Consider the following 56,766-nt stretch of genomic DNA (forward strand, 5'->3'; position numbering starts at 1 on the left):
GCGCCAAGCTGTCGCGCGAAGCGATCGTCGCCGGGGCTGGCCACTGGCGCCTGCACTTGCTGGTGTTTTCTTGCACCTTCGTGATGTTCCCGCTGCTGGGCCTGGCGCTCAAGCCCCTGTTCGTGCCCTTGGTGGGTAATGAGTTGTACCTGGGCTTGTTGTACCTGTGCGCACTGCCGGCGACTGTGCAATCGGCCATTGCCTTCACCTCGCTGGCGCGCGGCAACGTGCCAGCGGCGATCTGCAGTGCGGCAGCGTCGAGCCTGCTGGGCATCTTCCTGACCCCGCTGCTGGTGATGCTGCTGCTCGGCGCCGATGGCGATACCGGCTCGGGCCTGGATGCCGTACTGAAGATCACCCTGCAATTGCTGGTGCCGTTCGTGGCCGGACAGATCGCCCGGCGCTGGATCGGTGCCTGGGTCAAGAGGAATGCACGCTGGCTGAAGCTGGTCGACCAGGGTTCGATCCTGCTGGTGGTCTACACCGCGTTCAGCGAGGCCGTGGTCACCGGGTTGTGGAACACCGTATCGCCGCAGCACCTGGCGGGCCTGTTCGCCGCCTGCGGTGTACTGCTGGCCGTTGTGCTCATTGCCACTCGGCTGCTCGGGCGGATTCTTGGCTTCAGCCTCGAAGACCGTATCACTATCCTGTTTGCGGGTTCCAAGAAGAGCCTGGCCACTGGCGTACCCATGGCTCAGGTGCTGTTCGTCGGCAGTGGGATCGGCGCGATGATCCTGCCGCTGATGCTGTTCCACCAGATCCAGCTGATGGTGTGTGCGGTGCTGGCCCAACGGTACGCCGCGCGAGAAGAGGTTGTGCAAGAGGCGCCGGCGGCCTCCTGAGCGACAGGATGGTGCACGCTTGCACGCGTTACACCAATGCGCGCTCCAAGGCGCCGGCCAGCAGCCGCTCGACCAGCACGACGCCCTGCGGCTCGGGCACGCCACGGTCCTGAAGGACGCCGGGCAACTGGTTCAGCAGGCTGCTGAGCATATGCCCGGCCACTGCTTGTACCTCGCTACGCTGGCGCGCGCCGGGTGCGACCAGTTGCACCAGGCCGCGCTCGTACTCCTGACGCAGTGCCTTCAGGTGCATCTGTTGCGCTGGGCTCAGGCAGCAGAAGTCGCGTTCGGCCAGGCGCAGTTGCAACGGCCGTTCGGCCTGCAATTGCCAGTGGGCGGCGATCAACTGGGGCAGCGCTGGCTTGCCGCCGGCCTGGGCACGACGACCCTGATCGAGTGTGGCCAATAGCTCCTCGTAAAGCTCTTCGATCAAGTCGTACAGCAGATCCTGCTTGCTCGGGAAATGGTGATACAGCGAGCCCGCCGTCAGGCCTACATGGGCGGCCAGTTCGCGCATGCTGACCTGACCGAAACCCTTTTCGGCGAACAGCGCCATGGCCCGCTCGCGGCGTTCCTCGAAGTGTACGCTGCGCCCGTCGGCATCTGCCGAGGCAGCGACCCTCACAGGCAACTGCCCGGTGCACGAGCAGGGCGGCAGCCGCCTCTGCCGTAGGCGAGCAGGCATACCTGTGCAGGGTGTAACGGATCGACGGCGGCGAATGCTGTGCGGCTCATGACGGGCTCCGATTGCCAAGGCGTGTTGCCGCCCTGCTCGGTGAGCAGGGGCGACGCTGCCCAGGGGATCGAGTCTAGGCAAGGTTCGGCCCCGCGCCTATGTCGAAAGCGGCCAGTCCTTCTGGCCTTTTTGGCCACTGCACAGCGGGCACTTCGGGCGGGTCGATCCTGCTCAGGCCGGCACCATGGCGAACCCCACACCGAAGCGATTCCAGGCATTGATGCTGGCGATCGCCAAGGTCAGGTTGACCACTTCAGCGGGCGTGAAATGCGCCAACAACGCCGCGTACTCGGCCTGTGGCGCGCCACGTTCGGGCAGGTGGGTCAGGCTTTCCAGCCAGGCCAGCGCCGCCCGCTCACGGGGGGTGAAGAAGCGTGTGTCCTGCCACACGCTGAGGGTCTGCAAGCGCGCTTCGCTTTCGCCAGCCTTGCGCGCATCGTTGGCATGTACGTTCACGCAGTAAGCACAGCCGTTGATCTGCGAGGCGCGCAGGCGTACCAGCTCCAGCAGCGAATGCTCCAGGCCGCAACTGGCCAGTACTTTTTCCAGTCCAGCCATGGCCTTGTAGGCCTCGGGCGCGTGCTTGGCCCATTCGATTCGGTCGTGCATGAGGATGCTCCGGTCAGTGTGATTCAGGGGTGAAGATGGCCAGCGTACCCAGACACCTGAGGCTCACCGATAGCCAATGCGCACCTTTATCGGGAGGCCAATCTCGCGTGGCATTCGAGCCGCCACTGACCTGCATGCAATCTCTTCATTTCTGTCGCTGGCTGGCGGCTTGGATAATGGCCGGCCGTCGTTCCAGGAGCCGTGGCATGTCCAACCCCATCAACCTGAGAGGTGCCGCGAACCTGCTGCTGGTGATCCTCCTGGCTCTCAATCTGCGACCGATCCTGACCAGTATCGGGCCTTTGCTCGAACCCATGCGCCACAGCACCGGGCTGGGCTACCAACAAGCGGCCCTGCTCACGGCGCTGCCGGTGTTGTGCATGGGCTTGGTCCCACTGCTGCAACCCTGGCTGCGGCGTTGGCTCAGTGAGCACGGTGCGATGTTGCTGGGGCTGCTGGCCATCGCTGCCGCATGCCTGTGGCGCCTGTACCTGCACAGCGCGTGGGCGCTGGTGGGCAGTGCGCTGATCGCGGGCCTGGGCGTGGCCTTGGTGCAGGGCATGATGCCTGGCCTGGTCAGCCGCTGGTTCGCCAGCCGACTGGCCGTCTGCATGGGCCTGTACTCGGCGGCGTTGATGAGCGGCGGCGGCTTGGCGGCGCTGCTCGGGCCGTATGTCAGCGCGCTGAGCGGACGTTGGCAAACCGGTTTGGGTATCTGGGCGCTGCCTGCACTGTTGGCAGTGCTCGCCTGGTGCTGGCTGCGCCCTCGCCAGGCGCCGCAGACGCTGAACGAAGTCGGCGCAGGGCACTGGTTCGGCAATCGCCGGGCGTGGTTGCTGGCGCTGTACTTCGGTCTGATCAATGGCGGCTATACCAGCATGGTGGCCTGGCTGCCAGCGTTCCATCTGGAACAGGGCGGCTCGGCCCAGGGCGGTGGCGAGCTGGTGGGGATGATGACGGTATTCCAGGTGCTCGGCGCGTTAGGTCTGCCGCTGCTGCTGCGGCATCTGCCTGACAGAAGACCTGGCCTGTGGCTGGCGCTGGGTATTCAACTGCTGGGCTTTGTCGGCCTGTTGCTGGCACCGGGTCAGGCCATGATGGCTTGGGTGGCGATGATCGGCCTGGGCTTGGGCGCGTGCTTCAGCCTGAGTCTGACGCTCACCCTCGAGCATCTGCGTGGCGCGCCCGAAGCGGGCAGTTTGGCGGCATTCGTGCAAGGTGTCGGGTTCATCGTCACGGGCACCGTGCCTTACCTGACCGGTTGGTTACGCGAGGCCACCGGTAGTTTCCAGGCGTCCTGGAGCCTGCTCGCGGTGACGGTGCTGGCGATGTTGCTGGTCACCGCACGCTTCGCACCTGCGGGCTACGCCAGCGCCATGCGGCGTAGCGTTTCAAGCGTGCAGACGGCCACGGTCAACTGAGTGAGTGCAACGCGTCGCGTACCCGGTCCAGCGCCGGGTCGATGTCCAGCCGTTCGATCGCGCCGAATCCCATCAGCAGGCCAGGGCGCACCGGCGTTTCGACGAAGAACGGGACCAGCGAGTAAAGGCCCACTTCGACCTGGCGCGCCAGGCGTACCAGCAGCTCGATGTCCACCCCCGGCGCGGCCAGGGCACTGAGATGGAAGCCGGCGCTGGCCGGTACCGCCCTCAGCCACGGCGCCAGGTCGCCCTCCAGCCGCGCCAGAAGGCGCTCGCGGCGCGCCGTGTACAACGCGTGGCAGCGGCGGATATGGCGGCTGAGGTGGCCTTCGTCGATGAAGCGTGCCAGTGCCCACTGCGTCAGGCTCGGGCTGTGCCAGTCGCTCAGGTGCTTGGCCACGCAGGCGGCGCGCAGCACCGCCGGTGGCAGCACCGCCTAGCCCAAGCGCAGTTCGGGGAGCAGGGTCTTGGAAAAAGTGCCGACGTACGCCACCAGTCCATGCCGATCCAGGCGCTGCAAAGCGTCGCTGTCCGGGCCTTGATAGCGAAACTCGCAATCGTAGTCATCTTCGATCACCAGGGCGCCGAGCTCGGCCGCGCGGGCGAGCAGGGCGTGCCGACGCGTCTGACTCATCGGCATGCCGAGCGGAAACTGATGCGAGGGCGTGACATAGATCAGCCGCGTGCCCTCGGCGATCTGTTCCACGCACAGCCCCTCGGCGTCCACCGCCACCGATTGCACCCGCGCGCCCAGGGCTTGGAACAGATGGCGGGCCGGTGGATAGCCGGGATCTTCCATGGCCACGCAGGTGCCGGGTTCGATCAGCACCCGGGCAATCAGGTCCAGCGCCTGCTGAGCGCCGTTGCACACCAGGACGTCGGCGGCTGAGCACTGCACCCCGCGTGCGAAGGCAACGTGCTGGGCGATTGCTGCGCGCAACTCGCCCAGGCCCTGGGCCGGCACCTGCCGTTCGCTGTGGTGTTGGCTGCGACGCAGGGCGTAGTGCAGGCAGGCGCGCCACTGATCGAAGGGGAACTGCGCCTTGGCCGACAGGCCGCCGACGAAATCGTAGCGTGACGGCGCTTGCAGCGCCGAGCGCCCCAGTAGGGGGGCGCGTCGATACCAGCGCTCCAGGGTGTCGGCGGCGGCCAGGGTGACCGGTTGCAGTTCACGCTCACGCGACCGCTGGTGTGCGTGGACGAAGGTGCCGCGTCCGACCACGGCGCTGAGCAGGCCATCAGCGCTCAGGCGCGCGTAGGCCTCGGCGACGGTCTTGCGCGAGACCTGCAACTGCTCGGCCAGGAGGCGCGTGGGCGGCAACTGCGTGCCGACGGCCAGGTGTCCATGCTCAATGGCCTCGTGCAATTGCTGGTAGAGCTGATCGGTCAGGCCTTTGCCGCCGATCAGGTGAATGTGCAGTTCCATGTCGTGTTCCGCAATGACGTGACGTGCCCGGGTCGGTCGTTCAGTGCTGGGTGGTGCGAGCGCGAGCCATCGATGGCACGCTTCACCCCCTCAGTGCACCTGTTTGCGTAGGGCCGCGCAGGCCTGTGCTTGCAGTTCGAGCTCGTCCAGCCGCTCGTTACGGGCCCGTTCGGCCTCGATCATCGCGGCGTCACCGTGCTGCTTGAGCAGGTAGGCATGAATTTGCCGCACTTCAAGCGTCTGGTAGATCGTGGCGGTGTCCAGTCGGCCGATCAGCGCGTCGCTGGCTTTGCCGCTGCTGCTCATCAGCACGTGTGCGGCCTGGGCACCGACCACTTGCAAACCCATGGCTTCGAACCAGGGCACCGTATGGGGCAAGGCGCTCATTTCCACGCAGGCGTAGCGGCTGCGCAGGTCCGCCAGCAAACCGCGGGCGATGCCCTCGCGGCGATGGCTGGGCACCACCGCCAGGAAGGCCAGGGCGCAGGTGTGTGGGTCATCCTGGGCGGGCAGGGCAAGGGCGAAACCGAGCAGGCGGTCGGGCGCCTCGGCGTCCAACGCCAGGATCAGCTCCACGGCCAGACCGCGCTGACCGTCCAGCGCTTGCAGGTACTGGTGGACCTCCAGGCCCACGCTGTATTGGTACAGCGGATACAGCGGGTTGTCGGCGGCGATGGCGACGCTGCTCAGCGCGCTGGCCTGCTCGATCACCAACTGGCGAATCTGGTTCTGGAAGGATTCGGGCGGCACGCCGTCGAGGCGGCTCAGGATGTACATCGGGGCAAGCTCCAGCGGTTGAAGGCATCCTGCGTCGAGCGACGCGGGATGCACAGTCTAACCGTTTTCGCCGGTAGGGCCTCAGCGCCGCAGGGCGCTGAGCAGCAAGTCCAGGTTCTGTACCGCGGCGCCAGCAGCGCCCTTGCCGAGGTTGTCGAACACGGCGCTGAGCAAGACCTGGCCGTGCTCGGGGTTGGCGTACAAGGCCAGGCGCAGGTCGTCGCTGCCGTTGAGGGCCTCAGGGTCCAGTGCCGTGGCCGGTCCTTGCTGATGCAAGGGCATGAGCTGCACGTGACGGGCGCCGTGATAGTGCTGTTGCAGGCAGGCTTGCAGGTGCTCTGCGGTGACGCCTGGGCGCAGCAGGCGCAGGTGCAGGGCCGTGGTCAGCACAATGCCCTGGCGGTAGTCGCCGTAGCCCGGCAGGAACAGTGGGCGAGCGCTCAGACCGGCATGCGCCTGGATCTCCGGCACATGCTTGTGGGCCAGTTCGAGGCCGTAGAGTTGCAGCGCCGGCAGGCGTTGCTCGCCGGCGTGTTCGTGGCGCTCGACCGCGCCGCGACCGCCGCCTGAGTAACCGGAAATCGCGTGGATGGCGAGCGGATAGTCCGCCGGCAGCAGGCCGGCCTCGATCAGCGGCCGCAGCAGGGCAATGGCGCCGGTCGGGTAGCAGCCGGGATTGCTGACCCGCATCGCGCAGGCGATGCGCTCGGGCTGCTGGGCGTCCAGCTCGGGCAGCCCGTACACCCACCCCGGCGCGGTACGGTGCGCGGAACTGGCATCGATCACCCGCACCTGCCGATTGCGTAGCGTCGCCACGGCATCGCGGGCCGCGTCGTCAGGCAGGCACAAAATGGCGATGTCGGCGCTGTTGAGGGCCTCGGCCCGGCGCCGAGGGTCTTTGCGCTCGGCGTCAGGCAGGGTCAGCAGGCGCAGGTCGGTGCGTCCCTTCAGCCGGGCATGGATCTGCAGGCCGGTAGTGCCTTGGTCGCCGTCGATGAAAATCAGGGGCTGGTGCATGGTGCAAGGTCCGTTCACGCAAGAGGTGGTGCTATCCTCGCGCCGGTTTGAATAAAAGAAAATTTGAATATCATGAGCATTAAGTTCAGTTTTTCTGAATTGAGCTTGTGTGTAACGGGAGTTTTGTTGTGCGAGAAATCAGCCTCGATCGCCTGCGTACCCTGGTGGTGATCGCCGACCTCGGCTCTTTTGCCCAGGCTGCGCGTCAGCTCAACCTGGCGCCGCCGACCATCAGCCTGCATGTGGCCGAACTGGAGGCGCGGGTTGGTGCGCCCTTGTTGACTCGAACCCGCGGCCAGGTGCGCGCCACCGCCGTTGGGCAGACCCTGCTGGAGCGCGCCCGGCGTTTGCTGGCGGACGCCGAGCAGGCCTTGGAAGAGGTGCGTGGGCAGGTGGCCGGGCTGACCGGGCGTGTGCGCCTGGGCGCGTCCACCGGCGCCATCGCTCACCTGCTGCCCAGCGCGCTGGCAACGCTGCAGCGCGACCACCCTGGCATCGACGTGCAGGTGCAGGTGCTGACCTCCCAGGCCTCGTTGGCCGCGTTGCGCGACGGCCGCCTGGATATCGGCCTGGTGGCCCTGCCGCAGACCGCCAGCAAAGGTGTGAAGTTGATGCCCTGGCGGCGCGACCCGATCCTGGCCTACGTGCCCGCCGACTGGCAGCCCCCGGCGCGGCTGACGCCCACGTGGCTGGCCGCGCGCGCGTTGATTCTCAACGACAGCGGCACCCAGTTGTCGCGAGTTACCGCCGAGTGGTTCGCGGCGGCCGGGCTCTATCCGCAGGCGCGCATCGAGCTGAACTACAACGATGCGATCAAGAGCCTGGTGGCGGCGGGCTATGGCGCGACCTTGCTGCCTCAGGAAGGCGAAGGCCCCGAGCTGGATCGGCGCATCGTGTGCCGCGCGTTACGGCCGGGCTTGTGGCGGTCGCTGGGCATCGCGTGTCGCGAGGGCGACGGCGATCGGGCTACCGGGCATGTGCTGGCGGCGCTCAAGCACCTGCGCCAGTGACCGGGCGCTGCCGGATGTCCATGCTTCCCAGTGCCGGTCAGGTCACGGATAATCCCCGCCCACTACAACCAGATAGCCTGTGAGTCGGTATGAGTGATCCGCAAGTCAGCCCCGACCAGCCAATGGTCCGGGTGCGCAAGGCGCGCAAGAACAACCCGGAAAAGACCCGCGAGGACATTCTCCAGGCGGCGATCCAAGAGTTCGTCGAGCAGGGGCTAGCCGGGGCGCGGGTCGATGCGATCGCCGATCGTACGGCCACCTCCAAGCGCATGATCTACTACTACTTCGGCAGCAAGGAGCAGTTGTACCTGGAGTGCTTGATCAAGCTTTACGGCGACATTCGCAAGACCGAACACAGCCTGGACCTTGAGTCGCTATCCGCGGAGCAGGCCATCCTCCGTCTGGTGGAGTTCACCTTCGATCACCACGACCTGAACGTGGACTTCGTGCGCATCGTCTGCACCGAAAACATCCACTACGGCGAGTTCGTCAAGCAGGCGCCTGTGATCGGCGAAATGAGCAGCCTGGTGCTCGAGGCGTTGGGGCGGGTGTTGCGCCGGGGCGTGAAGGAGGGCGTGTTTCGCCCCGGTATCGAGGTCATCGACCTGCACATGCTGATGAGTTCGTTCAGTTTCTACCGGGTATCGAACCGGCACACCTTCGGCGAAATCTTCCAGATCGACCTGAGCGATGAAGCCATCAAGGTGCGGCACAAGCAGATGCTCTGCGAGGCCGTGCTCAATTACATCCGCGCATGACCGCCCGCTCCCCAGGGTGTCCAGAAAGCACAAGGGCCGCATAAGCGGCCCCAGTACACCCACTGGCGATCAGCGTCGCAGCAGGCGGTTGACCACCACCACGATCGCCGCGCCGACTGCCAGGGCGGTCAGCGGCTTTTCCTTGACGAAGTTCGACACGTTGTTCACCGCGTCGCCATAGCTTTTGGTCACTTGACCGACGGCCTGACGCGCATCGCCCTCGGCGGCCAGGTCCGGGTCTTCGAGAAACTCGCCAGCGGCGCTCTGCGCCTTGCCGATTACCTTGTCCGCGACGCCTTCGATCTGTTCACGCTTCATATGGATCAACCCTTCCTGTGAGTGGCCATGGATGTGTCAGAGGTTAGGGAGCCGCGCGCCTGGATTAGTTCAACACTGTTGTCGGCTCACTCGCCCAGGCGTTGCTCGCGCGACGGCGGGTAACCAAAGTAGGCGGCATAGCATTTACTGAAGTGCGATACCGAGACGAAACCGCAAGCGACCGCCACTTCCATCACCGACAGGTCCGAATACTGCAGCAGGCGCCGGCTCTTGGTAATGCGCAATTCCATGTAGTAGCGCCGTGGCGAGGTGCCGAGCTGGGCCTGGAACAGCCGGTCGATCTGGCGCCGCGAGCGACCGCTGTAGGCGGCCAGTTGGTCGAGGCTGAGGGTTTCTTCCAGGTTGTTTTCCATCAGCTCGACGATGGTACGCAGTTGCAAGCTCATGGATTTCTTGGCGCCGGGCCCGACCTGACGATAGCGCGCCCCGGAGAAGGACAGGATTTCCTCGACGCCTTCGGCCAGCGCATCGCCGTACAAACGGCGCACCAGGCCAAGCATCAGCTCCATCGCGCCGTTGGGGCTGGCGGCGGTGAGGCGGTCGCGGTCGAGGGTAAAGCTGGCCGGGGTGATGCGCGTCTGCGGGCTGCGCTCGGCCAGGCTGGCGCGTTGCTCGGGATGGATGCTGCAGCCGTAATCGCCGAGCACCCCGGCCCGGCCGAGGAACCAGGCGCCATTCCACAAGCCGCCGAGGGCCATGCCGTGGGCGGCGCAATCGGCCAGCAGACGGTCCAGTCCAGGGTACTTGAGCAGGGTGCGCAGGCCGCCGCAGATCACCAGCAGGTCGAGTGTCTTCAGGGCGGACGGATCGAGCTCGCTGGCGATCAATTCCAGGCCCAGGTCGCTGAGTACCCGGTCGCCGCTGGACGACAGCGCGGTGAAGGCGAAACGCTCGGCGCGCAGCAAGTTGGCGGTGACCAGCACGTCCATCGCCACGGTGAAGCTGGCCATGGAGAAGTGCTCGAGCAGGACGAAACCCACGTGGTAGGGCTTCTGCTCGTCGCTGGCGCCGGATTTGAGCCGCAGCATGTTGCTGGTGCTGGTCTTCTTGCTGAACTGGCGGGGCGTTGGCACAGCGGACTCCATGGGCTTCTCTGGCGCAGCGAGTGTGCTACCCGTCGCGCGGAAAGACAATCGTTGAACAGGCCACGGTGCACGCGCAATCGCCTGCGTATCCGACTGAACCCTTGCCGCTTGGCGCGAACCAATACAGTACATGCACACGGGAGAACGCTCATGGAAATCGGAACGATCTGGATCGTCGTCGCGGTGGTGGTGATCCTCCTGCAAGTCTGGGCGATTTGGCACATCATCGGCAGCGACCGACGTGCCGAGCGCAAGATGCTCTGGGTCGTATTCGTGGTATGGGCGCCGTTCCCCGGCCTGTTGTTCTGGGCGTGGCGAGGCCCTCGGGCGGTCAAGGGCAAGGCGGTACTCGAAGAGAAGTGAGACAGTGAGAGCGCCTGTCGCACGGACACGCTTGAGCGGCCTGTCTGGCCGATAACCGCACGCTCGTTGCCATTGCCCGTCCCTTGGACGGGCATTGTCTTTCCCTCGGTTCGTCCAACTCTTCTAAACTGCCAGCGTTTGCCACGGCCCGAGATCCGCATGACCACCCGCACCCCGTTGTCTGGCGTCAATCACCCGCTGCATGGCATCGCCCTGGTGGTCGTGGCGACCTTCCTGTTTGCCAGTCACGACGGACTGTCCAAGTACCTGGGTGGTATCTACCCGATCATCATGGTGGTGTGGGCGCGCTACGTGGTGCACACCCTGCTCATGGCGGGCATCTTCCTGCCTCAGGCCGGGTTGCGCGTGCTGCGCACTCGCCGCCCGCTCCTGCAAACCCTGCGTGCCCTGAGCTTGCTCAGTACCAGTCTGCTGTTCACCGCCGGCTTGCAGTACCTGCCACTGGCCGAAGCGACCTCGGTCAACTTTCTGGCTCCGGTACTGGTCACCGCGCTGTCGGCGCCGCTGCTCAAGGAGCAGGTCACGCCTGGTCAATGGCTGGCCGTGGTGATGGGGTTTATCGGTGTGCTCGTGGTGGTGCACCCGGGCGGCGCGATGTTCACACCGGCCATCCTGTTCCCGTTCGGCTCGGCGTTGGGCTTCTGCTTCTACCAGTTGCTCACCCGTATTCTGGCCGCACATGACAGCCCCACCACCAGCAACTTCTATGCGGGCCTGTGCAACACCCTGATCATGAGCGCACTGGTGCCGTTCTTCTGGCAAACCCCGCAAGCCTCCCATGTACTGCTGATGCTGGCGCTCGGCGGCTGCGGCATGACCGCGCACCTGTTGCTGACCCAAGCCTTCCGCCACGCCGCCCCTGCGCTGCTGGCGCCGTTCAGCTATTGCCAGATCGTGTTCGCCGGGCTGCTCGGATTGCTGGTATTCGGCCAGGTGCCGGATACCCTCAGCGTGGTCGGTATCGCCATTATTTGCCTCAGCGGCCTGGGGGCGGCGTGGATGCAACGCCGTCGTTAGCGGGCTCAGGGTGCTAAAAGACCCTGGCTATCGCCCCTGAACAGCCACTCTATTAGACCTCTGCCGAAGCTCGGCTAGTCTTTCCCCTGGCTTCGCCTCGTGCGTCTGACGCGCGGTGAGCCAGCGTCGGCTCCTGTCCGACCATCCCTGATGAGCAGATGGGTCGAGTTCTTGGCTCGGCCCGCGGATCGCCCGGCACAGACCGGAAATCTGGATAACCGAACCTGCAAGGTAAGCGCACATGTCGAACGAATCGAAATGCCCCTTCCATCACACGGCCGGGGAGGGCACCAGCAACCGCGACTGGTGGCCCGATCAGTTGAACCTGAGGATCCTGCACCAGCACGGCGACCAGTCCGACCCGATGGACCCGGACTTCGATTACGCCAAGGCCTTCAAGCGCCTGGACTTTCAAGCCCTGAAGCAGGACATCGCGAACCTGATGACCGACTCCCAGGATTGGTGGCCTGCTGACTTCGGTCACTACGGTCCGCTGTTCGTGCGCATGGCCTGGCACAGCGCTGGCACCTACCGCATTGCCGACGGGCGCGGCGGCGCCGGCTCCGGCCAGCAACGCTTCGCCCCGCTCAACAGCTGGCCAGACAACGTCAGCCTGGACAAGGCCCGGCGCCTACTCTGGCCGATCAAGCAGAAGTACGGCAGCAACATCTCCTGGGCCGATCTGATCGTGCTCACTGGCAATGTGGCGCTGGAGTCCATGGGCTTCAAGACCTTCGGCTTCTCCGGTGGCCGCGCCGATGTCTGGGAGCCGGACGAAGACGTGTACTGGGGCTCGGAAAAGGTCTGGCTTGGTGGCGACACCCGTTATGGCAAGGCCCAGGCGCCGGGGCAGGGTGATCTGGTGGCCGAGCCTGCCAAGCACGGTGAGGAGCAGAGCCGCACCGAGCCGGGCGCACGCAATCTGGAGAACCCGCTGGCCGCCGTGCAGATGGGCCTGATCTACGTCAACCCTGAAGGCCCCGAAGGTCATCCCGACCCCGTCGCCTCGGGCAAGGACATCCGCGAAACCTTCGGCCGCATGGCCATGAATGATGAAGAGACGGTTGCCCTGATCGCCGGCGGCCACGCCTTCGGCAAAACCCACGGCGCAGGTCCGGCGGACCACGTAGGCGCTGAACCCGAAGCTGCCGGGCTGGAGCAGCAGGGCCTGGGCTGGGCCAGCACCTTCGGCAGCGGCAAGGGTGGCGACGCCATCACCAGCGGCCTGGAGGTGACCTGGACTTCGACCCCGACCCGCTGGAGCAACGAATACCTGAACAACCTGTTCGACTTCGAGTGGGAACTGACCAAGAGCCCGGCCGGCGCTCACCAATGGCGACCCAAGGACGGCAAAGGCGCCAACACCGTGCCCGATGCGCACGATCCGAGCAAGCGCCATGCGCCGATGATGCTTACTTCCGACCTGGCGCTGCGCTTCGACCCGATCTATGCCCCCATCGCCCGCCGTTTCAAGGATCAGCCGGAGCAGTTGGCCGATGCTTTCGCCCGTGCCTGGTACAAGCTGATCCACCGTGACATGGGACCGCTGGCACGTTACCTGGGGCCGGAAAATCCGCAGGAGGAATTGATCTGGCAAGACCCGATCCCCGCAGTCGACCATCCGCTGGTGGGCGAGCAGGACATTGCCGACCTGAAGGCCAAGGTGCTGGCCTCAGGCTTGAGTGTGGGCGAACTGGTGGCCACCGCTTGGGCATCGGCTTCGACCTTCCGCGGTTCGGACAAGCGCGGCGGCGCCAACGGCGGCCGACTGCGTCTTGAGCCGCAACGCTCATGGGCCGCTAATCAGCCTGAGCAGTTGGATAAAGTGCTCAAGGCGCTTGAGAAGATCCAGGCCGAGTTCAGCGCCACTGGCAAACGCGTCTCCCTGGCGGATCTGATCGTATTGGCCGGCTGCGCGGCGGTCGAGAAAGCCGCCAAGGACGGCGGTCATCCCATCCATGTACCGTTCCGTCCCGGTCGCACCGATGCCGCTCAGGCACAGACCGATGTCGAGTCCTTCGCCGTGCTCGAACCGCTCGCCGATGGCCTGCGCAACTTCAGCAAGGCCCGCTACAGCGTCAAGGCCGAGCGACTGTTGCTGGACAAGGCGCAACTGCTGACCCTCAGCGCCCCGGAACTGACTGTGTTGGTCGGCGGCCTGCGGGTGCTTGGCGCCAACCACGGCGGCAGTCAGCATGGCGTGTTCACTGACAAGCCGGGCACTCTCAGCAACGACTTCTTCCGCAACCTGCTGGACATGGGCACGCAGTGGAAGCCGACCTCAGGCGACAACGAGACCTTCGAGGGCCGTGATCGCAAGACCGGGCAGGTGAAATGGACCGGTACGCGGGTAGATCTGGTGTTCGGCTCCCACGCCCAGCTGCGGGCGCTGAGCGAGGTCTACGGCAGCGATGATGGCAGGGACAAGTTCGTCAAGGACTTCGTCGCGGCTTGGGTCAAGGTCATGGAACTGGACCGTTTCGACCTGAAATAGCGGTACTGTCCGGGGTCGCTGCAACGGCCCCGGCAATCCGATGAGATGGCACTCTGCAATCGCGGTGGAAGCGCTTACAATCGCCGCGTTTGCTCCCCATCACAGGCTCGCTGGTTCATGACGCTCGACCCTCCCACCCTCCTGGCGCTCAGTGTCGCCCTAGCGGCCGCGGCTGCGCTTTACCTGGCAATCGAATGGCGCAGCGTACGTGAGTCGTCGTTGCTGTACTGGAGTGCAGGTTTCGCCACCATCATGATCGGCTGCGTGCTGGCGCTGTTGCGCATGAACGGTTATTTGCTGGTCGGCATCTGGTTCGCCAACGGTCTGTTGATCTTCGCGCATTTCTGCTTTCTGCTGGGCGTCGCCCGTTTTACCGAGGTGCGACTGTCACGGGCCTGGTTGCTGATCGTCCTGCTGTGGGCCGGCATGCTGTTGCTGTCAGAAGGGCCGGCGTGGTCGAAGACCATGCTGGGTGTGCAATCGCTGCTGGTGGCCGGGGTTTCGCTGCGCGCCAGTTTCCTGCTGCGCCCCCATGGCGTGTCGCTGAGCGTGGGTGCCGTTCAACTGCGCTACATCCTGCTGGGTCATGGCCTGTTCTATGTGGCCAAGGCTTCGACTGCGGTGGTTCCCGGGACGCTGATCGATCTGGCCGCGTTTCGTGGCGAAATCATCCAGATCTCGCTGATCGAAGGGGCCATGGCGATCATGCTGATTGCGCTGTCGATGACCGGCACCGAGCGCTACCGTCGCGAGGAGCGCATTGCGTTGCTGGCGGCGCGTGATCCGTTGACGGCACTGTTCAATCGCCGCGCCCTGGAAATGCGCGCACCGAGGCTGTTGCAGGCGACCAGTGGCGAGCGACCGAGTGCTGCGCTATTGATCGACATCGACCATTTCAAACTGGTCAACGACTTGTACGGACACACCGCCGGTGATCGCCTGCTGGTGGCCTTGAGCGAAACCATCCAGGGGCTGTTGCCGCCCCATGCGCTGGCCGCACGTCTGGGTGGTGACGAATTCATCATCCTGCTGGGCAACGCCAGGCGCGACGAAGTCCAGGTGTTGGGGGCGCTGCTGCGCGAGCGCTTCCAGCACATCACGGCACAGTCTTTCGCCACGCCGATGGCGGTCACCCTGAGCATTGGCGCTCACCTGTTCGATCAGCCTCCAGCGAGCCTGGCGGCGTTGATCGAACAGGGGGACGCGGTGCTCTACCAGTCCAAGCGCGGTGGGCGCGACTGTCTGCACATGGTGGATGCCACGGCCGCAGTCGGATAGGACCGTCGCTGCGTCACTCGTCCTGCTTGGGCTGCACCACGATGGCCAATGCGTCCGGCTCGGCGCGGGTTTTCCAGCGGGCTTTCTCGGTCCAGTTGGCGGTGTCGATCACCGCCACCTCGTCACCGCCGCTGATGGCCACGTACACCTGTTTGCCGTCAGGGGAGACCACCGCGCCGATGGGCAGCGCTTCTTCGCCCAGTAGCGTGCGTCGGTACTCAGCGCCTTCTCGCGCCAGACCGATGCGCTTGATCTCTTTCTTGGCGGCCACGTCGATGACCGCCAGTTCCGCCGACTTGGCGCAGGTCACCAGCGCGTACTTGCCGTCGGGCGTCATGGCCACGCGGATGGGGAACAGCCCGGTACGGATGCGATCGGTGACTTCCCGGCGCTGCGGATCGACGATGACCACCTCGTTGCCGCCGCGGTTGCTGACCCACACCTGCTTGCCATCCGGGGTCACCGCCACGCCTTCGCTGCCGTTGCCGGTGGGAATGTCATAGAGTTTTTTCTTGTGCAGCAGGTCCACCACCGACAACTGGCCGCCGTCGACATGGGTGACGTAGGCGCGCTCGGCACCGGGCGCCAAGGCGACCATGTGCGGTTTGCCGCCGCCGATGTCGATGCGGTCGGTGACCTGGCCCTGGACCAGGTCGACGACCAGCAGGCGGTCGCTGTCCTCGGTGGTCACCACCACCCGCTGGCTGTCGGGCAGGAAGCGAATGCCGTGCGGACGCGAATCCTGGCCCAGGTCGATGGTGCGCACCACGCTGCGGGTCGGCCAGTCGATCACGCTCAGGGTGTTGTTGGCGGTGCCTTGAACACCATAGTTGCCAGCAACGGCCAACAGGTTGTTGCCCGAGACCACGACTTCGTGCGGGCCGGTGCCGACTTTCAGCGTCACCAGCTCCTTGCCGGTGCGCGTGTCGAGCGCCGACACGCTGGCGTCGGCCTTGTTGCCGACCAGGAGCACGTCATCGGCGTGCACCAGGGCGCTGCCGATCAGCAGGGCGCCGGCCAGCACGATGTGGCGCAGTGCGTTGGGCAGGGGGGCGAATGGGTAGGGCATGTCCGTCTCCTTCTGGGATGATTTCCATGTGCATGCCCAAGGTGTGACCGATGCGCCGCTCGCCGAGTTCGTTCGGATGCCGGGCGCTTGCGCTTCAGCGTTTGTGGGGGGAGGGCAGGATACGGTTGAGCACGGTACTGCCGTCGTTGCTGCGGGTGAGGTAGATCGGCAGGACCTTGGGCAGGTTGTCGACCAGTTGGCGGACGTCGCGGGTGTCGTAGATGCCACTGATACGAATGCTGCCGACGTTGTTGTCGGCCAGCATCAGCGGCTTGTCCAGGTAGCGATTGATCACCGGCAGCGCCTGGGACAGGCTGAGGTTGTCCAGCACCATGCGCCCGCTGCGCCAGGCCAGGCTGTTGGCGTAGTCGTCGCTCTGAGCCAACTGCGGCTCGAAATCGCCGGTGCGGTAGCTGGCCTGCATGCCTGGGCCGAGGCGATAGCCGCCATCGCTGCCATCGCTGGAGACCAGCACCGAGCCTTCGACCAGTGTCACCTTGACCTGGTCCTGGTACTTCCACACGTTGAATTGCGTGCCTGTCACGCGGATCTGGCCACGTCCGGCATGCACGATGAAGGGATGCTGGCTGTCGTGACTGACGTCGAAAAAGGCTTCGCCCTTGACCAGATCGACCCGACGCCGATCCTTGAAGTTGAGAAAGCGCACCTCGCTGTGCAGGTTGAGCTCGACGTTGCTGCCATCGGCCAGTTGCACGGCGCGGACCTGATCGCTGCTGTCGAAATGCTGATAGCGGTTGGGCAGCCAGCCCAGTTCCCAGCCGATCCAGGCCGCCAAGGGCAGCGCGAGCACGCTGATCATCGCTGCCGAAGCCGCAGGGCGCCATGCGCGGCGCCGCACACGGCCAGCGGGGGCTTGGCGGGTGGTTGCGGGCGAGCGGGGCAGCAAGTCGGCGGTTTGCCAGATTTCCAGCATCGCCTGGTATTCCTCGGCGTGCTGTGCATTGGCGGCCAACCACTGCGCGAACGCCTCACGCTCGGCGTCCGAGCAATCCTCGGCGTGCAGGCGCATGCACCACTGCGCGGCGGCATCGGTGACGGCATCGGCGTCGGTTGAAGTGAGGCGGTCCTGGTTCATCGTGGCTCCCGGTTTTGCGCATTCTACCGTCAGCGCTGCATGGCGAGAACCGAGATAATGGCGAATACCTATCAGTTGCGCGTTTTTTGATGGGTTTTGCAGCGTTATCGTGTCGGTGGACACATGAATAAGATTTTAGGTAGGAAACTAATAAAGTTTTTGACATTTACTGCCTAGGCAGTAATATTTTCTAACATTATTGCGATGTCGAGCGATTCCGATGGCCCATTTCACCCCGGAGAACTTCCAGACCTGCGCCATCGGCATGCTGCTGGGCCGCGCCGCGCTGTTGAAGGACCGCATTCTCGATTGGCACCTGGAAGGTGACGGCGTGACCGCGGCCCAGTTCAAAGTGCTGATCATCATCACCCAGTACCACGTGGATACGCCGGCCGACCTGTGCCGCTATCTGGGTCTGGACAGCGGCTCGATGACTCGCATGCTCGATCGTCTGGAGCACAAAGGCTTGCTGCTGCGTACGCGCTGCCCGCAAGACCGGCGCCAGGTGCGCCTGGCCTTGACGGCAGACGGTCAGCGTCTGGCCGATCGCTTGCCGGAGATCGGCGCCATGGCCATGAACGAGCTGGTCGGCGCGCTCGAACCTACCGAGCTGAAGTCGCTCGAGACCCTGCTGGCGAAGCTGCTTCTGGCTGCCGGCGACCCCCTGACGATCGCTCGCTTCGGCGATCGCACCCCTGATCCGACTTGATTCGAAGGTAACGTCATGGCCACTCCCTCCGATGCACCCGCCCCCGCACAAGAGCCGGGCGCCAATCGCAAGCGCAAGACCTGGCTGCTGGCCCTGCTGCTGCTGGTGGTCCTCGCCGGTGCTGCCGCCTGGGCCTGGTACGCCCTGGTCGGGCGCTGGCACGAGAGCACCGACGACGCCTACGTCAACGGCAACGTGGTGGAGATCACGCCACTGATTACCGGCACCGTCATCAGCATCGGTGCCGATGATGGCGACCTGGTCCAGGCCGGGCAGGTGCTGCTGCGTTTCGATCCGAGCGATGGGGAGGTGGCATTGCAGGCCAGCGAGGCCAAGCTGGCGCACACCGTACGCCAGGTGCGCGGGCTGTACAGCAACGTCGATGCGCTCAAAGCGCAGATGCAGGCGCGCCAGGCCGAATTGAAGAAAGCGCGGGAGAACTACAACCGCCGCAAGGTGCTTGCCGACAGCGGGGCGATTTCCGCCGAAGAGCTGTCGCACTCGCGCGATGACCTGTCCAGTGCGCAAAGCGCCCTGGACAGCGCGCGCCAGCAACTCAACACCAGTACGGCGCTGGTCGATGACACCGTGGTCGCTTCGCACCCGGATGTACTTGCTGCCGCTTCGGACTTGCGTCAGGCCTATCTGGACAATGCCCGTACCACGCTGGTGGCGCCGGTCACCGGCTACGTCGCCAAGCGCACCGTGCAGCTTGGCCAGCGCCTGCAACCGGGCACCGCGACCATGGCAGTGATCCCGCTGAATCAGGTGTGGATCGACGCCAACTTCAAGGAAACCCAACTGCGGGATATGCGCATCGGTCAGCCGGTGGAAGTCACCGCCGACCTCTACGGCAGCGACGTCATCTACCGCGGCACCGTCGACAGCCTCGGCGCCGGTACCGGCAGCGCGTTCGCTTTGCTGCCCGCACAGAACGCCACCGGCAACTGGATCAAGATCGTCCAGCGGGTGCCCGTTCGCGTGCACCTGGACCCAGAACAGCTCAAGACGCACCCGCTGCGTATCGGCTTGTCGACCGTGGTCGAGGTCGACCTGCACGACCAGAGCGGTCCGACCCTGGCCCAGCAACCGCCGCGGCAGGCCAGCTATGCCACCGAAGTGTACGACCGCCAACTGGCCGAGGCCGACCGCCTGATCGCCAAGCTGATTCATGACAACAGCGCCGCCAGCGGCAAGACGGCGTCGCAATGAGCAACGGCGCCCCCGCTCAGTTCACCCCGCCGAGTCTGCTGCTGACGACCATCGGGTTGTCGCTGGCGACGTTCATGCAGGTGCTGGATACCACCATCGCCAACGTGGCGCTGCCGACCATTTCCGGCAACCTGGGGGTGAGCTACGAGCAGGGCACCTGGGTCATCACTTCATTCGCGGTGAGCAATGCCATCGCCTTGCCGCTGACCGGCTGGCTGAGCCGACGCTTCGGTGAGGTCAAGCTGTTCATCTGGGCCACGCTGCTGTTCGTGCTGGCCTCGTTCCTGTGCGGTATCGCGCAATCCATGCCGGAACTGGTGGGCTTTCGCGTCCTGCAGGGGGTGGTCGCCGGGCCGCTGTACCCGATGACCCAGACGTTGCTGATCGCGGTCTATCCGCCTGCCAAGCGCGGCATGGCCTTGGCGCTGCTGGCGATGGTCACGGTGGTGGCGCCGATTGCCGGACCGATTCTCGGCGGATGGATCACCGACAGCTACAGTTGGCCCTGGATCTTCTTCATCAACGTGCCCATCGGCCTGTTCGCCGCTGCGGTGGTGCGCCAGCAGATGCGCGCGCGGCCGGTGACCACCAGTCGTCAGCCCATGGACTACGTCGGTCTGCTGACGCTGATCGTTGGCGTGGGCGCCTTGCAGGTGGTGCTCGACAAGGGCAATGACCTGGATTGGTTCGAATCCTCGTTCATCGTTGCCGGGAGCCTCATCTCGGTGGTGTTCCTGGCCGTGTTCGTGATCTGGGAACTGACCGATCGTCATCCGGTGGTCAATTTGCGCTTGTTCGTGCACCGCAATTTCCGCATCGGCACCTTGGTGCTGGTCGGTGGCTACTCGGGGTTCTTCGGCATCAACCTGATCCTGCCCCAGTGGCTGCAGACGCAGATGGGCTATACCGCGACCTGGGCCGGCCTGGCAGTCGCGCCCATCGGCCTGCTGCCGGTGATCATGTCGCCCTTCGTCGGCAAATACGCCCATCGCTTCGACCTGCGCCTACTGGCCGGTCTGGCGTTCCTGGCGATCGGCGCCAGTTGCTACATGCGCGCCGGTTTCACCAGCGAAGTGGATTTCCTGCACATCGCCCTGGTGCAGTTGTTCATGGGGATTGGCGTGGCGCTGTTCTTCATGCCCACCTTGAGCATTCTGCTCTCGGACCTGCCGCCCCAGCAGATCGCCGACGGTTCTGGTCTGGCGACGTTCCTGCGCACCTTGGGGGGCAGCTTCGCCGCGTCGCTGACCACCTGGATCTGGATTCGCCGGGCCGATCAGCACCATGCCTACCTGAGCGAGCACATCAGCCAATACGACCCGGCGACCCGGCACACGTTGGCCCAGTTGGGCGGGGCGAGCCCGCAGAGCTATGCGCAGCTCGAGCAGATCCTCAACAGTCAAGCCTACATGATGTCCACGGTGGACTATTTCACCTTGCTCACCTGGGTCTTCGGCGCCTTGATCCTGCTCGTGTGGCTGGCCAAGCCGCCGTTCACGGCGAAGGCGGGGCCGGCCTCGGCAGGTCATTGAACGGGGTTTCAGTAGACGGGGCGGTTCACTGCCGGCACAGCGGCCCGTGCGTTTCACGACACCGGCAGTGCTTCGAGCAGTGACGTCGTCCGGCGCACCAACGCCTCGACATTGACCGGCCGGTTGTGCACCTCAACGTGCGTATCGCCGTGCAGGTCGACGGCTTCGCCCGGCTCGGCCAGAACCAGCACCCTTAGCGCCGGATTCACCTGCTGCGCCGCCTGGAGCAGGCGTAAACCGGTCTCCTGGCGCAGCACGCGTGCGTCGCAAATCAGCAGGTTTGGCCGCAGGCCTTGCTGCACGGCGCACAACGCTTCGTTGCCCGAGAGGCTGGTGTGAACTCTGTGGCCCGCGTCCTCCAGGTACTCCTGCATCACCAGGCGCATTGCCGGTTGTTCTTCGATGACCAACACGGTGCGTCGAGGTATCGAGTGATGACGTGGCAAATACAGGTGCACGGTTGTGCCCTGTCCCGGCGTACTTTGAATCTGCATCTGCCCGCCTGACTGGCGCACGAAGCCGTACACCATCGAAAGCCCCAGGCCCGTGCCCTGTCCCAGTGGCTTGGTGGTGAAGAACGGATCGATGGCTCGCTCGGCCACCTCCTGCGTCATGCCCTCGCCCTGGTCGGCCACGGCCAGGTGCAGGTACTCGCCAGGTGCAGCGTCCAGGCCTGCGGCGAGCAGCGGATCCATGTCGATGTTTTCGCACTGAATGGACACGGCGCCGCCCTCGGGCATGGCATCGCGGGCATTCAGGCACAGGTTGAGCAGGGCGCTTTCCAGTTGCGGAGGATCGACACAGGTCAGCCACAGGTCAGGCTGGGTGCGGTCGATCAGTTGCACGCGGCTGCCGACCGAGCTCTTGATCAGCGGCATCAACCCGCTGACCAGGTGTTGGATATGGATGGCTTGGGGTTGCAAGGTCTGCTGGCGTGAAAAGGCCAGCAAGCGCTGCACCAGCGAGGCCGCGCGGCCAGTGTCTTGTTGCACGCTGTCGAGCAACTGCGCGGCATCGTCCGCGCGCGATTCGCGCAGGCGTTGCCGGGCCAGCTCCAATGCACCTTGTATGCTGCCCAACAGGTTGTTGAAGTCATGAGCGATACCGCCGGTGAGCTGACCGACCGCTTCCATCTTCTGCGACTGACGCAGGGCCTGCTCGGCCTCGCGCAGCCGCTCCTGTTCGTTGACCCGTTCGGTGATGTTATAGGCGAACAGATAGGCGCCGATGATCTGCTGCTCATCGTTGCGCAGGCAGCTCATGCGCAATTCATAGTGGCGCAGATGGGGCCGACCACCAATGCTGATGACGTGAACCACGGATTCCCCGCTCAGGGCCCGGCGCCACAGTGGCAGCATCAGCTTGCTGGCCTCTGGCACAGGGGCGAGGGCCTGCTCCAGCGTCTCGCCGATTTGCGGGACGTAGTGATGCTCGCGCTGGAAGGTGGCCCGCGCGGTGCGGTTGATGGCGCGCAGAATCAGGTTGTTGTCCATCACCAGCACGTTGGCCAGGCTGCTGTCGAGCACATCGCCGAACAGTTTGCGCTCGGCCTGGGCCGCATCGATGCGTTGTTCGAGCAGCTCGTAACGGCTGAGCAGCAAGTCGCTGGACGACTGATCGCGAAAGATCACCCCCAGGCGACGCTTGCTCGTCGGCTCCAATCGATAGACGGAAACGGCCAGCAGTCGACGGGCTTCCTTGAGTTCGTGAACGAAGGTACTGCTGACTCCGGTGCGTTGCACCTCGGCGAAGCGCTCGATCCACACCTCGGCCTCATCGGGGATGAGCTCGCGAACGGTCACGCCCAGGTGCCGGTGATAACCCGCGTGGCGCACGCTGGCGGCATTCAGGTAGATGTGCCGATAGTCGCTGAGTGGGCCGCGTGGGGTGTCGATCATTTCGACAATGCAGAATCCCTCGTTCATCTGCTGACAGAGCAGCTCGAAGCACTGCTCCTTCATGCCTTCCTCGAGCATGGCCGCGCGCGCTTGCTGGCGGTGCCACGCCAGCGTATAGGGATCAGGTGGATGTGCGGGCAAGGTGGACATGGCGTCGGTTCTCCAAGCGGCGAGTCCTCACTATAGACGCTGATCGGCGCCGCCTTTGACGCTGCACTCAGAACGAGCTGACGATGCGCCCCAGGGTCTGTATCGCCTGTTCGCAGGTGGTGTCCCAGGGCGAGCCGTAGTTCAGCCGTATGCAGTTGCCGAAGCGCCGCGTCGGCGAGAAGATCGGCCCTGGTGCGATGCTGATGCCTTGGGCCAGGGCCATGTGGAACAGCTTGAGCGCATCCATTCGCTCAGGCAGTTCGAGCCACAGGAAATAGCCGCCGGACGGTTGGCTGACGCGGGTCTGGGCCGGGAAATGTCGGGCGATGGCCGCCAGCATGCTGGACTGCTGGCCCTCCAGGGCGTAGCGCAACTTGCGCAGGTGACGGTCGTAGCCGCCATGCTGCAGGTAGTCGGCGATGGCGGCCTGGGCGGGCATCGAGGCGCACAGCGAGGTCATCAACTTGAGCCGTTCGATCTTCTGCGCGTAACGCCCGGCTGCGACCCAGCCAACCCGGTAGCCGGGCGCCAGGCTCTTGGAAAACGACCCGCAGTGCATCACCAGGCCGTCGCGGTCGAAGGCCTTGGCGGGCTTGGGGGCCTGGGGTGCGTAATACAGCTCGGCATAGACATCGTCTTCGATCAATGGCACCTGATGCCGGTGCAGCAGGTCCACCAATGCCTGTTTCTTGGCCTCGGGCATGCTCGCGCCGACGGGGTTCTGGAAGGTGGTCATCGACCACACGGCCTTGATCGGGTGTTTCTCCAGGGTCTGCGCCAATACGTCCAGGTCCATGCCTTCACGTGGGTGCACCGGGATTTCCACAGCCTTGAGCTTCAGACGCTCGAGCACCTGCAGGCAGACATAGAACGCGGGCGCCTCGATGGCGACCAGGTCGCCCGGCTCGGTGACCGCTTGCAGGCACAGATTGAGCGCTTCGAGCGCCCCGTTGGTGATCAGCAACTCCTCCATCGGCAGCATCAGCCCGGCGACCATGTAGCGCAGGGCGATCTGACGGCGCAGTTGCGGATTGCCCGGCGACAGGTCGGTGACCACAACGCGCGGATCCATGGCCCGACTGGCGCTGGCCAGCGAGCGCGAAAGGCGTTGCAGTGGAAACAGCGTCGGGCTGGGGAAGGCCGAGCCGAAGGGCACGGTGTGCGGGTCTTTGATCGAGTCGAGGATCGAAAACACCAGGTCGCTGACGTCGACATCGGTGGACTCGCTGACCGGCGCCTGCGCCTGCGGCTCGCTGAACTGACGGGGCGCATGGGCATTGACGAAATAGCCCGAACGCGGTCGGGCGCGGATCAGCCCGCGGCGTTCCAGCAGGTAGTAGGCCTGAAACACGGTGGACGGGCTGACCCCGTGGGTCTGGCTGGCATAGCGCACCGAAGGCACGCGCTGGCCAGGGCCAAGCACCCCGGAGCGGATCAATTCAGCGATGTCGTCGGCAAAGCGTTCGTAGCGTTTCATCGTTCTTGGACTTCTGGCTGGGCACGCAAGGTGGGCGGCAGTGTAAGGGATCAGCGGTTCAGAGGCGCGACGAATCGGCTGCGCGCGCGGCTGTACACCTGCGGCTGGTCGAGGTCCTGCACTTCGAAGGTGAGGTCTACCGAACTGCTGGCAGGTCGCTCGGCCAGCATCGCCACGGACACCGGCAATTCGCTCATCTCCCCGGCGGCAATGGACAGCTCGCGTTTGCCCTGCAGGACGAAACCGTGGGCATCGACCAGGCTCAGCGCGTAACGCTGCGGTTGCTGGGTTTTGTTGATGATCTTGAGCAAGTAGATGTTCTCGATCTGGCCTTGGGCGTTCTCGCGGAACAGTCCGCGGTCCTTGATCACGTCCATGGACACCATCGACCGCATCTGCAGCGCGATCACCAGTGCGCCGATCATCACCACCAGGGCCGTGGCGTAGCCGAGCAGGCGCGGGCGCAGCCAGTGGGTGGTGCCACCCTGCAGGCTGTGCTCGGACTTGTAGCCGATCAGGCCGCGCCGGTAACCCATTTTGTCCATGACTGTGTCGCAGGCGTCGATGCAGGCCGCGCAGCCGATGCAGGCCATCTGCAAACCGTCGCGGATGTCGATGCCGGTGGGGCAGACCTGCACGCACAAGGTGCAATCGATACAGTCGCCCAATTGCTGCGCGCGCGGGTCGCTGCCTTTCCTGCGTGGGCCGCGCGATTCGCCGCGACGCGGGTCGTAGGCCACGGCCAGGGTATCCTTATCGAGCATCACGCTCTGGAAACGCGCATACGGGCACATGTGCATGCATACCGCTTCGCGCAGCCAACCGGCATTGAGGTAGGTGGCAGCGGTGAAGAACAGGATCCAGAACAGTGCGACACCCCCCAGCTCGAAGCTCAACAGCTCACTGGCCAGTGCCCGGATGGGTGTGAAGTAGCCAACGAAGGTCAGGCCGGTTATCACCCCGATCGCCAGCCACAGGCCGTGCTTGGAAGCACGGCGAGCCAGTTTGTTGAGGCTCCAGGGTGCGGCGGCCAGGCGGATGCGCTGGTTGCGGTCACCTTCGGTGACTTTCTCGCACCACATGAACAGCCAGGTCCAGACGCTCTGCGGGCAGCTGTAACCGCACCAGACCCGTCCAGCGAATACGGTGATGGCGAACAGGCCGAAGGCGCAAATGATCAGCAGCGCAGAGAGCAGGATGAAGTCCTGCGGCCAGAACGTGGCGCCGAAGATGTGGAACTTGCTCTCGGCCAAGTCCCACAGCACGGCCTGGCGCCCGTTCCAGTTCAGCCAGGCGGTAGCGAAGAACAGCGCGAACAGCAGGCCGGCGAAACCGATGCGCATGTTGCGGTATACGCCTTTGAAGCTGCGGGTCTGGATCTGCCCGTCAGCGTTCTGACGTGCTGGCGTGGCGGCGGGTTCGATGTGGATGACTCGGAAGGGCACTCTCTCGCTCATGGTGGTTCGCTCATCAGGCCTCTATCAGGCCCGGGCACTATGGCCCCCGATCTGTTTTCAGCACAGGCTCAGGTCGGGCGATAAAAACCATATCAGAAAGCGCTGTAACCCACTCGAACCCTTAGATTATCGAGCCTGGGCCACTGTTCTTCAGATGTCTGCGACTATCCACCGCACCTGCCACGGTGAGCGCATCGGCCTCGGCTTCGGTGATCGGGAAGCGTTCGCCGGCGAGAATGGCCACCGACATGCGCAGGTGCGCGTCGGTGACGATCTCGACCTCGTGGCCCAGGCCTTCGATGGTGACGGTGTCACCGGACAAGGTGCAGCGCTTGTGGTCGTCGATGTGTACGGGCATGGCCTTTCTCTCCTGTGGTTTAAGTCTTTGACCTTGTGGGTGGCGAGGTTTCTGCATCGCCGTCGCACTCCTGGCAGGGTGTGCGGTCCACCTTCCATGAAGCCTTCTGAGGACTGTGCGTGGAGCGGATCTGGGAAAACGTCTGGCAGGCGGTAGTGGCCGAATTCGCCGACATTACCGATGAAAGCGAGGTCACACGGATCGTCGTGCGTCTGATGATGGCCGCAGTGCTTGGGGCCGTGTTGGGCTTCGAGCGTGAGCATCGTGGGAAATCGGCGGGTGTGCGCACCCACATGCTGGTGTCCATGGGCGCGGCGTTGTTCGTATTGGCGCCGGGTATGGCCGGTGCAGACGATCAGGCGCTCAGTCGAGTGATCCAGGGCATCGTTGCAGGCATTGGTTTTCTCGGTGCAGGCACCATCCTCAAGGGCAATGGACGTGACACCAGTCATGTCAAGGGCCTGACCACTGCTGCGGGGCTGTGGATGACGGCCGCCATCGGCACGGCTGCGGGCATGGGGCGTGAGGCTACGGCCCTGGTGAGCACCGTGCTGGCATTGCTGGTACTGGCCAGCATGCCGCTGTTGGTCGGCAAGGTGGAAGACGAGAACGAGGAGAAGAAGGACGAGGAGGGTGGTCGGAAACACTGAGGGGAGCCGAAGCTCCCCTCTAGGTGTTGTTGCCTGCTCTTTTATTATTATTCAAACCGGCCTGTTGTTGTTTTTGTCAGCCGGTTCCGGTGTAGCCGGGCCCCTATCTGGGGCCAAGAGCAAACGTATTTTTTTGAGCGCTGGCCTGCATTCGATCCTGACTGTCGCTACCTGAAGGTAGTTTTGTTGTTCTGTGTCGAACCGGGGGCGAGCCCCACATTGCTGCCTACTCCAAAAAAATCTGCTTGCTGCGCCTCTGCCGTGTTGTTCTTGTTATGTCAGAGCCGGTGCATGTTGTTTTTATTGGGTGTGTCGCGATTTTTTATTTTTGTTGTGCCAAAGACATAGCAGGTGGCGTGCCAACTTTTTAATTTCCTTTTAAATCAATGATTTGCTGTTTTTTGGCAGTATGGGGAGCGCGCACGAACCTCTCGAATTGTTTCCGTGTTACCCGCTTGGCGGCCGCCGACGCTGTGCGGGTAACACATCGCCCACTTGCCTTCCATGCATCACCCTGCGGCGAAGTTGTGCAGACGCTCGCCCTCTAACCGATAGCGAATCCATTCAGACTGGGCTTGCGCGTCCAGAGCCTCGTAGAAGCCGATGGCTGGCGCATTCCAGTCCAGTACGCTCCACTCCAGGCGTGCGCAGCCTTTGGTCAGCGCTTCGCGGGCGATGTGGCGCAGTAGTTGGCGACCGGCGCCGTCACCACGGTGCTCAGGGGTGATGTACAGGTCTTCGAGGTAGATACCGTTGCGGCCCAACCAGGTGGAGTAGCTATAGAAGAAGACGGCAAAGCCGATGGGCTGACCGTCACGTTCGCAGATCAGTCCGTGTACGGTGCTGCCGTCATCGAACAGGCTGCGTTCGATGTCGGTGACGCTGGCTACCACCTGGTCTCGGGCTCGCTCGTAGTCCGCAAGCTCAGTGATGAAATCGAGGATCTGTGCGGCGTCGCTGCGCTGGGCTGGACGAATGGTCAGGCTCATGGGGCATTCCTTGAAAGACAAGCGCCTAGCGTAGCGGGTAAGGCTGGCGTTGCCGAGTCTCTGAGACTGGTCGGTTTTGGAGGGGCGGGGGCATCAGTAGATGAACAGTTATGTGTTATGGGCTAATTTTCCATAACTGTATGGGTTGGGGGCGATCAAGGATCGCTAGTGTTGTGCGACTCGATAATCATCCTCTGACGGACTTGCACGCCATGCTTGGCTCCTACGAACTACTCAGCGCCTTCATTCTTTTCGCCTTCGTTTCATCCATTACCCCAGGGCCGAATAACACCTTGTTGCTTGCCTCGGGAGTGAACTTCGGTGTCCGTCGCTCGATTCCCCATGCCATGGGCATCAGCATTGGCTTCATGCTGATGGTGCTGGGTGTGGGTTTTGGCCTGGGTGAGCTCTTCAAGGCCTGGCCGCCGCTGTACAGCGTGCTGCGCTATGTCGGCGCGGCGTACCTGCTGTACCTTGCATGGAAAATCGCCACCTCCGGCCCGCTATCCGGCGAGGCTCAGAGCACGCGCAGCCCCATGAGTTTCTGGGGCGCGGCGGCCTTCCAGTGGGTCAATCCAAAAGCCTGGGTGATGGCTGTTGGGGCAATCACCACCTATACCCCAGCCCAGGGCTATGCCGTGAACGTCGTGGTGATTGCCGTGCTGTTCGCGTTCGTGAATCTGCCGAGCGTCGGCATCTGGGTCATGTTCGGCAGCGCGCTGCGCAACGTGCTGCGCAATCCTCGCTGGCTGGTGCTGTTCAATGTCCTGATGGCCGTGTTGCTGGTGATTTCGTTGTATCCGCTGCTGTTTGTAGAATCGTCGTTTTCGTAGTTCGACGAGTGCCGCTCCCGATGCAATTGATTCCTTGGTCCCACGACTGCTCCGACGGCTTCACCTTGCGAGGCTGGCACTCGGCACCCAGCGGCAAGCCGCTGTTGCATTTTCTGCATGGCAACGGCTTCTGTTGCCTGGCTTACGAGCCGTTGCTGATGCGCCTCGGCGAGCATTTCGACCTGTGGCTGTGCGATGTCCAGGGGCATGGCGATAGCGATCATGGCGGGGCGTTTCGCGGTTGGAACCGCTCAGCGGAGTTGGTGGTAGAAGCCTTCGAGGCGGGGCGGTCGATATTCGGCGAGGTACCGCGGTATGCCGCCGGGCACAGTTTCGGTGGCGTGCTGACCGCACTGATTCTGGCCCGGCAGCCGCAGTTGTTCGCGCGTGCCGTGCTACTCGACCCGGTGTTGTTCAGCCCACGCATGATCGCGGTCATGCGCATCCTGGCGCTGTTGGGCCTGAATCGCCGACATGGCCTGGCCCGCAAAGCCGCCACCCGGCGCAGTCACTGGCCGGACCGCGAGGCGGCGCTGGCGTCGCTGCACGGACGGGGCATCTTCAAAGGGTGGAGCGAAGCGTCGCTGCAGGCTTATGTGGGCCACGCGTTGGGCGATTGTTCCAATGCCGTGGTGCTCAAGTGTCGGCCCAGCCGCGAGGTGGAGGTATTCAGTTCCTGGCCGTCGCGGCTGTGGCCGAGCCTGGAGCAGATCGTCACGCCGACGCGGATCCTGCACGGCGAACAGAGCTATCCGTTCGTAGCCGAGTCGGCTCGACGCCTGGCGGCGCGCAATCGCCATGCCAGTGAGCAGTCGGTCGCGGGCGGGCACTGCTTCATGCAACAGGATCCGGTGAGCGCCGCGCAGCAGGTCGAGGCCTTTCTGCGCGTTTGACTCATCGATGCACGGCGGTCAAGCCAACTCCAGCCAGATCGGCGCATGGTCGGACGGTTTTTCCATGGCCCGCAGTTCGTAGTCCACGCCGGCGTCCTTGAGTCGCGGTAGCAACGCCTGCGAGGTCATGATCAGGTCGATGCGCAGGCCACGCTTGGGCTCGTCCTCGAAACCGCGGCTGCGGTAATCGAACCAACTGAAGCGGTCCGCCACCTCTGGGTGCAGGTGGCGGAAGCTGTCGACCAGACCCCAGCCTTTGAGGCGTTCCATCCATTCACGCTCTTCCGGCAGGAAGCTGCACTTGCCGGTCTTGAGCCAACGCTTGGCGTTGTCCGCGCCGATGCCGATGTCGCAGTCCTGGGGGGAGATGTTCACGTCGCCCATCACCACCAAGGGCTGGTCGTTGTGGAACTGGCCCTCCAGCAAGGCTTGCAGATCGCTGTAGAAGCGTTGCTTGGCGGGGAACTTGGTGGGGTGGTCGCGGCTTTCCCCCTGGGGAAAGTAGCCGTTCATGATGGTGATGGCGGCGCCATTGTCATCGGCGAAGGTGCCCCAGATGAAACGGCGCTGGGCATCGTCTTCATCGGTGCTGAAACCCTTGACCAGCGACAGCGGTTCGCGCCGCGAGAGCAGGGCGACGCCATAGTGGCCTTTCTGCCCATGAAAGTGCACGTGATAGCCCAGGGCCTGGACCTCGGCCAGCGGGAACTGCTCGTCGCTAACCTTGGTTTCCTGCAGGCCGATGACATCCGGCTGGTGCTTCTCGATCAGCGCGGCCAACTGGTGCGGGCGGGCGCGCAGGCCGTTGATGTTGAACGAGACGATCTTCATGGCTAAGGCGGTCCTGGTAAAAGCCAGGGATGCTAGCTGACATCCGCAGTCATCACCAGCCTGAGCTTCTGGGCGGCTCTTCAGTACCGCAACGACGGTGGAACGATGCGCCACGGCGTGCCTCAAAAGCTCTGACCCGCACCTTCCAGAAGGATCTTCGCCATGTCCGCCGCCCCAGCCCGCCTCTGCCTGCTCGACGATGGTTATCGCCGCGAAGTGCGCAGGCTGCTCTATGACGCTTATCCCTCGGAGCCGACCTTCGCCTGGCTGTTCGACGCCCAACGCGGCGGTTACCAGCGGCGATTGCGCGCAATGATACGCGCCTGGGTGCGCCAGCACTTCTATATGCAACTGCCGGCGCTGGGCTTGCTGGTCGACGACCGCTTGATCGCCGTGGCATTGATCGCGCCGCCCCAGCGCCGTCTGGGTGTGGCCGACAGTTGGATGTGGCGCCTGCGTATGCTGATCGGTGCAGGTCGGCGCAGCACCCGTCGCTACCTGGCGTATCAGGCAGCGCTGGCCGCCTGCCTGCCAACCCAGCAAGTGCATGTGCTGTCGTTGCTGGGCGTGCATCCACAGGTACAGGGCCAGCACTACGCCGAACAACTCTTGCAGGCGGTGCATGACTGGTGCGCGAAGGACCTGGAGACGCAAGGCGTCGTGCTCAGCACCGGCAACCCGCATTACTACGGGTTCTGCGAGCGCATGGGGTATCAGGAGGTTGGAGAGCTTGCACTCGGCAGTGTCAACGAACGGGTGTTCTTCAATCCGAATCCGTCGTCAGTCAAAACGATAGCGTCTTGATCGCGACAGGCGCGGCTTACGCTGCCGCTTCGCTCTGGTAGCATGCCCGCCATGACGTATTCAGGACGATTTGGCTGGGGCGTGCTGTTGCTCGCCGCCAGCTGTACAGCGTGGGGCCAGAGCGAATTGGTGGTGCGGGTCAAACCGGCCAACAAGGCGCTGCAGGCGAACATTGAAGGCTATATCGGCAGTCTCGGCGATCGTGACGAGGACGCCTTGCTGCGCTTCAGTCGCGGGGCCGAGGAACAGGCGCGCAAGGCGGCCCAGGCGCTGGGCTACTACCAGGCGCAGATCGACGCCCAGGTCCAGCCCCCGAGCAAGCCTGATCAGCCTTTGCAATTGATCATCCGGGTCGAGCCCGGCGAGCCGGTGCGCCTGCGCAATGTGCAAGTCCGTATCGAAGGTCCGGCCAGCGAGCTGAAGGCGTTCCGAGTCCCGGACAGCCGGGCCTTGCGTCAAGGCGAGCAACTGAATCACGGTGCCTACGAGGACGCCAAGCGCCTGATCCAGAACCAGGCCTCGCGCTATGGCTTCTTCGACGGTCGGTTTGCCCGCCAACGCCTGGCCGTGGATCCCCGCGCCGGGGTCGCCGATATTGAGCTGGTGTATCAGAGCGGTCCGCGCTACCGCCTGGGCAAGGTCACCTTCGGCGGCGACGCGCCACTGGACGACGATCTGCTGCAGCGCATGGTGGGCTTCAAACCCGGTACGCCCTATGACTCGGAACTGGTCGCCGAACTGAACAACGACCTGCAGTCCAGCGGCTACTTCGAGGGCGTGCGGGTGGATGCTGCGCCCACGGCAGCCGTGAACGACGTGGTGCCAGTGGCGGTGCAACTCGATACTCGCAAACCGCGCACCTTGGGTCTGGGCCTGGGTTTTTCCACCGATGTCGGGCCGCGCGGCAAAGCTAACTGGACGCGGCACTGGGTCAACCCTCAGGGCCACAGCTATGGCTGGGAAACCGAGATTTCCGGCCCCCGACAGAACGTCGGCCTCTGGTATGACGTACCCCTGGACCCACCGTTGACCGACAAACTGCGCTTTGCCGGTGGCTACCAGAACGAAGAACTCTCTGGCACCGACACGTTGAGCAAACTGTTGACGGTCGGCCCGGAGTGGCACAGCAAGCTGCCCAGCGGCTGGCAGCGGGTGATTTCACTCAAGTACCAGCGCGAGGAATACCGACTGGGTGACGACTCTGGCCTGAGCAACCTGTTGATGCCTGGCATTAGCTACTCGTACCTGCGCAGCGACAACCGCATCGACCCGCACAATGGTTACCGCCTGCAGTTCGACGTCCAGGTGGCCAAGGAAGGGCTGGTGTCCGATACCAACCTGGTGCATGGCAACGTCCTGCTCAAGGGCCTGACCACCTTGGGGCAAAACCATCGCGTGCTCGGGCGTGTGCAATTCGGCGGCAGCGCCACCAACGGCTATGACAAGAAAATGCCGCCGTCGCTGCGTTTCTTTGCCGGTGGTGACCAGAGCGTGCGCGGCTATGACTACCAGACACTGTCGCCGAAGAACAGCCAGGGTGACCGCATCGGTGGCCGTTACCTGGTTGCCGGCAGTGTCGAATACCAGTACTCGATCACGGAGAAATGGCGCGTGGCAACCTTCGTCGACCAAGGCAACGCCTTCAATTCGCTGGAGCTGCCCAGCCTCAAGACAGGGGTCGGCATCGGCGTGCGCTGGGTGTCGCCAGTCGGTCCGCTGCGCCTGGACCTGGCGCGTGCGCTCGATGATGACGGCGGGTTCCGTGTGCACTTTTCCATGGGGCCTGAACTGTGAGGCGAGTGATCAAGCCGCTGCTGTTGGGACTGCTCGGCCTGCTGCTGTTGATGGTGCTCGCGCTGACCTTGGTACTCGGCACCCAGGCGGGCAGTCGCTGGGTGCTAGGTTGGGTGCCGGGCCTGCAGGTCGACGACTTCCAAGGCACGCTGGGCGGGCAATGGCAGGCCAGTCGCCTGGTCTGGACACAGGACGCAAGCCGCGTCGAACTGCAGGCGCCGCAACTGCACTGGTCGCCTGCCTGTTTGTTGCGCGCCACCTTGTGTGTCCAGCGCCTGCAGGCCGAGCGTATCGACATGGCCTTTGCCCCCAGCGCCGAGCAGACCGACAGTGGTCCTCTGAAACTGCCTGACCTGCGCTTGCCGATCGCCATCGAGTTGGGTGAGGTCAAGGTGGGCCAACTGCGCCTCGATGGCGGCGACTTGCTCGGCGATCTGCAACTGGCGGCGCACTGGACCGGACAGGGCATGCGCATCGACCACTTGCAGTTGCAGCGCGACGATCTGCACCTGAGCCTGCAAGGTACCGTGTTGCCCGAGGGCGATTGGCCGCTCGATGCCGATGCCACGCTGCAACTGCCTGCGGTTGATGGTCAGGCGTGGCAGTTGGTGCTCAACGCCAAAGGCGATCTGCTCAAGACGCTGGCGCTCGACGGCACCAGCAGCGGTTACCTGCAAGCCAGAATCGACGGTGAGCTGCAAGCGCTGGCCGAGCATGTGCCCGCAAGGCTGCGCATTCGTGCCGATGGGTTCCGGCCGTCTGCAGCGTTGCCGGCACCGCTGCAACTGAACCAACTTCAACTGTTGGCAACCGGGGATCTGCTCGAGGGTTATCGGCTCGAGGGCACGGCGAGCCTGCCGGCCGAGCAAGGGCCGATCGCGCTGGCGTTGAACGGCAAGGTCGATGCCAAAGGAGCGCGCCTCGATGCCCTGGACCTGACCGCCAGTGACACGCAGCGCCTCCGGCTTCAGGCCACGGCTGACTGGGAGCAGGGCGTGCAGGCCGATGCCACTGTCGACTGGCTCGATTTTCCCTGGTTGCGCCTGTACCCGCTGCCAGAGGCGCCAGAAGTGACACTCAAGCGCTTCAAGGCGCAGATGGCGTATCGCGACGGCCGCTACGAGGGCGAATTCACCGGCAATCTGGAAGGCCCGGCGGGGGCGTTCAGTGTGGCCAGCCCGTTCGCGGGAGATCTGGGCCAGGTGCGTTTGCCCAAGCTCGAATTGGTGGCTGGTCAAGGGCGGGCGGCGGGCAGCGTCGGCATCCAGTTCGCCGATACCCTGGCGTGGGATGTCGATCTGAACGTATCGGCACTCGACCCGGCCTATTGGGTCGCTGAACTGCCAGGTGCGCTGGCAGGACCGCTGCGCAGCAAGGGTGAGTTGAAGAACGAGCGGTTGCAGCTCGATGCCGAGCTCGATCTGAAGGGGCGCCTGCGTGGTCAACCTGCGCAGCTCAAGGCAAACGCCAAGGGGGCAGGGGATGCCTGGACCCTGGGCACGCTGGCGATCCAGTTGGGCGACAACCGTATTACCGGCAGCGGCAGCCTGCAGCAGCGCCTGGCCGGGCGCATCGATCTCGACCTGCCCCGTTTGGGGCAGCTCTGGCCGCGCCTGCAAGGCCAGGCCAAAGGCCGCCTCGATCTGGCCGGAACCCTGGCGGCCCCGCAGGGTAGTTTGACGCTGCAGGGGCAGCAATTGGCCCAGGCCGACAATCGCATTCAACGGCTGGACCTGGACGCGCGCCTGGACAATGCCCAGCGAGGCGTGGTCACGCTCAAGGTCGGCGCTATCCGCCTGGGCGAGACCGCCTTGGGTAATCTGGACCTCAGCGGCAAGGGCGACATTCGTCAGCAGGCGCTGAGCCTTGCGCTCGACGGCCCGCAACTCAAGCTGAACCTTGCGCTCGACGGCACGCTGGCCAAGGGCGACTGGCGCGGTCGGCTGGCCAGCGGCCGGGTCCAGGCCGGCGGCCAGGACTGGCAACTACAGGCCCCGGCGCGCTTGCAGCGCCTGGCCAATGGTCAGATCGACTTCGCCAGCCATTGCTGGCGCTCCGGCCAGGCCAGCCTGTGCGGTGACGACCAGCGCCTGGCGCCGGAGCCGCGACTGCGTTATCACCTCAAACAGTTCCCCATCGACAGCCTGGCCCCGTGGTTACCCAAGGACTTCGCCTGGCAAGGCATGCTCAACGCCGACATCAACCTGGATATCCCGGCCAGTGGGCCGAAGGGTACGGTGCGCGTGGATGCCAGTGGCGGCACGCTGCGCGTGCGCGACAGTGGTCGCTGGGTCGATTTCCCTTATCAGACGCTGCGCTTGGACAGCACCCTGGCACCGCGTCAGGTGGACACCACCTTGGTGTTCCGGGGTGAGCGGCTGGGTCAGTTGAACCTGTCCACGCGCATCGATCCTCTGGGGCGCGACAAGCCATTGTCTGGCGATTTCCGCCTCTCCGGCGTCGATCTGTCGATCGCCCGTCCGTTCCTGCCGATGGTCGAGCGCCTGGCTGGCCAGCTCAATGGCGAGGGTCGGTTGTCCGGCACATTGCTGGCGCCGCAGGTCAACGGCACTGTCCAGCTCAGCGGCGGACACGTCAGTGGCGCCGAATTGCCGGTCAGCCTGGAAGCCTTGTCGCTGCGGGCGCTGATCGCCGGTGAGCAGGTGCAGATCAACGGCGACTGGCGCAGCGGCGAGGCCGGTCGCGGGCAATTGACCGGCGACATGACCTGGGGTCAGGCATTGGCCGTCGATCTGCGGCTCCAGGGCCAGCAACTGCCGGTCAGCGTCGAGCCGTACGCGGCGCTCGAAGTCGCGCCCGACCTGCGGATTCGCCTGGCTGGCGAGAAGTTGGCGGTGACCGGCAAGGTGCAGGTGCCCAAAGGCAAGATCACCGTGCGCGAGTTGCCGCCTTCCACGGTCAAGGTGTCGGATGACACGGTGATCGTCGGTCAGCAGACCGAGCAGGGCGAGGCACCCATGGCGGTGGCCATGGACATCGACGTCGAGGTCGGTCGCGACAAGCTGTCGTTCAGCGGTTTCGGCCTGACCGCCAATCTGCTGGGTCATGTACACATCGGCGACAACCTCGATACCCGCGGCGAGCTGAGTCTGGCCGACGGTCGCTACCGTGCCTATGGCCAGCGCCTGACCATCCGCCGCGCCCGGCTGCTATTCGCCGGGCCCATCGACCAGCCCTACCTGGACATCGAAGCGATTCGTCAGGTGAACGAGGTCACTGCCGGTATCCGCCTCAGCGGAAGCGCCGAGCAACCGACCACCACGGTGTTCTCGGAACCGGCCATGAGCCAGGAGCAGGCGTTGTCCTACCTGGTACTCGGGCGTCCGTTGGGCAATTCCGGGGAAGACAACAACATGCTCGCGGAGGCGGCGTTGGGCCTGGGGCTCGCCGGCAGTGCCGGCCTCACCGGTGGCCTGGCCTCGCGGCTGGGCATCGATGACTTCCAGCTTGATACCCAAGGCTCGGGCAACAGCACCAGCGTGGTCGCCAGCGGCAACCTGACCGAGCGCCTGAGCCTGCGCTATGGGGTCGGCGTGTTCGAGCCGGCCAGCACCATCGCCCTGCGCTACAAGCTCAGCAAGAAAGTGTACGTGGAAGCCGCCAGTGGATTGGCAAGCTCGCTGGACATCTTCTACAAGCGAGATTTCTAAGATCGTGGGCCCCAGGCCGGGGCGCCGCGACGTCAGCCTTCAACGTACGGTGGCCGCCTCGATGAATTCGTTGCTGTCCGCCTCAGGGCTGGTCGGTGGACGCGGTTTACGCACCGGCTGAATAAGATTGGTGTATTCCTCGATCAGTCGATTGATCGCCTCGGGCGGCTCACAGGCGTGAAACTGCATGCGAATCTGCACTTCGTCGGGGTCGCGCCCTTCGCCGCGACGCGCCTGGGCGCCAACGGTGACCTTGAAGTGCGAGCAGGACGCCGGGTCGCTGGCCTGGCGTACGGCCTCCTGGCGCGCCTGTGCGTCCTTGACGTGGACTGAAAGGTCCACCTGCATGCGCTCCAGTGCCAGGCCTTTGGGTGAGACCAGCGCGATCAGCGGAATGCGCAGCAGGTGGGCGTCGTCCATGGCCACCTCGACCATCTTGGCGCGCATCGGTAGGCCGGGTTGTTCCGGGTCGAAGTCGAAGAATTGATCGAACAGCCTCAGGTACTGCTGAGCGATCAGTGTGTTGGTTGCGGCGGCCGCTTCTTGAAGGCCACGCGTGACGTCGCGAAGATCGCTCGAGGTCATGGGTGATGGCTGGTGACCGTCTGGACTGTCCACTCATCGGACTCCTGTCAAAGCGCCGCAGGTAAAAGTACCTGCGGCGATCGTTATCACACGCAGCGTTCAAGGGGCCTCGGTTTGCGGCGCGCCTTGGTCCGACTGCGGCTTTTGCCCCGGTGCAGGGGTGACGGACGCATCAGGCAGTTTGTCCGGGTTATCCAGTGTTGCGCCGGGCAGCAGTGACGGCTTGGTAGCCGCATCGGTCAGGTAGTCGATCACGCGCATCATCGCTTCGGGGGGGCCCTGGCGGCGGACGCTGGTGCTGAACGCGTACCGGGCGCGCGTGTCGGTCTTACGAGTCTGCTCCGACTTGTGAGTCACGCTGCCTTTGATATCGAGCTTGAACGGCCCCCAGCCCAGCGAGGCCTCCAGGCTGCCTTGAACATCCTTGCTGGAGCGGTCTTCGGCCATCTGGTTCACTGTCATCTCGAATTCGATGCGACCTTCTTCGATCGCAATGTTCGGATGCGTGATGGCCGCAAGCAACGGCACGCTCAAGCTCTTCTTGACGGTGCCTTGGTAGCCGCCATCCTGGCCGACCAAGGTTTCGTCGTAGTCGAACTGGATGGCAACGGCCTTGCCGTCCTTGATGCAGACATTCAGCAGGAAATCGGCGTATGACTTGCTCGCTGTGACTTGGGCTTGAATCATCGCCTGTAACGGACCGGCGATCATGCGGTCCATCGGCAAGGCGTTGATGACCGAGCCTATCAGATTGCTATCGATTGACATGGGTGGGCGACCTCATGGGTTCAGGGAAACGGGGTTCAGTGGGCATGGTTGTCCTGGCGCCGGATGTTGCCGATCTGGCGCAGGCTCAGCCCGTACTTGTCCGCCAGCAGGCTGCGCGACAGGCCGTTGGCGCTTTCTTTCTGGATCTGCAGATTACGCAGCTGACGCTGGAAGTGATCGGCCTTGGGGATCTCCAGCGCGATACCGGCATAGCGTTTGATCAGCGCGTCGAGCGCATCGGCCGGCAGCACGTCGGCCAGTCGTGTGCGATCCCGGTGTTTGGGGATGTATTTCGGGCGTCCGCCGTAGGCACAGGTCAACCGATAGGCGTTTTCAAGCCCGATGCACTCGATCAGTGATTGCAGCGAGTGGGGCAGTTGGGCGACGTCGACGGCGGTCAGGTCTGGCATTTCCATGTGCATTTTCCTTGGGTCCATTGGGCCCGAGCAGTGGTGTCGTGAGGATTTTCAGTCACCCTCGTCAACCATTCCTAGGCGCCAAGCGGCCGGCAGGTTGTAGTTTCAATTGATCGGTACTTGCAGGCATCTGGGTCCGCATGTGTAGGACGTTGCATGCCCTGGGCACTACCGGGTCCGGTTTTGCTGGAATGGGGCTCGGCAAAAGGGTCGATGGGGCAGTGCACCCTGTTAGTCGCAGGGATAGGCCCTGCGAAGCGTGATCAGCTTGAGATAGGCATGCGGCAGGCTGGCGCTGCTCACCGGCAGGGCTCGCCAGTCGACGTCCACGCACAAGGCCTCCAGCGCCTGGCCGCCCCGCTGGCCGACCACTAGCGGTGCGAACCCGCGGCGGTAGCGCACGTGAGTGTCGGCGAACGGTTCGACCTGGTCTGCCCGCGCCAGCGTCAGGCGTGCCATGGCCGGCAACTGCGAAGGACTGACGGTGAAGTGCAGTTGCCCGGGCTGGTTGAGGAAAAAACCGCTGCTGCGTACCCGTTGCCAGAGCATTTGCCATTGGCTTGAACCGCTGTCGGCTTCCAGGAGCGCGCCCAGTTCGAGCAGGCGTTCGCGAGAAACCAGGGCAGTATCGATGGCATGGGCGGTAGGGTGAACGATCAGCAGGGTGCTGAGGAGCAGGATGCGCGTCATGGGGGCTCCAAGGCGTGAAAGTAGCCGGGAGTCCATGGTTTCAGGCACGCTGCGCGCAGGTCAGCAGGAAATGTCTCGTCTGAGGGGGGGCAGATGTATCATAGGCGCGGCTCCCCAGGAGCCTCTTGTCCCAGATGTCCCAAGGAATTGCCGATGACACACATGCAGCGCTTCAAGTATTCGATTCTCACCATTGCGGTGATGATGGCGACGTTGTTCGGCCTGAGCCACTTGCAGAAGCAGGGTACGATCAGCGAGCAGACGTTCCAGTACCTGGCCATCGGCATCGCCGTGGTGGTGGTGGTGATCAACGGCATCATGCGGCGCAAGGTCAAGACCTGAGCCCGCTAGCCGGTCGCCTTCAGCGTCCGGCGCCTTGTTCGAGCACCGCACGTGCCTCGGGCTGCAGGCTGTAGCACTTGTCCGCGCCGAGGGTGATCACGCCCTCGCTGCACAGCCGCTTGAGCACTTCGCGCACGCTGAGAAACGACAGCGGAATATCCAACTGCTCCAGTTGCGCGTGCACGCCACGCACGCCGATGCTGCGCCCATGACGATCGGCCGCATGCAGCGCGTCGATGACCTTGAGGCGGATCAGGCTGGTGCGCAGGCCATAGGCGCGCAACAGCTCGCGAATCTGCTCGTTGCCTACGCGCTCCGGTGTATCGGCGCTCGCCTCAGGTGTCGCGCGTTCCATCGAGCGATGTCGCTGCGGCTGTAGTGGCGGGTTGTACATGCGGATGCTCCTTTTCCTGATGGTCCTGAAATCTTGAATGCCTGACTACTAAGACGAACCAGCAAAGCAGATCTGCAACGATCCAGATTAAAAAAGATGCCGCAGACCGCATGGCTTTCCGCCACCTTGCCTGCCTTACAAGACGCTTCGAATACCTGTACTGCGTAAAATTTTCATCCAGCGACTCGTCTGATCGGGATGATCCCCATTTTTCCTGGAGTGTCCGTGATCACACTATCGCGTCCCTTGTCGTGCCTGGCGGTGGCCTTGGCCCTGAGCAGTACGGCAGTCGTGGCCCTGGCGCGCGAAGGCGCAGGCGAGGCCTCGGCGCAGATCCGCCGTACCAGCTTCGGCGTACCGCACATCCTGGCCAATGACGAACGCGGCCTGGGCTACGGTATCGGCTATGCCTACGCCCAGGACAACCTGTGCCTGCTGGCCAATGAAGTGCTCACCGTCAATGGTGAGCGCTCGAAGTTCTTCGGTGCCGAAGGCAAGACCGTCGAGCAGCGCGACAATCTCGACAGCGACCTGTTCTTCACCTGGCTCAATGACGGCGATACGGTGAAGGATTTCCTTCAGGCGCAGTCCGGCGCCATCCGCGATCGTCTGCAAGGTTACGCGGCGGGTTACAACCGAGCGCTGGCCGAGCGCCGCCAACAGGGCTTGCCAGTGGAATGCGGGACGGGCGAGTGGCTCAGGCCGATCACCGAGCTGGACTTGGTCAAGTTGACCCGCCGCCTGTTGGCCGAAGGGGGCATCGGTCAGTTCGCCGAAGCCCTGGTGGCAGCGACCCCGCCTTCTGTGTCGCACGTTTCGAGCACGCGCGACTTCGGCTGGGCATTGGCGCGCCAGCAGGCCTTCGCCAGCGAGCGGGGCAGCAACGCCATTGCCATCGGTGCCCAGCGCTCGGCCAACGGTCATGGCTTGCTGCTGGCCAACCCACATTTTCCTTGGGTCGGCGGGCTACGCTTCTACCAGATGCACCTGACCATTCCCGGCCAACTGGACGTCATGGGCGCCGCGCTGCCAGGCTTGCCGGTGATCAACATTGGCTTCAACCGGGACGTGGCGTGGACCCACACGGTGGACACCTCGAAGCATTTCACCCTCTACCGGCTGCAACTCGACCCCAAGGATGCCACCCGTTATCAGGTCGATGGCCAGTCGCTACCCCTGCAGCAGCGCACGCTCAAAGTCCTGGTCAAGCGTGCGGATGGGACGCTCGAACCGGTGCAGCGGCAGATCCATGTGTCGCGTTTCGGTCCGGTGGTGCAGTGGCCCGGGCGCCTGGACTGGGATGGGCGTCACGCCTATGCCCTGCGCGATGCCAACCTCGACAACAAGCGTGTGCTGGAGCAGTGGTACGGCATCAACAAGGCCAGTGGCATCGATGTCCTGAAGACCTCCGTGGCGTCTGTTCAGGGCATTCCCTGGGTCAATACGCTGGCGGTCGACGGCAGCGGCCGAGCGTTGTACTTGAATCAGTCGGTGGTGCCCTATGTCGATCAGGCGCTGCTGGCCCAGTGCAGCGATGCGGCGCAAGCCGGCCCGCTGGTCGTACTGGACGGTTCGCGTAGCGCGTGCGATTGGAAGATCGACCCGGCCGCTGCCCAGCCGGGCATTTTTCCCGCGCACCTGCAACCGAGTCTGGAGCGCGCTGATTTCGTGCAGAATTCCAACGACTCCGCCTGGCAGGTGAACCCGGCCCAGCCATTGACCGGGTTCTCGCCGCTGATCAGTCGTCAGGACCAGCCGCTGGGTCAGCGCAGCCGATTTGCCCTGGAACGCCTGCAGGGCCGTGGCAAGCTCGATGCGCAGGCGTTGCGTGGCCTGGTTTTCGACGATGAGGTGTACCTGGCCACTCAGGAACTGCCTGCGTTACTGCGCTGGTGCGAAGGCGCGCAAGCCGATGTGCAGGCCGTATGCACGAGTCTTCGAGCGTGGGATGGCAAGGCGAGGGCCGACAGCGGCTTGGGGCTGGTGCATTTCGCCAATATCCTGCAAGCACTGGCCGACCAGCCGCAGGTCTGGCGCGTCGCGTTCGATCCTGCCGATCCTCAGCACACGCCGCGTGGCCTGGCGGTCGAGCAACTGGCGGTACGCCGGTTGCTGCATGACGCGGCGCTGGCATCGATGACGCAGGTGCACGAACAAGGGCTGGACAATACGCTGCGTTGGGGGCAGGTGCAGCAGGCGGCGGACGGTACACCGGTGCCGGGCGGGCCACAGGCACTGGGGGTGTACAACGCCATGGTCAGTGTGCCGATGGGCCCGGGCAAGCGTCTGGTGGTCAGCGGCACCAGTTACCTGCAGGTCGTCAGCTTCACCGATCAGGGGCCGCAGGCCGAGGGCTTGCTGGTGTTTTCGCAATCGAGCGAGTCGGCGTCAGCGCACGCATTCGATCAGACCCGCGCCTTCGCTGCCGGGCAACTGGCACCGATACCGTTCACCGACGCGCAGATAAAGGCTGATCCGCACTACCGGGAATACCGAGTCGGTGAGCGTGATGAGCCTGTGTCGGAGGCGACAACCCGTTAGACCCAGCCGATGACCCTGAGCAAGCACCTCAGGGTCTTCACGACTCAGGTGAACTCGAACGGCGCCAGTTGCATGCCCTGGTCATCGACCTGCAGCGCCCAGCCGCGGCGATCCCAGTCGCCGAGCACGATGCGCCGGGCAGGCTGCCCGTCGACCAGCAACTTGTGCAGGGCAGGGCGGTGGGTGTGGCCGTGAACCAGGGTGCGCACGCCATGCTCGGCCATCACGCGAGGGACTTCCTCCGGCGTGACGTCGACGATCTCGGTGTTCTTCATGCGCGTCTGCGTCTGGCTCTCGCTGCGCAGCTTGCGTGCCAGCTTCTGGCGCAGGGTCAGTGGCAGGTGCCGCAGCAGCCACAGGCTCAGCGGATTGCGCAGGTAGCGGCGCAACTTCATGTAGCCCACGTCCCGCGTGCACAGCGTATCGCCATGCATCAGCAGCACCGGTTCGCCGTCAAGCTCGACCACGCTCGGGTCGGCCAGCAATGTGCAGCCGGCCGCGCGGCAGAAGGCTTGGCCGATGAGAAAGTCGCGGTTGCCGTGCATGAGGTAGATCGCCGTGCCGCTGTTGGCCAGCGTGCGCAGGGCCTGACAGATCGAAAGCTGGAAGGGCGTCATGGCGTCGTCGCCGATCCAGGCCTCGAAAAAGTCGCCCAGGATGTACAGCGCCTGGGCCTGCCGTGCGCGACCGTCGAGCAGATCGAGAAACGCCCGGGTAATGTCCGGGCGTTCTTCTTGCAGGTGCAGATCGGAGATCAGCAGGATCACTCAACGATCTCGGCTTTCTCGATGATCACGTCCTCGCTCGGGACGTCCTGGTGGCCAGCCTTGGAACCGGTTTTCACGCCTTTGATCGCGTCGACCACTTCGCGGCCCTCGATCACTTCACCGAACACCGCGTAACCCCATCCTTGCACGTTCTTGCCGCTGTGGTTGAGGAAGTCGTTGTCGGATACGTTGATGAAGAACTGCGCGGAAGCCGAATGCGGCTCCATGGTGCGGGCCATGGCGATGCTGTACTTGGTGTTCTTCAGGCCGTTGTCGGCTTCGTTCTGGATCGAAGCACGGGTCGACTTCTGTTTCATGGCCGTGTCGAAACCGCCGCCCTGGATCATGAAGTTGTTGATCACGCGGTGGAAGACGGTGCCGTCGTAGTGACCGTCCTTGACGTACTGAACGAAGTTTTCCGTGGTCTTCGGTGCTTTTTCCGCGTTCAGTTGCAGGACGATGTCGCCGTGGTTGGTGGTCAGTTTGACTTGGGTCATGCTGAAACTCGCTCTTTCAAGGCATTGGGGAATAGGGGTATGCAGCGTGCTTGCACGAACTGACGCGGCACGAAGCTGTGACGGCACAAGGTGTGCAGGGTTCGATCTGGCCGGCGCCGCGCGGGCATCACGATAAATCGCGCCAGTTTGTCCGTGCCCGGCTGTCAGCGGCTTGACTGCTTCGGCTATGATAGGCGTTTTGATTCAATCGGCCTACCCGGACCGGACATCTGCATTCAAGGATCCTATGAGCAAGCCCACCGACAACGCGACCAACGCCGCTGCCAAAGGCGCCCCCGCCGTCCCTGCGAACTTCCTGCGACCGATCGTCCAGGCCGATCTGGATTCGGGCAAGCACAGCAGCATCGTCACCCGCTTCCCGCCGGAGCCCAACGGTTACCTGCACATCGGCCACGCCAAGTCGATCTGCGTCAACTTTGGCCTGGCCCAGGAGTTCGGTGGCGCCTGCCACTTGCGTTTCGACGACACCAACCCGGCCAAGGAAGACCAGGAGTACATCGACGCGATTCAGCGGGACGTCAAGTGGCTGGGCTTCGAGTGGACCGGTCCGGTGCGCTTTGCCTCCGACTATTTCGAGCAGTTGCACGACTGGGCGGTCGAGCTGATCAAGCGCGGCAAGGCGTATGTCTGCGACCTCACGCCCGAGCAAGCCAAAGAGTATCGCGGCAACCTCACTGAACCGGGCAAGAACAGCCCGTTCCGCGAGCGCAGCGTGGAAGAGAACCTGGACCTGTTCGCACGCATGAAGGCGGGCGAGTTCAAGGATGGCGAGCGTGTGCTGCGCGCCAAGATCGACATGGCGTCGCCGAACATGAACCTGCGCGACCCGATCCTGTACCGTATCCGTCATGCCCACCACCACCAGACCGGCGACACCTGGTGCATCTACCCCAACTACGACTTCACCCACGGTCAGTCGGATGCCATCGAAGGCATTACTCACTCGATCTGCACCCTCGAATTCGAAGGCCATCGCCCGCTGTACGACTGGTTCCTGGACAACCTGCCAGTGCCGGCGCACCCGCGCCAGTACGAGTTCAGCCGCCTGAACCTGAACTACACCATCACCTCCAAGCGCAAGCTCAAGCAACTGGTGGACGAGCAGCATGTCGACGGCTGGGACGACCCGCGCATGTCCACGCTGTCCGGCTACCGCCGTCGTGGCTACACCCCCGCATCCATTCGCAACTTCTGCGAGATGGTCGGTACCAACCGCTCCGACGGCGTGGTCGACATGTCGATGCTCGAATTCAGCATCCGTGACGACCTTGACCGCGCCGCGCCGCGTGCCATGTGCGTGCTGCGTCCGCTCAAGGTGGTCATCACCAACTACCCCGAGGGCCAGGTCGAGCAACTCGAACTGCCGCGCCATCCCAAGGAAGACATGGGCGTGCGCGTGTTGCCGTTCGCCCGAGAGCTGTACATCGACCGCGACGACTTCATGGAAGCGCCGCCCAAAGGCTACAAGCGCCTGGAACCGGCCGGTGAGGTGCGTCTGCGCGGCAGCTACGTGATCCGCGCCGACGAAGCCATCAAGGACGCCGACGGCAACGTCGTCGAGCTGCGCTGCTCGTACGATCCGGACACCCTGGGCAAGAACCCCGAAGGTCGCAAGGTCAAGGGCGTGATCCACTGGGTGCCGGTCGAAGGCAGCGTGGAGTGCGACGTGCGCCTGTACGACCGCCTGTTCCGCTCGCCCAACCCGGAGAAGACCGAGGAGGGCGGCAGCTTCCTGGACAACATCAATCCGCAATCGCTGCAGGTGCTGACCGGTTGTCGTGCCGAGCCTTCGCTGGGCCACGCCCAGCCTGAAGACCGCTTCCAGTTCGAGCGCGAAGGCTACTTCTGCGCCGACCTGAAAGACAGCCAGCCAGGACGTCCGGTGTTCAACCGCACCGTGACCCTGCGCGATTCGTGGGGCAGCTGAGGAACCTTCGTGCTTACCATCTACAACACCCTGAGCAAGACCAAGGAAGCGTTCAAACCCCTGGACGGCAACAACGTGCGCATGTACGTCTGCGGCATGACCGTGTACGACTACTGCCACCTGGGTCACGGTCGCAGCATGGTGGCCTTCGACCTGATCACCCGCTGGCTGCGCAAGAGCGGTTACGCGCTCACGTACGTGCGCAACATCACCGACATCGACGACAAGATCATCAACCGCGCCAATGAAAACGGCGAGGCGTTCGAGGCGCTGACCGCGCGCATGATCGATGCCATGCACGAAGACGAGCGTCGTCTGAACATCCTGCCGCCGGATCAGGAACCGCGCGCCACCGATCACATCGCCGGCATGCACGCGATGATCCAGACCCTGATCGACAAGGGCTATGCCTACGCACCGGGCAATGGCGACGTGTACTACCGGGTCGGCAAGTTCGTCGGCTACGGCAAGCTGTCGCGGCGCAAGATCGAAGACCTGCGTATCGGCGCCCGCATCGAAGTCGACGAGGCCAAGCAAGACCCGCTGGACTTCGTGCTGTGGAAGGGCGCCAAGCCCGGCGAGCCGAGTTGGGAGTCGCCGTGGGGGGCAGGTCGTCCGGGCTGGCACATCGAGTGCTCGGTGATGTCCACCTGCTGCCTGGGCGAAAGCTTCGACATCCACGGTGGCGGCAGCGACCTGGAGTTCCCGCACCACGAAAACGAGATCGCCCAGAGCGAGGCCGCGACCGGCAAGCCTTATGCGGCGGCGTGGATGCACTGCGGCATGATTCGCATCAATGGCGAGAAGATGTCCAAGTCGTTGAACAACTTCTTCACCATTCGCGACGTCTTGCAGAAGTATCACCCGGAAGTGGTCCGCTACCTGCTGGTCGCCAGCCATTACCGCAGCGCCATCAACTACTCCGAAGACAGCCTGCGCGATGCCAAGGGTGCATTGGAGCGCTTCTACCACGCCTTGCGCGGCCTGCCACGGGTCGAGGCCAAGGGGGGCGAAGCCTTCGTCGAACGTTTCGCCGTGGCGATGAACGACGACTTCGGCACCCCCGAAGCCTGCGCCGTGCTGTTCGACCTGGTGCGTGAAATCAACCGTCTGCGCGAAAGCGACCCTGCGGCCGCTGCTGGGCTGGCCGGTCGTCTGCGTGAGCTGGGCGACGTGCTGGGCGTGTTGCAACTGGAGGCCGACGACTTCCTGCGCGCCGGTGCCGAAGGCAAGGTCGATGCTGCCGAGGTCGAAGCGTTGATCCAGGCGCGCCTGCAGGCGCGTACGGACAAGAACTGGGGCGAGTCGGACCGCATTCGCGACCAGCTCACCGCCATGGGCGTGGTCCTGGAAGACAGCAAGGGCACCACCACCTGGCGCCTGGCCGACTGAGTCGCGCTGCGGGCGTTTAGCCTGCGACCGATGTAAAAAAACGGGGCGTCCCAGCCAATGGGACGCCCCGTTTTCATTACGCCGCCGAGTGTCAGGCGACCTTGACGATCCAGCCTGCCGGCGCTTCCACGTCACCGCTCTGGATGCCGGTCAGCTCGTGGTACAGCTTCTGGGTGACCGGGCCGACCTTCTCCAGGTCGTGGAAGACGTGCAGCTTGCCGTTGTACTCGATACCGCCGATCGGCGTGATGACCGCCGCCGTGCCGCAGGCACCGGCTTCGATGAAGCGATCGAGCTTGGCGATTTCCACGTCGCCTTCGACGACACTCAGGCCCAGGCGCGATTGCGCCAACTCCATCAAGGACAGGCGGGTGATGCCCGGCAGCACCGAGGCGGATTTGGGCGTGACGAATTCGTTGTTGGCGGTGATGCCGAAGAAGTTCGCCGAGCCGACTTCTTCGATCTTGCTGTGGGTCAACGGGTCCAGGTAGATGGCGTCGGCGAAGTTGGCCTTCTTGGCCTCGGCACCTGGCTGCAGGCTGGCCGCGTAGTTGCCGCCGACCTTGGCCGCACCGGTGCCTTGCGGGGCCGCGCGGTCGAAGCTGGAGATCTGGAAGTTGTGCGGCTTCATGCCACCTTTGAAGTAGGAGCCAACGGGGATGGCGAACACCGAGAAGATGAACTCCGGCGCGGTGCGCACGCCAATGTTGTCACCGGTGCCGATCACGAACGGGCGCAGGTACAGCGCACCTTTGCCGTGCGGCGGGATGAATTTCTCGTTGGCCTTGACCACCTGCTTGCAGGCTTCGATGAACATGTCGGTGGGCACGTGCGGCATCAGCAGACGCGCGCAGCTGCGCTGCATGCGTGCGGCATTCTGGTCGGGACGGAACAGGTTGATCGAGCCGTCCTTGCAGCGGTAGGCCTTCAACCCCTCGAAGCACTGCTGGCCGTAGTGCAGGGCCGTCGAGCCTTCGCTGATGTGCAGCACGTTGTCTTCGGTCAGGGTGCCGTTGTCCCACTTGCCGTCGCGCCACACGGACAGGAAGCGCTTGTCGGTCTTGATGTAGTCGAAGCCCAGCTTGTCCCAGTTGATCTCGTTGCTCATGACACCCTCTATCGTCTTGCAATGGCCCGATCGGTCGGGCTGCTTCTGAATGCGCACCTCGCCACGATAATACATCCGCGTGGGATGGGAAACGTTCAGTCACCAATTGCGCTTTACGGCTGCTCGTCGATCTGCTCGCAGAACCGCAGGCGGTTGCCGAACGGGTCATGGATCTGCATCTGCAGGCCCCAGTCCACACGCTCGGCTTCAGGCCGGGCGTAGCCGTAGCGCTTGGCCTGCAGCTCTTTTTCCAGCGCCCTGAGGTCGGACAGTCGGGCGAACACGGTCGAGCCGGGTGTGGCGTCGCCATGGTGTTCGGTCAGGTGCAGGATCAAACCGTCGCGGTGAATCTGTGCATACAACGGCAGATCGGGTGCGAAACGGTGCTCCCAATCGAGACTGAAGCCGAGGAAATCGAGGTAGAACTCTTTGGCCTTGTCGACGCTGAAGATGCGCAGGACAGGGATGGCGGGGGCCAATTGCATGGAGGCGTCCTTACCGGAAGAAAGCGCGCAGTGTAACGAGTTGGATCGCTGAGCGACCAGCCATGCAGCCAGATCGCGAGCTCGACATAAGTACCACCGGCTGCTGAACGGAGCTGGCTCCATGCACGTTTATCCCGCAGTGGAGCTGCCCATGGCTTTCGATACCCTTTCCGACGACTCGGTCGACACGCTCATCGCCGGGCGTCTACCCGCTTGGCTCAAGGGCGCGACCCCCGAGCAATTGCCGGCCGTGCATCAGGCGTTGGTTGCCCAACAGCGTGCCCAGCACGCGGTACAGACATTACTCGCGCAGATCCAACCGCTGGATCAATTCGCCGCGCCTCTGCTCAGCGAAGCCTTGGAAACACTGCTGCAACAGCCGCTCGACGTACGAGGCAGCGTATTGCGTCGGCAGGTGTTGATCCGCAGTCCTTCCGGGGTCGGCTGGGTCCCGGACGGCATCGTGCCGCGCATTTTCACCCAAAGCCTGTTGGCCTGTGCGTTGCACAATTTCGAGCGTGAAGAAACCGCCAAGGCGGCGTGGCGGGACAGCTCGGTGCTGCTCGACGCCCAAGGCAACGCCATCGCCTTGCAGCCTCGCGCGTTCGCCGGCGTCTGTCGAACGCTGGATCTGGGCGGGCGCTACCAGCAGCACCTGAAAACGGTGCTCATGGAAGACGACGCTCGGCGGCGAGCCAGCGAGGCCGTCCTGGAAACCGGATGGCGTACGGGCCTGGAGGCGGCACTGTGGGTGGCCCGACTCAAGGGCGACATCGATGAATCGGTCCACACCGAGGTGCAGCAGGCGCTCGCCGACTCAACGCCGAGCCCGATCACGGCCATGGATATCCGTGTGCTGGGCCATCGGTTGCAGGGCGTCGTGGTGTTCCAGAGGCACCGTGCTTCGGGTACGACGGATCCTGAACTGATCGCATGGATCCCCGACGATCCGCTGGCGCCACTGAGCACGCATGCCTCTTGGGATGCACTGTTCATGACCGTGGGCCAGCGTTTGCGCGAAGTCGACTATCAACGCTTCTTCCAGCGCTTCGTCAGCGAACAGGACCGCGTGCCCTTCGCCCGGACCTTGGCCCGACTCATCGAAGGTGCCGCGGCACAGGACGCGTTGCCGCTCGACGGGCGAAGCGAACCGGTTACCGGTGCGCTGTGCGCACACCTGCGCCGGGTACAGGTCGACACGCTTTTGGCCGACGCACAGGTGCTGGCCGTGCCCACCAGTGTGGTTGATTGCGCCGAGCGCGACCGGCGTCTGCGCTGGCTCAAGGGGCTGGGCCTGGACCTGCTGGGATTGGCCAGCTTCTATGTACCCCAGCTGGGCTTGCCGCTGCTGGCCATCGCTGCCGCGCAATTGGTCGACGAGGTCTTCGAGGGCTATCGCGACTGGGAATTGGGTGATCGTGAGGCCGCCTTGGGGCATGTGCTGGGTGTGGCGCTGAACGTCACCGGGCTGGCGCTCGGCGCGGGTGTCGAGGCCGCCGTGGGCGGATTCGCCCGCAGCCGCCTGGTCGATGATCTGGCACCGACCCGGGCGTCCGACGGCCAGTGGCGATTGATCGATCCGCGTCTGCCGGGCTATGCCGTGTCCGAACACCCCCTCGCGCACGGCCAGCGCAGCCTGGTCGAGGGGGTCGGTCATGTGGGCATCGAAGGCCAGACCTACAGGCTGCAAGGGGGCGTCGAAGCGGGGGTGCTGGTCCATCCTCAACGACCTGATGCTGCGCTGATCAGACTGGAGGACAACGCAGATGGCGGATTGCACCATGCGCTGGAGCCGGTGGCCCATTGGTCGGGATCCGGTCGACTGCTGCGTCGTTTGGGCGCCGGCTTCAGCCAGGTCAGCGACGAAACGGCTGACGCGCTGCTGCGCAGCCTTGGGATGAACGAAGCGCAGGTGCGGCGCTTGCACCTGGAAAACGCACCGGCCCCGGCGCGGCTCTACGATGCTGCTCAACGCTACCGCCTGCATCAGTGGTATCCGAAACTGCGCGACGAGGATTTCGAGGCCCATGTCCGGCAGACCCAGGCCACCGCCCCCCGCGCTGCGCAGCCATTGCAGCGGGACTTTCCGACGCTGTCCAGTCGAGCGGCGAGCGCGATCCTGGCCGAGGCGACGGGCGAGCAGGTGGACATTCTGCTCGAACAGGGTCGGGTCCCGCTTGCGCTGGCCGAGAGGGCTCGCTGGAACCTGCGCGTCAGTCGGCTGGACAGGGCGTGCGCGGGTTTCGAGCAAGCCGCTGCGGTGAATGCGGACACCGAGCGACTGGCGTTGGGCCTTATCGGCCAGTGGTCCAACTGGCCGAGCGGGGTACGGGTGGAGGTACGCGAGACTCACGCCGCAGGCCTACTGCGCGCGCAGACAAGCCAGGGTCCAGTTGTCCAGACGCGACAGTTATGGCGAGGGCGAGAAGGCTATCTGGCGGTAGGCCAGGGCGGGATTCCAGTGCCAGGTGCCCAGGCCAGCGACGATCTGTTTCAGGCGCTGTTGTGGTTGATGGACACACAACAGCGTTCTTCATTGGGGCTTGCGGATGAATCCGGCGCCGAACTGGCCAATGCCTTGGCCGATCGCGCCTGCGCCGACCGCGATCAGGCGGCTGCCCTGATCGGTTTACAGCCTGTGGGCCCTGGTATGCGTGCGCCTTGGCGGCTGGGCGACGGTCGCCTGGGCTACCCGTTGAGTGGGCGGCCACACCACTCGCGCGGCGCGTTGATACGAGGCTATCAGCAGATCTTCCCGACCCTCAGCGACGTTCAGGTGGAAGCGTATCTGGACGGCGTACGTCAGCGTGGCGAGCGGCCTTGGCAGCACCTGAGAGGGTTGAGCGAGCAACTCGATCAGCTCACCGAACACCTGGCCGCATGGCGCCGTGAGGCCGCTCAACCAGCACTGGTCGAGCGCCGGCGCCTGGCTGCACGGCGCATTCGCCATTGCTGGCGGCGCAAGCGTGCGGATGCTGACGGCGAGTATCGTCTGGTCATCGATAGCGAGCGGCTCGACAGTTTGCCGGTGCTTGCGGCAGGGATCAGCTTCGAGCATGTCAGCGCATTGACCTTGCGCCGTCTGCACCTGAGCAGCGTGCCCGCCGACTTCTTGCCGCGATTCGTCAATCTGCGCAGGTTGGACCTGGGCCACAACCTGCTGATGTGCATTCCTGAGGGGATAGAGTCGCTGACCCAGCTCACCTGGTTGAACCTGGTAAGCAACCACATCGTGCTCGACGAACCTGGCATGGCTCGACTCAGTCGTTTGACTCGACTGCGCGAACTGGACATGGCGCACAATCCCCTGACACGAGTGCCACCGATCGCCTGCATGCCCGACCTGCGGCGCTTGTCGCTGCGCGACACCGGCCTCACCGAGTTGCCCGTGCAGGCCTACATGCATTGGTCGTTGGAAGACATCGACCTGCGTGACAATCGCCTCGACGAGCTGAGCCCGACGCTGATGCATTCCCAGCGGCGCCTGACGCATCTGAGCCTGCATGACAATCCGCTGCCCGAGGCGACGCAATCGGCGGCGCGGGCTGCCTTGAGTCCTGAAGCGCACGGGGTGTTACCGACACGTCGTCACGGCGCCGGTGGGCAGGAATCGCTCGAGCGCTGGCTGGACGGCTCCACTGACGCCGAGCGGGAGGTGCGCACGGAACACTGGTCGGCACTGGCACAGGCGTCCGGCAGTGGCGATCTGATGCGCTTTCTAGAAGACCTGGGCCGCTCGCAAGACTACGATTTTCAAGGCATGGACCTGCGTCGGCGGGTGTGGCAGATGATTGCCGTCTGCGCAGAGGATGCTGAGGTGCGCGAGGCCGTGTTCCAGCAAGCCGCAGGGCCGCGTACCTGTTCTGACCAGATGCTGCTGATCCTCAGCCTGCTCGAAGTGCGGGTATTGGTCACGGTGCGCACTGCCGGCCTGGACGTTGCCGGGCAGGCTGGCGCGCTGGTGCAGTTGGGTCGTGAGTTGTATCGCCTGGATGAGGTAGACCGTGTGGCCAGCGAGCACATCGCTTCGGCGCGCGCGCGCGACCCCTACGGTTTCCACGACGAGGTCGAGACTTACCTGGCCTACCGCGCCGGGCTGGTTGGCCCACTGGGCCTGCCAGCGCAGTCGCGCTACATGCATCACCGGCTGTTTTCAGGCGTGAGCGACACGCATCTGCGACAAGCGATGAAGACGATTCTGACGACCGAGAGCGAAGCGCGAATCGCCGACTCGCTGTCGGACAGACCATTCTGGCAGGCGTTCCTGCACGAAAGCGAACCGCAACTGTTCGATGCATTGAACGCGCCTTATCACGAGCGCCTGGAGATACTGATGGAGCAGGCCGGAGAGTCACCCGAGCAGACCACCCTCGCAGCCATCGATGCGCTGGCCGAAGCCCGCGCGCAGGGCGAGCGATCAATGATCCTGGCGCAAACCCTGCGCTTGCTGCAGTTGCATCCCTGGAAAACGGTGACGTCTTCCACCAATGGCTGAAACCCTTCTGCTTAAGCGCATGGCGAGGACAAAAATTCATCAAGCGTGGAATTATTTAGTGTCCATTTGTATCTGACCCCATAGGGCCCGTTGCCATCATCTTCATGGGTACCGGGCCGAATCACCGTTCGCCCGCCCGATCTGCCCCCTGGGACAGCGGATTGTCATGACAGGTCAGCTACAGAGTATTCGCTTATGAAATCACGCAAGAGAGTCAAGCCCATCGGCTTGAAGGACATCACCATCGTCGACGACGCCAAGATGCGCAAGGCCATTACCGCTGCGGCGCTGGGCAATGCCATGGAGTGGTTCGATTTCGGTGTCTACGGCTTCGTCGCCTATGCGCTGGGTAAGGTGTTCTTCCCCAATGCCTCGCCGAGCGTGCAGATGATCGCTGCCCTGGCGACTTTCTCCGTACCATTCCTGATCCGCCCGCTGGGTGGGTTGTTCTTCGGTGCGCTGGGTGACCGCTATGGCCGTCAGAAAGTCTTGGCGGCGACCATCGTCATCATGTCGCTGAGCACCTTCGCCATTGGCCTCATACCGTCCTATGCCTCCATTGGCATCTGGGCGCCGATACTCCTGTTGCTGGCGAAGATGGCCCAGGGTTTTTCCGTGGGGGGCGAGTACACCGGTGCCTCGATCTTCGTCGCCGAGTATGCGCCGGACCGCAAGCGCGGATTCCTCGGCAGTTGGCTGGACTTCGGCTCGATTGCCGGCTTCGTGCTCGGCGCCGGCATGGTGGTGATGATCTCCGCCATCGTCGGCGAGGAGAAATTCCTCGACTGGGGCTGGCGCCTGCCGTTCCTGGTGGCCTTGCCGCTGGGCATCATCGGCCTCTACCTGCGCCATGCGCTGGAAGAAACCCCAGCGTTTCAGCAGCACGTCGACAAGCTCGAGCAGGGTGACCGCGAAGGCCTGGCCGGTGGTCCCAAGGTTTCGTTCAAGGAGGTGGCCACCAAGCACTGGCGCAGCCTGCTGACCTGCATCGGTGTGGTGATCGCGACCAACGTCACCTACTACATGCTGCTCACCTACATGCCCAGCTATCTGTCGCACAACCTGCACTACAGCGAAGACCATGGGGTGTTGATCATCATCGCGATCATGGTGGGCATGCTGTTCGTGCAGCCGGTGATCGGTTTCCTCAGCGACAAGGTCGGTCGCCGGCCCTTCATCCTGGTGGGCAGCATCGGCCTGTTCGTGCTGGCCATCCCGGCGTTCGCGCTGATCAACAGCGGCAGTCTGGGTGTGATCTTCGCCGGTCTGTTGATGTTGGCGATCCTGCTCAACTTCTTCATTGGCGTGATGGCATCGACGCTTCCAGCGATGTTCCCGACGCACATCCGCTACAGCGCCCTGGCCAGTGCCTTCAACATCTCCGTGCTGATAGCCGGCCTGACGCCGACCATTGCGGCCTGGTTGGTGGAAACCACCGACAATCTGTACATGCCGGCGTACTACCTGATGGTGATCGCCGTGATTGGCCTGATCACCGGCCTTACCATGAAGGAAACCGCCAACAAGCCGCTGCGCGGCGCTGCACCTGCCGCTTCGGATCTGGAAGAGGCCAAGGAGCTGTTGCAGGAGCACCACGACACCATCGAGCAGAAGATCGAGGACATCGACGAGCAGATCGCCGAGCTCGAGAACAAGCGCAAGCTGCTGGTGCAGCAGCATCCGCGTATCGATTGAGTGACGTGTTCAAGGAGCAGACAGTGCCTGCTCCTCAAGAAAATCCCGGTTTCCGAGGCGATCCTGCAAGGCGCTGAGGATCCGGGATTTTTTTCGCCTGTCACCTACGTGATCGATGAGCCTTGACGCTGTTCCAGCAGCGCCCGGGCCATGTTCAGCATGTGCATCAGGGCGAACAACACCTCTCGGGTGGTGCCCTGCTGGTGATTGCCGGTTTCCTGGGCGGTGGCGGCAGCGCAGCGCAACAGGGCCATGGCATGGGCACTGGCCTGCTCGGACGACACGTCTTCGCGCACGGTCCAGGGCAGCACGTCGATGCTGGCGTGGGGCGGGGTAGGGTTGAGGTAGTAGTCGAGAGCGCGGCGTGCCGCTTCGCCGTCCAAATCCTTTTCTGGATGTGTCATTGGTTTCATCCTGTTACCTATGAGAGCTGTAGGGAAATCAGTCATTCACGATATTAGTACTTAAAGTATTTTTTATCGATCAATTAATAATACAATATGTGTATTGAGCGCTGACGGGCAGTCCGTATCGTGCGGGCGATGGAAAAATGGATCGCGCTGGTCAAGCAAAGGATGCGGGAGCTTGGGCTTTCGCAAGAGCAACTCGCCGAACGCGTTGGGGTCACCCAAGGTGGCGTCGGTCATTGGCTGCGCGGTACGCGTCAGCCGAAAGTGGCCATGATGAATGATGTGCTGCAGGCATTGGGCCTGGCGCATCTTCACGTGTCGCTGCGCATGGAGCGCATCGATCAGTTGGCCGAGCGAAGCGGCCGTTATCCCGGCAACGCGCCGGACGACGAAGATCTCCTGCAGTACATCATGTGCTTCCGCTATCCAGTACTGGCCTGGGCCGAACTGGACGGGCCTTTGCCGCAGGATTGCATCGTCCACGAGCAGACCGATTATTGCGCGCAGGGCAAGGCGTTCTGGCTCCCGGTGGAAAGCGATGCGATGAGCGCGCCCACCGGTCCCAGTGTGCCCGAGCGTATGCTGGTGCTGGTCGATCCCGGCGTGCAGGCCGCACCGGGCAAGCTGGTGATCGCCCGACAGAACGGCACATCGGCGGTGTTCCGGCAGTTGCTGGAGGACGGTGGTCAGCGCTACCTGAGCCCGCTGAATCCGACTTACCCCAAGCTGTTGTGCGGTGAAGACTTGCAGGTGTTGGGTGTGGTGGTGCGTTCGCACGGGCGGCACTGAGGCTGCCCGCCAGATGGGTCGTTGCCTACACGGCCATCAGTCGTCTCCTAACATGACTGGCATCGTTGTCACCCTTCGCTATTTCCCTTTTCTTACATAACGTCTCCGGTCGCGTCCGCGCGCCGGTGCCTGTGTCGTGCCTGAGCGCCAGACAGCAGGGCGGCCGACTCGCCTCGCCGCAAGCGGACGCTGTGTTTTTCACCTTTACGTAAACGTCAATCTGCGCCACAGTATCGCTCGCTTGCTTCAGTCATGCCCAGAACAATCACAAGAAGGGACAGCCATGAGTCAACCAAGCTCTACCCAAGGTCGCCAGGATGTGCCGTTGCTGGACCAGACCCTCGGCCAGGCATTCTATGCCACGGTCGCCCGCTGGCCGGAGCGTGAGGCGCTGGTGGTGCGCCATCAGGGCCTGCGCTATCGCTGGCGCGAACTGGCCGAGCAGGTCGAGTCGACTGCCCGCGGCCTGATGGCGTTGGGTGTCGCACCCGGCGAGCGGGTCGGTATCTGGGCGCCGAACTGCGCCCAGTGGTGCATCCTGCAGATCGCCACGGCCAAGATCGGTGCGATCCTGGTGACCATCAACCCCGCGTATCGCAGCGCCGAGCTCGAGTATGTGCTGCGACAGTCAGGTTGCAGTTGGCTGGTGTGCGCCGATGCCTTCAAGTCGTCCGACTACCACGCGATGCTGCAGACGCTGTTGCCCGAACTGGCCAGCCATCCCCTGGCCAGCGAACGCTTGCCTGACCTGCGTGGGGTAATCAGCCTGGCGACCACACCGCCGGCAGGTTTCCTGCCCTGGACGATGTTGGCCGAGCGCGCGGGGCA

The 56,766-nt window shown here is 64.0% G+C and carries 49 protein-coding genes and 1 pseudogene (2 of these 50 only partly in view); 25 read left to right on the forward strand and 25 right to left on the reverse strand.

The window, feature by feature from the left end; all coding sequences use genetic code 11:
- Nucleotides 1–842: the 3' portion of a bile acid:sodium symporter family protein gene (locus NJ69_RS06115; protein ID WP_039577141.1), read on the forward strand. Its footprint begins 151 nt before the window's first position; the window shows 842 of its 993 coding nt (coding positions 152–993); its start codon lies beyond the left edge, outside the window; it ends in the stop codon at nt 840–842.
- Between the two features lie 28 nt (nt 843–870).
- Here the strand turns inward: NJ69_RS06115 and NJ69_RS06120 are convergent, their stop codons facing one another.
- Entirely contained in the window at nt 871–1,398 is a 528-nt protein-coding gene (locus tag NJ69_RS06120) for a TetR/AcrR family transcriptional regulator (protein ID WP_052192004.1), read from the reverse strand.
- A 351-nt stretch (nt 1,399–1,749) separates the two neighbouring features.
- Nucleotides 1,750–2,187, reverse strand: coding sequence for a carboxymuconolactone decarboxylase family protein (locus NJ69_RS06125; protein WP_039577145.1), 438 nt, complete (start codon nt 2,185–2,187; stop codon nt 1,750–1,752).
- Nucleotides 2,188–2,411: 224 nt separating this feature from the next.
- Between NJ69_RS06125 and NJ69_RS06130 the strand changes: the two genes are divergently transcribed.
- Nucleotides 2,412–3,608 (forward strand): cyanate transporter, encoded by a 1,197-nt coding sequence (locus NJ69_RS06130; protein WP_039583121.1) that lies wholly within the window; start codon nt 2,412–2,414, stop codon nt 3,606–3,608.
- On the opposite strand, the pseudogene NJ69_RS06135 reads toward NJ69_RS06130, so the two are convergent.
- From NJ69_RS06135 to argC, 3 genes and pseudogenes are all read right to left on the reverse strand, one after another.
- Nucleotides 3,601–5,034: pseudogene (locus NJ69_RS06135) on the reverse strand (PLP-dependent aminotransferase family protein). The gene NJ69_RS06130 and the pseudogene NJ69_RS06135 sit on opposite strands and share 8 nt — an antisense overlap.
- A 90-nt stretch (nt 5,035–5,124) precedes the next feature.
- Nucleotides 5,125–5,811, reverse strand: coding sequence for a GNAT family N-acetyltransferase (locus NJ69_RS06140; RefSeq protein WP_039577147.1), 687 nt, complete (start codon nt 5,809–5,811; stop codon nt 5,125–5,127).
- 81 nt (nt 5,812–5,892) lie between these two features.
- Nucleotides 5,893–6,828, reverse strand: coding sequence for an N-acetyl-gamma-glutamyl-phosphate reductase (gene argC, locus NJ69_RS06145; protein ID WP_039577150.1), 936 nt, complete (start codon nt 6,826–6,828; stop codon nt 5,893–5,895).
- 128 nt (nt 6,829–6,956) lie between these two features.
- Here argC and NJ69_RS06150 point away from each other — a divergent pair, with 128 nt between their 5' ends.
- Both NJ69_RS06150 and NJ69_RS06155 read left to right on the forward strand, forming a co-directional pair.
- The gene (locus NJ69_RS06150; protein ID WP_039577152.1) at nt 6,957–7,838 is read left to right on the forward strand and encodes a LysR family transcriptional regulator; all 882 of its coding nucleotides are present in this window, start codon (nt 6,957–6,959) and stop codon (nt 7,836–7,838) included.
- 89 nt (nt 7,839–7,927) lie between these two features.
- On the forward strand, nt 7,928–8,596 hold the full coding sequence (locus NJ69_RS06155; protein WP_039577154.1) for a TetR/AcrR family transcriptional regulator: 669 nt from the start codon (nt 7,928–7,930) through the stop codon (nt 8,594–8,596).
- Nucleotides 8,597–8,665: 69 nt separating this feature from the next.
- Here the strand turns inward: NJ69_RS06155 and NJ69_RS06160 are convergent, their stop codons facing one another.
- Both NJ69_RS06160 and NJ69_RS06165 read right to left on the reverse strand, forming a co-directional pair.
- On the reverse strand, nt 8,666–8,914 hold the full coding sequence (locus NJ69_RS06160; RefSeq protein WP_039577156.1) for a CsbD family protein: 249 nt from the start codon (nt 8,912–8,914) through the stop codon (nt 8,666–8,668).
- Between the two features lie 86 nt (nt 8,915–9,000).
- Nucleotides 9,001–10,008, reverse strand: coding sequence for a GlxA family transcriptional regulator (locus NJ69_RS06165; protein WP_039577158.1), 1,008 nt, complete (start codon nt 10,006–10,008; stop codon nt 9,001–9,003).
- Nucleotides 10,009–10,170: 162 nt separating this feature from the next.
- Between NJ69_RS06165 and NJ69_RS06170 the strand changes: the two genes are divergently transcribed.
- The 4 genes from NJ69_RS06170 (at nt 10,171) to NJ69_RS06185 (ending at nt 15,193) form a co-directional block, all read left to right on the forward strand.
- The gene (locus NJ69_RS06170) at nt 10,171–10,383 is read left to right on the forward strand and encodes a PLD nuclease N-terminal domain-containing protein (RefSeq protein WP_039577161.1); all 213 of its coding nucleotides are present in this window, start codon (nt 10,171–10,173) and stop codon (nt 10,381–10,383) included.
- A 159-nt stretch (nt 10,384–10,542) separates the two neighbouring features.
- Entirely contained in the window at nt 10,543–11,421 is an 879-nt protein-coding gene (locus NJ69_RS06175; RefSeq protein WP_029613279.1) for a DMT family transporter, read from the forward strand.
- 241 nt (nt 11,422–11,662) lie between these two features.
- Nucleotides 11,663–13,915, forward strand: a complete 2,253-nt coding sequence (gene katG, locus NJ69_RS06180; protein ID WP_039577163.1) for a catalase/peroxidase HPI — start codon at nt 11,663–11,665, stop codon at nt 13,913–13,915.
- 117 nt (nt 13,916–14,032) lie between these two features.
- Nucleotides 14,033–15,193 (forward strand): GGDEF domain-containing protein, encoded by a 1,161-nt coding sequence (locus NJ69_RS06185; protein WP_039577165.1) that lies wholly within the window; start codon nt 14,033–14,035, stop codon nt 15,191–15,193.
- Between the two features lie 13 nt (nt 15,194–15,206).
- Here the strand turns inward: NJ69_RS06185 and NJ69_RS06190 are convergent, their stop codons facing one another.
- Nucleotides 15,207–16,262: a cytochrome D1 domain-containing protein gene (locus tag NJ69_RS06190; protein ID WP_052192008.1), complete on the reverse strand. Its 1,056-nt coding sequence runs from the start codon at nt 16,260–16,262 to the stop codon at nt 15,207–15,209.
- Between the two features lie 94 nt (nt 16,263–16,356).
- A complete protein-coding gene (locus tag NJ69_RS06195) occupies nt 16,357–17,358 on the reverse strand; it encodes a FecR family protein (RefSeq protein WP_029613283.1) in 1,002 nt (333 codons plus the stop codon).
- A gap of 220 nt (nt 17,359–17,578) precedes the next feature.
- Between NJ69_RS06195 and NJ69_RS06200 the strand changes: the two genes are divergently transcribed.
- The 3 genes from NJ69_RS06200 to NJ69_RS06210 are packed head-to-tail and all read left to right on the forward strand — an operon-like array spanning nt 17,579 to nt 20,811.
- On the forward strand, nt 17,579–18,067 hold the full coding sequence (locus NJ69_RS06200; RefSeq protein WP_029613284.1) for a MarR family winged helix-turn-helix transcriptional regulator: 489 nt from the start codon (nt 17,579–17,581) through the stop codon (nt 18,065–18,067).
- A gap of 15 nt (nt 18,068–18,082) precedes the next feature.
- Nucleotides 18,083–19,279 (forward strand): HlyD family efflux transporter periplasmic adaptor subunit, encoded by a 1,197-nt coding sequence (locus NJ69_RS06205; RefSeq protein WP_039577167.1) that lies wholly within the window; start codon nt 18,083–18,085, stop codon nt 19,277–19,279.
- On the forward strand, nt 19,276–20,811 hold the full coding sequence (locus NJ69_RS06210) for a DHA2 family efflux MFS transporter permease subunit (RefSeq protein WP_039577169.1): 1,536 nt from the start codon (nt 19,276–19,278) through the stop codon (nt 20,809–20,811). The genes NJ69_RS06205 and NJ69_RS06210 overlap by 4 nt, the downstream gene beginning before the upstream one ends.
- 53 nt (nt 20,812–20,864) lie before the next feature.
- On the opposite strand, the gene NJ69_RS06215 is transcribed toward NJ69_RS06210, so the two are convergent.
- From NJ69_RS06215 to NJ69_RS06230, 4 genes are all read right to left on the reverse strand, one after another.
- Nucleotides 20,865–22,859, reverse strand: a complete 1,995-nt coding sequence (locus NJ69_RS06215) for an ATP-binding protein (RefSeq protein ID WP_052192010.1) — start codon at nt 22,857–22,859, stop codon at nt 20,865–20,867.
- A gap of 67 nt (nt 22,860–22,926) precedes the next feature.
- Nucleotides 22,927–24,336, reverse strand: a complete 1,410-nt coding sequence (gene mapR / locus NJ69_RS06220; RefSeq protein ID WP_039577172.1) for a GntR family transcriptional regulator MpaR — start codon at nt 24,334–24,336, stop codon at nt 22,927–22,929.
- Nucleotides 24,337–24,386: 50 nt separating this feature from the next.
- Nucleotides 24,387–25,793, reverse strand: a complete 1,407-nt coding sequence (gene ccoG, locus NJ69_RS06225) for a cytochrome c oxidase accessory protein CcoG (RefSeq protein WP_039577175.1) — start codon at nt 25,791–25,793, stop codon at nt 24,387–24,389.
- Between the two features lie 121 nt (nt 25,794–25,914).
- Nucleotides 25,915–26,151 carry a DUF3203 family protein gene (locus NJ69_RS06230; RefSeq protein WP_029613288.1) on the reverse strand — a complete coding sequence of 79 codons (237 nt, stop codon included), beginning with the start codon at nt 26,149–26,151 and terminating at the stop codon, nt 25,915–25,917.
- 128 nt (nt 26,152–26,279) lie between these two features.
- Here NJ69_RS06230 and NJ69_RS06235 point away from each other — a divergent pair, with 128 nt between their 5' ends.
- Nucleotides 26,280–26,801, forward strand: coding sequence for an MgtC/SapB family protein (locus tag NJ69_RS06235; protein WP_037027819.1), 522 nt, complete (start codon nt 26,280–26,282; stop codon nt 26,799–26,801).
- Nucleotides 26,802–27,310: 509 nt separating this feature from the next.
- Here the strand turns inward: NJ69_RS06235 and NJ69_RS06240 are convergent.
- Nucleotides 27,311–27,790 carry a GNAT family N-acetyltransferase gene (locus NJ69_RS06240; RefSeq protein WP_039577178.1) on the reverse strand — a complete coding sequence of 160 codons (480 nt, stop codon included), beginning with the start codon at nt 27,788–27,790 and terminating at the stop codon, nt 27,311–27,313.
- A gap of 212 nt (nt 27,791–28,002) precedes the next feature.
- On the opposite strand from NJ69_RS06240, the gene NJ69_RS06245 reads away from it, so the two are divergent.
- Nucleotides 28,003–28,623, forward strand: a complete 621-nt coding sequence (locus tag NJ69_RS06245; RefSeq protein WP_039577181.1) for a LysE family translocator — start codon at nt 28,003–28,005, stop codon at nt 28,621–28,623.
- A 20-nt stretch (nt 28,624–28,643) separates the two neighbouring features.
- Nucleotides 28,644–29,516: an alpha/beta fold hydrolase gene (locus tag NJ69_RS06250; RefSeq protein WP_039577184.1), complete on the forward strand. Its 873-nt coding sequence runs from the start codon at nt 28,644–28,646 to the stop codon at nt 29,514–29,516.
- Nucleotides 29,517–29,534: 18 nt separating this feature from the next.
- Here the strand turns inward: NJ69_RS06250 and xthA are convergent, their stop codons facing one another.
- The gene (gene xthA, locus NJ69_RS06255) at nt 29,535–30,347 is read right to left on the reverse strand and encodes an exodeoxyribonuclease III (protein ID WP_039577187.1); all 813 of its coding nucleotides are present in this window, start codon (nt 30,345–30,347) and stop codon (nt 29,535–29,537) included.
- 162 nt (nt 30,348–30,509) lie between these two features.
- Here xthA and NJ69_RS06260 point away from each other — a divergent pair, with 162 nt between their 5' ends.
- The 3 genes from NJ69_RS06260 to NJ69_RS06270 are packed head-to-tail and all read left to right on the forward strand — an operon-like array spanning nt 30,510 to nt 36,616.
- Entirely contained in the window at nt 30,510–31,151 is a 642-nt protein-coding gene (locus tag NJ69_RS06260) for a GNAT family N-acetyltransferase (protein WP_039577189.1), read from the forward strand.
- A gap of 51 nt (nt 31,152–31,202) precedes the next feature.
- Entirely contained in the window at nt 31,203–32,945 is a 1,743-nt protein-coding gene (locus NJ69_RS06265; protein WP_039583126.1) for an autotransporter assembly complex protein TamA, read from the forward strand.
- Nucleotides 32,942–36,616, forward strand: coding sequence for a translocation/assembly module TamB domain-containing protein (locus tag NJ69_RS06270; RefSeq protein ID WP_039577191.1), 3,675 nt, complete (start codon nt 32,942–32,944; stop codon nt 36,614–36,616). Before NJ69_RS06265 ends, NJ69_RS06270 begins: the two co-directional genes overlap by 4 nt.
- A gap of 39 nt (nt 36,617–36,655) precedes the next feature.
- Here the strand turns inward: NJ69_RS06270 and NJ69_RS06275 are convergent, their stop codons facing one another.
- The 4 genes from NJ69_RS06275 to NJ69_RS06290 form a co-directional block, all read right to left on the reverse strand.
- Complete coding sequence (locus NJ69_RS06275) at nt 36,656–37,201, reverse strand: DUF2589 domain-containing protein (RefSeq protein ID WP_039577194.1); 546 nt, start codon at nt 37,199–37,201, stop codon at nt 36,656–36,658.
- Between the two features lie 99 nt (nt 37,202–37,300).
- Nucleotides 37,301–37,969, reverse strand: a complete 669-nt coding sequence (locus tag NJ69_RS06280; RefSeq protein ID WP_080754722.1) for a DUF2589 domain-containing protein — start codon at nt 37,967–37,969, stop codon at nt 37,301–37,303.
- Between the two features lie 35 nt (nt 37,970–38,004).
- The gene (locus NJ69_RS06285; protein WP_039577197.1) at nt 38,005–38,385 is read right to left on the reverse strand and encodes a Mor transcription activator family protein; all 381 of its coding nucleotides are present in this window, start codon (nt 38,383–38,385) and stop codon (nt 38,005–38,007) included.
- 231 nt (nt 38,386–38,616) lie between these two features.
- A complete protein-coding gene (locus NJ69_RS06290; RefSeq protein WP_039577199.1) occupies nt 38,617–39,075 on the reverse strand; it encodes a hypothetical protein in 459 nt (152 codons plus the stop codon).
- A gap of 153 nt (nt 39,076–39,228) precedes the next feature.
- Here NJ69_RS06290 and NJ69_RS06295 point away from each other — a divergent pair, with 153 nt between their 5' ends.
- The gene (locus tag NJ69_RS06295; protein WP_029614693.1) at nt 39,229–39,417 is read left to right on the forward strand and encodes a hypothetical protein; all 189 of its coding nucleotides are present in this window, start codon (nt 39,229–39,231) and stop codon (nt 39,415–39,417) included.
- 19 nt (nt 39,418–39,436) lie between these two features.
- On the opposite strand, the gene NJ69_RS06300 is transcribed toward NJ69_RS06295, so the two are convergent.
- Complete coding sequence (locus tag NJ69_RS06300; protein ID WP_240327006.1) at nt 39,437–39,772, reverse strand: fe2+ zn2+ uptake regulation protein; 336 nt, start codon at nt 39,770–39,772, stop codon at nt 39,437–39,439.
- 237 nt (nt 39,773–40,009) lie between these two features.
- Here NJ69_RS06300 and NJ69_RS06305 point away from each other — a divergent pair, with 237 nt between their 5' ends.
- Entirely contained in the window at nt 40,010–42,352 is a 2,343-nt protein-coding gene (locus NJ69_RS06305) for an acylase (protein ID WP_052192012.1), read from the forward strand.
- Between the two features lie 44 nt (nt 42,353–42,396).
- Here the strand turns inward: NJ69_RS06305 and lpxH are convergent, their stop codons facing one another.
- Both lpxH and NJ69_RS06315 read right to left on the reverse strand, forming a co-directional pair.
- Nucleotides 42,397–43,119, reverse strand: a complete 723-nt coding sequence (gene lpxH / locus NJ69_RS06310; protein ID WP_039577204.1) for a UDP-2,3-diacylglucosamine diphosphatase — start codon at nt 43,117–43,119, stop codon at nt 42,397–42,399.
- Complete coding sequence (locus NJ69_RS06315) at nt 43,116–43,616, reverse strand: peptidylprolyl isomerase (RefSeq protein ID WP_029614696.1); 501 nt, start codon at nt 43,614–43,616, stop codon at nt 43,116–43,118. The genes lpxH and NJ69_RS06315 overlap by 4 nt, the downstream gene beginning before the upstream one ends.
- Nucleotides 43,617–43,863: 247 nt before the next feature.
- Here NJ69_RS06315 and NJ69_RS06320 point away from each other — a divergent pair, with 247 nt between their 5' ends.
- Together NJ69_RS06320 and cysS are read left to right on the forward strand one after the other, a co-directional pair.
- Nucleotides 43,864–45,564, forward strand: coding sequence for a glutamine--tRNA ligase/YqeY domain fusion protein (locus tag NJ69_RS06320; RefSeq protein ID WP_039577206.1), 1,701 nt, complete (start codon nt 43,864–43,866; stop codon nt 45,562–45,564).
- A gap of 9 nt (nt 45,565–45,573) precedes the next feature.
- Nucleotides 45,574–46,956 (forward strand): cysteine--tRNA ligase, encoded by a 1,383-nt coding sequence (gene cysS / locus NJ69_RS06325; RefSeq protein ID WP_039577208.1) that lies wholly within the window; start codon nt 45,574–45,576, stop codon nt 46,954–46,956.
- 91 nt (nt 46,957–47,047) lie between these two features.
- On the opposite strand, the gene NJ69_RS06330 is transcribed toward cysS, so the two are convergent.
- Nucleotides 47,048–48,064 carry a branched-chain amino acid aminotransferase gene (locus tag NJ69_RS06330; RefSeq protein WP_039577212.1) on the reverse strand — a complete coding sequence of 339 codons (1,017 nt, stop codon included), beginning with the start codon at nt 48,062–48,064 and terminating at the stop codon, nt 47,048–47,050.
- 113 nt (nt 48,065–48,177) lie between these two features.
- A complete protein-coding gene (locus NJ69_RS06335) occupies nt 48,178–48,549 on the reverse strand; it encodes a glyoxalase superfamily protein (protein WP_039577214.1) in 372 nt (123 codons plus the stop codon).
- Between the two features lie 121 nt (nt 48,550–48,670).
- Between NJ69_RS06335 and NJ69_RS22175 the strand changes: the two genes are divergently transcribed.
- Entirely contained in the window at nt 48,671–53,044 is a 4,374-nt protein-coding gene (locus NJ69_RS22175) for an NEL-type E3 ubiquitin ligase domain-containing protein (RefSeq protein ID WP_080754723.1), read from the forward strand.
- A 195-nt stretch (nt 53,045–53,239) separates the two neighbouring features.
- On the forward strand, nt 53,240–54,739 hold the full coding sequence (gene proP / locus NJ69_RS06345; protein ID WP_039577216.1) for a glycine betaine/L-proline transporter ProP: 1,500 nt from the start codon (nt 53,240–53,242) through the stop codon (nt 54,737–54,739).
- 104 nt (nt 54,740–54,843) lie between these two features.
- On the opposite strand, the gene NJ69_RS06350 is transcribed toward proP, so the two are convergent.
- Complete coding sequence (locus NJ69_RS06350) at nt 54,844–55,152, reverse strand: DUF6124 family protein (RefSeq protein ID WP_029614090.1); 309 nt, start codon at nt 55,150–55,152, stop codon at nt 54,844–54,846.
- Between the two features lie 129 nt (nt 55,153–55,281).
- Between NJ69_RS06350 and NJ69_RS06355 the strand changes: the two genes are divergently transcribed.
- Entirely contained in the window at nt 55,282–55,938 is a 657-nt protein-coding gene (locus NJ69_RS06355; RefSeq protein WP_039577219.1) for a LexA family protein, read from the forward strand.
- Between the two features lie 283 nt (nt 55,939–56,221).
- A protein-coding gene (locus tag NJ69_RS06360; RefSeq protein WP_039577222.1) for an AMP-binding protein crosses the window boundary here: on the forward strand, nt 56,222–56,766 show its 5' portion. 1,120 nt of this gene lie beyond the right edge of the window; only the first 545 of its 1,665 coding nucleotides appear in the window; it begins with the start codon at nt 56,222–56,224; its stop codon lies off the right edge, out of view.

Origin of the sequence: Pseudomonas parafulva (assembly GCF_000800255.1) — a bacterium.
Classification (GTDB): domain Bacteria; phylum Pseudomonadota; class Gammaproteobacteria; order Pseudomonadales; family Pseudomonadaceae; genus Aquipseudomonas; species Aquipseudomonas boreofloridensis.

What these genes read in the sequence shown, in the direction of transcription:
- NJ69_RS06205 (WP_039577167.1), top strand. Translation starts at nt 18,083, where the DNA reads ATGGCCACTCCCTCCGATGCACCCGCCCCCGCACAAGAGCCGGGCGCC.
- NJ69_RS06175 (WP_029613279.1), top strand. Translation starts at nt 10,543, where the DNA reads ATGACCACCCGCACCCCGTTGTCTGGCGTCAATCACCCGCTGCATGGC.
- NJ69_RS06240 (WP_039577178.1), bottom strand. Translation starts at nt 27,790, where the DNA reads ATGAGCCTGACCATTCGTCCAGCCCAGCGCAGCGACGCCGCACAGATC.
- NJ69_RS06330 (WP_039577212.1), bottom strand. Translation starts at nt 48,064, where the DNA reads ATGAGCAACGAGATCAACTGGGACAAGCTGGGCTTCGACTACATCAAG.
- NJ69_RS06350 (WP_029614090.1), bottom strand. Translation starts at nt 55,152, where the DNA reads ATGAAACCAATGACACATCCAGAAAAGGATTTGGACGGCGAAGCGGCA.
- xthA (WP_039577187.1), bottom strand. Translation starts at nt 30,347, where the DNA reads ATGAAGATCGTCTCGTTCAACATCAACGGCCTGCGCGCCCGCCCGCAC.
- katG (WP_039577163.1), top strand. Translation starts at nt 11,663, where the DNA reads ATGTCGAACGAATCGAAATGCCCCTTCCATCACACGGCCGGGGAGGGC.
- NJ69_RS06125 (WP_039577145.1), bottom strand. Translation starts at nt 2,187, where the DNA reads ATGCACGACCGAATCGAATGGGCCAAGCACGCGCCCGAGGCCTACAAG.
- NJ69_RS06215 (WP_052192010.1), bottom strand. Translation starts at nt 22,859, where the DNA reads ATGTCCACCTTGCCCGCACATCCACCTGATCCCTATACGCTGGCGTGG.
- NJ69_RS06305 (WP_052192012.1), top strand. Translation starts at nt 40,010, where the DNA reads ATGATCCCCATTTTTCCTGGAGTGTCCGTGATCACACTATCGCGTCCC.
- NJ69_RS06290 (WP_039577199.1), bottom strand. Translation starts at nt 39,075, where the DNA reads ATGACGCGCATCCTGCTCCTCAGCACCCTGCTGATCGTTCACCCTACC.
- NJ69_RS06170 (WP_039577161.1), top strand. Translation starts at nt 10,171, where the DNA reads ATGGAAATCGGAACGATCTGGATCGTCGTCGCGGTGGTGGTGATCCTC.
- NJ69_RS06265 (WP_039583126.1), top strand. Translation starts at nt 31,203, where the DNA reads ATGACGTATTCAGGACGATTTGGCTGGGGCGTGCTGTTGCTCGCCGCC.
- NJ69_RS06275 (WP_039577194.1), bottom strand. Translation starts at nt 37,201, where the DNA reads ATGACCTCGAGCGATCTTCGCGACGTCACGCGTGGCCTTCAAGAAGCG.
- mapR (WP_039577172.1), bottom strand. Translation starts at nt 24,336, where the DNA reads ATGAAACGCTACGAACGCTTTGCCGACGACATCGCTGAATTGATCCGC.
- ccoG (WP_039577175.1), bottom strand. Translation starts at nt 25,793, where the DNA reads ATGAGCGAGAGAGTGCCCTTCCGAGTCATCCACATCGAACCCGCCGCC.
- proP (WP_039577216.1), top strand. Translation starts at nt 53,240, where the DNA reads ATGAAATCACGCAAGAGAGTCAAGCCCATCGGCTTGAAGGACATCACC.
- NJ69_RS06195 (WP_029613283.1), bottom strand. Translation starts at nt 17,358, where the DNA reads ATGAACCAGGACCGCCTCACTTCAACCGACGCCGATGCCGTCACCGAT.
- NJ69_RS06200 (WP_029613284.1), top strand. Translation starts at nt 17,579, where the DNA reads ATGGCCCATTTCACCCCGGAGAACTTCCAGACCTGCGCCATCGGCATG.
- NJ69_RS22175 (WP_080754723.1), top strand. Translation starts at nt 48,671, where the DNA reads ATGCACGTTTATCCCGCAGTGGAGCTGCCCATGGCTTTCGATACCCTT.
- argC (WP_039577150.1), bottom strand. Translation starts at nt 6,828, where the DNA reads ATGCACCAGCCCCTGATTTTCATCGACGGCGACCAAGGCACTACCGGC.
- NJ69_RS06285 (WP_039577197.1), bottom strand. Translation starts at nt 38,385, where the DNA reads ATGGAAATGCCAGACCTGACCGCCGTCGACGTCGCCCAACTGCCCCAC.
- NJ69_RS06315 (WP_029614696.1), bottom strand. Translation starts at nt 43,616, where the DNA reads ATGACCCAAGTCAAACTGACCACCAACCACGGCGACATCGTCCTGCAA.
- NJ69_RS06120 (WP_052192004.1), bottom strand. Translation starts at nt 1,398, where the DNA reads ATGGCGCTGTTCGCCGAAAAGGGTTTCGGTCAGGTCAGCATGCGCGAA.
- NJ69_RS06295 (WP_029614693.1), top strand. Translation starts at nt 39,229, where the DNA reads ATGACACACATGCAGCGCTTCAAGTATTCGATTCTCACCATTGCGGTG.
- NJ69_RS06190 (WP_052192008.1), bottom strand. Translation starts at nt 16,262, where the DNA reads ATGCCCTACCCATTCGCCCCCCTGCCCAACGCACTGCGCCACATCGTG.
- NJ69_RS06230 (WP_029613288.1), bottom strand. Translation starts at nt 26,151, where the DNA reads ATGCCCGTACACATCGACGACCACAAGCGCTGCACCTTGTCCGGTGAC.
- NJ69_RS06335 (WP_039577214.1), bottom strand. Translation starts at nt 48,549, where the DNA reads ATGCAATTGGCCCCCGCCATCCCTGTCCTGCGCATCTTCAGCGTCGAC.
- NJ69_RS06245 (WP_039577181.1), top strand. Translation starts at nt 28,003, where the DNA reads ATGCTTGGCTCCTACGAACTACTCAGCGCCTTCATTCTTTTCGCCTTC.
- NJ69_RS06250 (WP_039577184.1), top strand. Translation starts at nt 28,644, where the DNA reads ATGCAATTGATTCCTTGGTCCCACGACTGCTCCGACGGCTTCACCTTG.
- NJ69_RS06260 (WP_039577189.1), top strand. Translation starts at nt 30,510, where the DNA reads ATGTCCGCCGCCCCAGCCCGCCTCTGCCTGCTCGACGATGGTTATCGC.
- NJ69_RS06160 (WP_039577156.1), bottom strand. Translation starts at nt 8,914, where the DNA reads ATGAAGCGTGAACAGATCGAAGGCGTCGCGGACAAGGTAATCGGCAAG.
- NJ69_RS06185 (WP_039577165.1), top strand. Translation starts at nt 14,033, where the DNA reads ATGACGCTCGACCCTCCCACCCTCCTGGCGCTCAGTGTCGCCCTAGCG.
- NJ69_RS06155 (WP_039577154.1), top strand. Translation starts at nt 7,928, where the DNA reads ATGAGTGATCCGCAAGTCAGCCCCGACCAGCCAATGGTCCGGGTGCGC.
- NJ69_RS06280 (WP_080754722.1), bottom strand. Translation starts at nt 37,969, where the DNA reads ATGTCAATCGATAGCAATCTGATAGGCTCGGTCATCAACGCCTTGCCG.
- NJ69_RS06300 (WP_240327006.1), bottom strand. Translation starts at nt 39,772, where the DNA reads ATGGAACGCGCGACACCTGAGGCGAGCGCCGATACACCGGAGCGCGTA.
- NJ69_RS06355 (WP_039577219.1), top strand. Translation starts at nt 55,282, where the DNA reads ATGGAAAAATGGATCGCGCTGGTCAAGCAAAGGATGCGGGAGCTTGGG.
- NJ69_RS06320 (WP_039577206.1), top strand. Translation starts at nt 43,864, where the DNA reads ATGAGCAAGCCCACCGACAACGCGACCAACGCCGCTGCCAAAGGCGCC.
- NJ69_RS06210 (WP_039577169.1), top strand. Translation starts at nt 19,276, where the DNA reads ATGAGCAACGGCGCCCCCGCTCAGTTCACCCCGCCGAGTCTGCTGCTG.
- NJ69_RS06140 (WP_039577147.1), bottom strand. Translation starts at nt 5,811, where the DNA reads ATGTACATCCTGAGCCGCCTCGACGGCGTGCCGCCCGAATCCTTCCAG.